Genomic DNA, 57,671 nt, shown 5'->3' with positions numbered 1-57,671 from the left:
AGGACATGGAGATCGAATAATTGTGCGAGATGGTCTCCAGGCTCAGCGAATGGTCGGCATAATGTTCGTCGATATACGCGACAATCGTGTCCATCAGCGTATGGGTCTCGCATTCTTCTTTTTGTTCGATCTGCTCGCACAGTCTGTTGACGAGCTGCAGGAAACTTTGTTCGAGTTCGTCCGGCGACGAGAACGCTTCGATCGAAGGGATACTGCCGTACAGATTGTCGACGCCGGCTTCGTCGGCCGTTTTGAGAATCGTATTCAGGATATCGAACCCGATACAGCGCATATATCTGGCGGACAAGCCCGGCGCGCGCAGCGACGCTGCCGCTTCGGTAATCGAATGGGCGGCCACATCGGCGCTGCCCTGCTTGAGACTCTGGGCCAACTTGAGCAGGACGGTCTTCGGTACCCAATTGGCTTGTCCGGTCTCTTCCGTCAAGTCGCTGAAATAGGCGAAGCTTCCGCCTGTCGTGCGAGTCCGCGATTCGAAAGCGGAGCAGGCTTCGATAAACGATTGGCTGAGCCGTTCCGGACCTGCCGAGCAGGTTCCGATACCGAGCGAAGGATTCAGGCGGCCGATACCTTGAAGATGGTCGTACACCGCCTGTACGATCCGTCCGATCTGCGCGGATTCGTCCAGATCGCCTACGGGATCGAAGCCGACGATAAGCGCGATCTGATCGGGCTTGGGCAGTTCGGCCCCGTAGAGGCGAGCTCCCAATTCCGGGTACTCGGCTTCGGTCAGCATGGTCAGCATCAGCCGCCAATCCCGGGCTTCTTCCGGCGTACCCGCCGAGTGTTCGCGGCCGATCAGCATGGCGAAATAATGCGAGCGGCCGAAGTCCAACCCGAACGACTCCGGCTGACCCGGCGTAGGGGACGCGTCGTCCCCGTGCCGGAGCAGCATCAGCAGAAAATGGTTGCGGGCGTACGGTTCCTGCAGGTCGGCCCGTTCGCTGTAAGCCTGCAGCGCCGAGCGGATCCGTTCAAGCTCGTTGAGCGGATGGGTGTCCGGAAGCGAATCGGGCGGATGGCTTCGGGATACGGGTTTGGATTCCGCAAATTCGGACAGCTGAAAAATAGGGCTGTACTGCCGACGCGCAAGCAGCAGAGCGCCTACGCCGCCGAATACGACGACGATCGAGAATAAAGCGACAATAAAGGTCCGGATATGCAGTACGCTGCTGAAGAACTGCGAACTTGGCATCAGGGTCACGTACTCCCAGCCGTTCAGTTCCGATTTGACCGAAACGACCGAATGCGGCACGCCGCCGATCTGGATACTGTGCGTACCGGTGGGCAAAGACACTAGCGAACCCAATGCCTGGCTGTCCAACGGCTCATCCTGGTTGCTTTTTACCGCGAGAACCTGGCCTTCGGCATCGAAAATATAGGAAGAACCTTCGTAACCGCCCAGAATGGAGTCGATCAAGCCGGTCAGGCTGGATTCTTTGACAAAATACATCAAGGTGCCATGGGGATTCGGACTGTTCGGTACAAGCGGCACCAAATAAACGAGCGTAGACTGCGCGTAACCGGAAGCCCGCTCTACCCGGTCGGCCGGCCGCATCGTCGTATAGCGAACTTCGTTCAAATCGCGTTCCACCGTTTGGGCGGACCAGTTCCGGAACCGGTATTTGTCGGCGAACACATCCAGATCGTACATGCCCACGCTGGAATAGATCCGCGGATCGCCGCGGAAATAGAGAAACATCTCATCTATAATCGGACTGGCCGCTTTGTAATTGCCCAGTGTATCGATCGCTTCCAGGCTGTAATAGGCATCATGCACGCGGTAGCGGCTCAGATTCGGATCGTAAGCGGCGCGCGACGCGATATCGTTCAACTGCTGCAGATGGGTATCGACAATCGTTTCCGCCTGCGTCAGTTGATTGAGATGGGACTGTTCGATCTGCGACCGAAGATTGGAAGCCGTATTATGGTACAGAACGAAAGTCAGACAGAGGAGCGGAATCAGCAGGACGAACAGATAGGAAGAGATATATTTCAGAAAAAGTCGGGACTTGAAGTAGCTCGGTTTGACCGTCACTTTCATTCGTATAGGCTCCTTTCGTTATCGCTGGATACCGCGCTAGTACCCTGACCGATAAAGAGGTTAGGTTACGCCCATCAAAAACCCGCTTGAACCATGCGTGTTTCCGATGAACGCAAACCTTAGATTTAATTCGGTCAAGGTACTGGGGTGTAGACAAAGTGTACGAGAGCAGCGGATTGTCAGGCAACATGTGGAATTTGCCTCTTTTGCAAACGCTTTAATGACGCTTCTATAAAGCGATGTTCCGCTTGGGAATGTGTCGTTTTTTACCTTTGTCTGCTTAATGGCTGCCCGATGCGGCCGGTTTGTATGAAATTTAAAATGGTTTTTCATGAAAAAACCTCGGGTTCTGTAATGTATTCTAACACATTTCATAGGATCTGCGGTTGTCAAAATCAACGACAGGACCAAAATGACATATTTACGCTTCCTGCTCTTTTCGGTAAACTCGCTGTAAACCCAAAGACACGAAACGCGGAGTCAAGCGAATGGAAATGCTTACAAAAAGTTGATCCTTTCGCTTTGCAAGCCGCAAGGCCGGCTGCGGCAGAGATTTGACGTACGGGAGGGAAGTGGGAGGAATCAGAATGCTTGTCAGGTAATATGACTTTCCTGTTACTTCTACCTGATATGCGTACATTAAAACGAGGGAGTGAAGACGATGATGCACGAAAATGCAAAAGCCGTGTTGAACCCGGAAGTTCCGGCCAAACGCAAAGGAAAACTTCTAAAGAAAATCGCGCGAAATTGGCAGCTCTACATTTTCATGGCTCCCGCGCTCTTGACCGTCATTATCTTCAACTACGTGCCGATGTACGGCATCCAGATCGCTTTCAAAAATTACATTCCCGCATTGGGCATGGCGGAGAGCAAATGGGTAGGCTTCGATCATTTCACCCGGTTCTTCGAATCCTACTATTTCTGGGATCTGATGTGGAACACCCTCAGTATCAGCGTATATGGACTGCTGATCGGATTCCCGCTGCCGATCCTTCTGGCTTTGGCTTTCAATGAGCTGAAGACCGGACCGTTCAAAAAAACCGTTCAAACCGTTACATACGCGCCGCACTTTATCTCGATGGTCGTCATGGCCGGTATGATCATCACCTTCCTGACTCCGTCTACAGGGATGATCATCAATCTGCTCGAAGCGGTCGGCATCACGCCGCCGAGCTTTCTGACCGATCCGCGCTGGTTCAAAACGGTCTATGTGCTGTCCGATGTCTGGCAGGCGACAGGCTGGGGCACGATTATCTATCTGGCGGCCCTGACCGCCGTGGATCCCGGGCTGCACGAAGCCGCCATTCTCGACGGAGCTTCGAGACTGCAGCGGATCCGGCATATCAATTTCCCGGTCATCATTCCGACGATCACCATTCTGCTGATCTTGAATATGGGCGGTCTGCTCGGAGTCGGTTACGAGAAAATCCTGCTGCTGCAAAATCCGCTCAATATGGAAGCTTCCGACGTCATCGCGACTTCCGTATACCGGACGGGTCTGCTGGAAGCCCAGTACAGCTATTCCACGGCGGTCGGATTGTTCAACTCGATCGTCAACGCGGTTCTGCTGATCGTCGTCAACCAGGTCGTAAGGCGGACAAGCGAGAACAGTTTGTGGTAATACGGGATTTCGGCAGAAGAAAAGGAGGGATGCAGAATGATCAGCTCGATCAAGGAAACCAGGCAGGATAAAATCTTTCTCGCTTTTGTTTATTTGCTGCTGACGGTGGCGCTTGTTATCGTCGCCTATCCGCTCATCTACATTCTAAGCGCCTCGATCAGCAATCCGACGATTGTGGCTGCTGGCGAAATGTGGCTGCTGCCCAAAGACATTACGTTCGAAGGCTACCGGCGGGTCTTCCAGGACTCGAGCATCTGGAACGGTTACCTGAACACGGTCATCTATACCGTCGTCGGTACGCTGGTCAATCTGATCGTGACGCTGCCCGCCGCTTATGCGCTCAGCCGCAGAGATTTCGTCGGGCGCAATCTGTTCATGATTTTGTTCATCGTCACGATGTTCTTCGGCGGCGGACTGGTTCCGACTTATCTGGTCGTTCGAAATCTGGGCCTTGTCGACAGTATGTGGGCGCTGATTCTGCCGGGGGCAACTTCGGTCTGGAACCTGATTGTCTGCCGCACCTTTTTCCAGTCTTCCATTCCGAGGGAACTTCAGGAAGCGGCGGAGATCGACGGATGCAGCAACTTCAGGTTGTACTTCCGGATTATCCTGCCGCTGTCCACCGCGCTCATTGCCGTCATGGCTCTCTTTTTCGGCGTCGGACACTGGAACAATTACTTCTCCGCGATGATCTACCTGAATCAGCAGGAAAAATATCCGCTCCAGCTGGTGCTGCGCCAGATTCTCGTTCTGCAGGAAATGTCGGCACAGGCCGGTACGGTCGATGCCTCGATGGCCACTTCGCTCAATAACAAAGCCGAAGTCGCCGCGCTGGTCAAATACGCCGTCATTATTGTCGCGACCCTGCCGATTATTGCGGTCTATCCGTTCCTGCAGCGTTATTTTGTGCAAGGTGTCATGATCGGTTCCGTCAAGGGATGATCTTGCCATAGAGTATGTCCGTAAGCCATTCAGAAAAAAGGGGAGGATTTGGATATGAAAATGGGTCGTAAAAAAGGGGCAGCCGCGCTGTCCGGACTTCTGCTGGTGTCCATGCTTGCATCCGCGTGTCAATCCGGAGGATCGACGGAGCCGGCGGCGGAAACAGGGGCAAGCGTGAGCAAAGACGGGTTCCCGATCGTCGAAAAGCCGATTACGCTGAGCGTATTCGCGCCGAGCGCCGATATGGCGCCGTGGGAAACGATGCCCGTTATTCAGGAAATGGAAAAACTGTCCAATATCAAGATCGAATTCCAAACCGCGCCGATCGACAGCTTCCCGACGAAGAAGAATCTGGTCTTCGCCAGCGGCGATCTGCCCGACATTCTGTACGCAGCGGACATTACGCCGGCCGAACAAGTCAGCTACGGCACGCAGGGTCAGCTTCTTCCGCTGGAAGACCTGATCGACAATTACGCGCCCAACCTCAAAAAGATCCTCGACGAGAATCCGAATGTGCGCAAGTCGGTCACCACGACGGACGGTCATATCTATGCGCTGCCGTTTATCGATACGACAGCGGTCTGGTACCGCGGTCCGATGTGGTACAACGGCGAATTCCTGGAAAAGCTCGGCGTAGAAGAACCGAAAACGACCGACGAGCTGTACGCTTACCTGAAAAAAGTCAAAACGGAAGATCCGAACGGAAACGGAAAAGCCGACGAAATCCCGCTGACTTCGGTCAAGCTGGATGATCTGCGCATGTACTTCCTCGGCTTCTGGGGCATGTACAACGAAGTGTACTACGCGGATAAAGAAGGCAAAGTCCACTACACGCCGCAGGAAGAAGGATACAAAAGCTATCTGACGTTCCTAAACAAACTTTGGAACGAAGATCTGCTGGATCACGAGACGTTCTCGCAGACGGATGAGCAGAAGAAAGCGAAAGGCGCAAAAGACCAATTGGCGCTGTTCAGCGACTTCTATCCGTACTTCACGCTTGGCGGAACCGAAGAAACGATGCAGGATCCGATGATGACGCCGGTCAGCAGCGAAATCGCGGATACGCCGGTTTACGGCAAGCACCCGGGCATGTCTTCCAACGGAACCTTCGCCATTACGGCGACCAATCCGAACCCGGAAGCCAGCATGCGCTGGATCGATTATCAATACGGCTACGACGGCGCGACGCTCTGGACGCAGGGACCCCGCGGCAAGATGTGGGACTACGTCGACGAAGCGACACACGAGAAAAAATACCTCGATGTACCGGGCGGCGGCGACCGCGAAGAATATCGGGCGACTTTGACTCCGAACTACGGAATCGTGACGCCGGGCGTCAACATTCCCGATCTTACCAACGGCCTGCGCAGCGAAGTCGAAGATTGGGTCGTGAAACAGAACGAAGAGAAACTGGTGCCGATCGCCAAGATTCCTTTCCCGAACGTGTATCTGACCAACGACGCACAGACCGAAGTGTCCGCGCTGCTGTCCGATCTGAATACGTACGTGGAACAGATGGAAGCGAAATTCGTGACCGGCCAGGAGCCGCTCAGCAACTGGGACAGCTACGTGGCGCAGCTCAAAAAGATGGGCAGCGACCGCATCGTGGAAATTTATCAGGAAGCGTACGACCAATGGAACAGCGAGAACGCGCAGTAATCGGATAAACGGCGTCTCGCCCAGGCAGTAAGCAGCAGGGCGAAGGACGAAGCGGCTTGAACCGCCTTCGTTTTTCGCCCTTTGTTATGGACGGGCAGACGAAGGGAAGATTCGAGAAGGAGGAGCCTATGACGGAAGCGAAAATGGCGGAAGACACACGGGAGGCGGAACCGGTTGTCCATGAGGGTGTGCACAATTACAGCAGCGAAGACGAATGGGTGAAACCCGAAGATCCGCTGCTGCTGGAACGGTTGGAATGGTTCAAAGACCAGAAGCTTGGCTTGATGATGCACTGGGGTCCTTATTCGCAGCTCGGCGTCGTCGAGTCTTGGGCGCTGAGCGACGGGGATGCCGATTGGGCGAGAGACTGTATCGATTGGGGCGTCGAAGGCGAAGAATTGAAACGGGAATATTTCGACCTCAACAAAACGTTTAATCCGATCCGCTTCCAGCCGGAACTGTGGGCCGATCTGGCTGCCGAAGGCGGATTCAAATACCTGACCTTCACGACCAAACATCACGACGGGTTCTGCATGTGGGACACACATACGACGGATTACCGGATTACGGGGCCGGATACGCCGTTTCATCGGCACAAATATGCGGATATCTGCCGAAATCTGTTTGACGCTTTCCGCTCGAGGGGGCTGGCAATCTCGGCGTACTTCTCCAAAGCCGACTGGCATACGCCGGATTATTGGGCGCCGGGGATGGAGCGGGGCGAGAAGATGTGGCGCGGCCCTTCGTACGATCCCGCGGCGTATCCGTGGCTGTGGGAAAAGTTCGTCAAGTTCACGCATGAGCAGATTACGGAACTTATGACCCGGTACGGCCGGATCGATATGCTGTGGCTGGATGCCGGTTGGGTGAACGAGCGCAGCGGACAGGATATCCGGCTGGGCGAACTGGTCGACAAGATCCGCAGGGAACATCAGCCGTGGCTGCTCAGCGCCGACCGGACCGTAGGCGGGGCGTACGAGAATCTGATCACGCCGGAACAGACGCTGCCGGAACGTCCGTTGAACGTGCCGTGGGAAAGCTGTATCACGATGGGCACTTCTTTTTCCTTCAATTATGAAGATCGGTACAAAAGCGTGCGGGAGCTGGTGCATCTGCTGGTCGAGATCGTAGCCAAAGGCGGGAATCTGGCGCTCAACGTCGGTCCGCAGCCGGACGGCCGTCTGCCGGCCGCGGCGATTCAAGGCATGAAAGGGCTTGGTGCCTGGCTTCGTATCCATGGCGAAGCGATCTACGGTACGCGGATCTGCGAACCTTACGCATCGGCGGACCAAAAGATCCAGTTTACGCGCAAAGGAGATACGGTCTATGCGATTCGGCTGTACGCGGAAGGCGAAGCGGTAGGAGCGGAACTTGAGCTTCCGGTCAGCGGCGAGTTCCGGGGGGCCGCTCTGCTGGGAACCGAAGGCGAACTTGCGCTGCGCCGGACCGAATCGGGCCTAAGCGTGACGCTGCCGGATTCGATCCGCGCAGGCGAAACGCCGATCGCGCTGGCCGTGCGTCTGAACTAGAGGGGAATAAGCAGCAGGCAGCCGCAAAGCGGCGGAAAGCACCGGAAGCGGGAGCGCCGCCGCTTTTTGTACGCAAGGGATCGAAGCGGAGGAGGAAAACAGATGAATCTTGGCGGAATGCCGGAACCGGCGATTGACTTTGCACCGCGTTCTTACGTATGCGGACGGGCCCCGGGCAAGCTTGAATTGGACGGGAGGCTCGACAAGCCGTTCTGGGCAAATGCGCCTTGGACGGAAAGCTTCGTCGATATCGAAGGCGACGTCAAGCCCCGGCCGGGCAAATTGACGCGGGCGAAGATGCTGTGGGACGACGAGTATTTCTATATCGGGGCGCAGCTTGAAGAAGACGAGATCTGGGCGACGCTCACCGAGCGCGAATCCGTTATTTTTTACGACAACGACTTCGAAATTTTTATCGACCCGGACGGAGACAGCCACCAGTATTACGAATTCGAGATCAATGCGCTGAATACGGTCTGGGATCTGATGCTGGTCACCCCTTACCGGGACGGCGGCCCTCCTATTAACGGTTGGGATATCCGCGGACTGCGCACGGCGGTACATATCGACGGCAGGCTGAACGACCCTTCCGCGGAAAATCGAAGCTGGAGCGTGGAAGTCGCGATGCCGTGGAAGATCTTGCGCGAATGTGCCGAAGGCCAGAAGCCGCCGGAAGCCGGGCAGTACTGGCGCGTCAACTTCTCCAGGGTACAGTGGCAGGTGGACAAGGAGAACGGCGAATATCGCAAACGGATCAATCCGCAGACCGATCGTCCTTATCCGGAAGACAACTGGGTCTGGTCGCCGCAGGGCGTCGTCAATATGCACTATCCGGAGATGTGGGGATTTGTGCATTTTGCCGGAGAAGGCGAGGCGGAGACGTTCGGGCTGCCGGCGGACGAGACGGTAAAATGGAAACTGAGACGATTGTATTACCGCCAGCGCAATCTGTACGAGCGTTCGGGGAGCTTTGCGCCCGGGCTGGCTCCGCTGCTGGAAGACGGCGATGCGGACAAGGAACTTGCGGCTTTGGACGGACAAGGACTTTCGATCGAAACGACGAAGCATTCGTTCCGTATGCGGCTCCCGTCTGCGGACGGCAGCGCGGCCTATTGGATACGCGAAGACGGCAAACTGTGGAAGGAGTGAACGGATATGCAAACGGACGAGAGCAGGATTGAACGGGAGCCCGAACAAGAAGGAAACGGCTTGACCGGCGAAGAGATCTATCCGTTTTCGCTGGACGCGCCGCGCATGCAGGCGATTTCGGCCGCGTTCGAAGCGCAAAGAAAGCTTGCGGCCGCGCGGGAAAAAGAATGCTTCGGCGTATTCGCCGGGCCGCTGAGCGAACAGGAACAGTTGGCACTCGAATTCCTGTATGCGCATATGCCGATCAACGATCTGGCGGATTACGACGGCGAGCTGTTCCTGACCCATGTCCGGCAGGCTCTGCGGATGCGCGAAGATATGCCTTGGGGAGCTTCGGTGCCGGATGATCTGTTTCTGCATTATGTGCTGCCTCCCCGGATCAATAACGAACGTATCGAAAATTATCGGGACGAAATCGCCGGGGAGCTGCGGGATCGGGTACGCGCGTTGTCGATGTCCGATGCCGTGCTGGAGACCAATTACTGGTGTTACGAAAAAGCGACCTATACCGGCAGCGATGCCCGTACGATCTCGCCGCTCGGCATGATCCGCAGCGCAAAGGGACGCTGCGGCGAAGAATCGACGCTTGCCACGGCCGCGCTGCGCAGTATCGGCATTCCGGCGCGCCAGTGTTACACGCCGCGCTGGGCGCATGTGGACGACAACCATGCCTGGGTCGAAGCCTGGGCGGACGGAGCGTGGCACTTTATCGGCGCCTGCGAGCCGGAACCGGCGCTCGACCGGGGCTGGTTCGACGGCCCGGCGCGCCGGGCCATGCTCGTCCACACGCGCGTGCCGGCGGGCTACGCCGGACCGGAACCGGTCACGCACGGCGACGGCGTGCATACCGAGATCAATCTGCTGGCGAATTATGCGCCGGTACGGACGCTTGAAGTTCGCGTGACGGACGAAGCCGGCAGCCCGGCTGCGGGAGCCGATGTCCAGTTCCAGCTGTACAATTATGCCGAGCTTCATCCGATGGCTTCGATGCGTACGGATGAAGCGGGCATGGTCCGCTTCGTGACGGGTTTCGGAGATCTGGTGGTGCGCGCAGCCCGCAGCGGAAGCTGGGATGAAGCGATCGTATACGGAAGCCGGGCTGTCAAGCCGACGAACCTCGCCGATTCGGCGGAAGAAGCTGCCGCGGAGCGCGTGGAACTGACCCTGTCGCAAAGCGGGCAGCCTTCGGGCCGCGTCGATTTCGAACTGACACCGCCGCCGGAGCGGGCCGGTGCGGCCGAAGAGCCGCTGCCGGAAGAGAAGTTTGCCCGGCACCGGAGCCGGACCGCGGAAGGCGAGCGGATTCGCGCCGCTTTCGAAGCGGGCTTTGCCGGCGAGGCAGAATCGGCGGTTCTGGCCGATCGGCTCGGATTGGACGCAGCGCGCGTTTTCAAGGTACTGGGCGATGCCCGGGGCAATATCGGGGAGATCGAGGCGTTTCTGGAAGAGCACACGCCGCGCCTCGGCGAGTGGCCGCTGCGGCTGCTGGAGAGCCTGACGTCCAAAGACCTGATCGATACCGATCGGGCGACGCTTGACGATCATCTGCTCGGCGGGCTTGAAGCCGCCAAAGAAACCGGCATGGAAACGGGAATCCAAAGCGGAACCAAAACGTCGGGTGCAGGGGAAGGCAGCGGTGCAATCGACGAGCGCTTCCTTTCCTACGTACTGGGTCCCCGCGTACGCTGGGAGAAGCTGTCGCCTTACCGCTCGCAGCTGCGCAGCGCATTCGCGCCCGAAGACCTCACGGCTTACCGCGCGGATCCGCAGCGCCTGGCAGGAAAGGTCGCTTCGGACTGGACTGTCCTGCCCGATCGCACACCCGTGCCGGGCAAAGCTTCGCCGGCCGGCACGTTCGCTTTGAAGAGCGGCGACCGTGAATCGGTCGAAATCATGCTGGTCGCGCTCTGCCGCAGCTTGGGCATTCCGGCGCGTCTGCATCCGGCGGCGCTGCATCCGCAGGCCTGGGTTGAATCGGGTTGGATCGATCTCGAACGTCCGACCGAAGGCGGTTCCGGGATCGAGACCGGAACCGAGTCCAAGGACGACGCGGATTCCAAGGATGTCGAAGCGGGAAGCGGCGCGCCGGTCTACGGTACGCTGCGCCTGCGCAGAGCCGAACCGGCCGCCGCGCCGCACGGACGTTCCGCACCGGCCGTCGAAGCTTCCTACCGCGAGAATTTTACGCTCGCCCGGTTGGAGCAAGGGTTCTATACGACGCTGAATTATCCGTTTCGGCGCCAGGATGTCTATGAGTCTCCGTTCGAGCTGGAAGCCGGCGACTACCGGATGACGACCGGAATCCGTCTGCAAAACGGCCGCGTGCTGGGCCGCCTGTACTATTTCACGATTCAACCGGGCCGCGAAACGGGGCTTGAACCGGTATTCCGCGAGCCGGAAGAATCGGTTCCGGTGCTGGCGGCAGCAGAAGGCGGTTCGCTCCTGAGTCTGCCGGGCGGTGCGGAGCGCACGCTCGCCGAATTGTCCGGGCGCGGCGGCGCACTGGTCGCCTGGATCGATTACCGTCTTGAACCGACTCGGCATCTGCTGCGCGAAGCCGGCGAGCTCAAGGAGACGCTCGAAGCGCAGAACGTGCCGCTGGTCTTTATCGTTCACAGCGGAATCGCCGGAAACGATACAGCCGCGTCCGGCCTGCAGCCGGGTTCGCTCAACGTTCCCGAAGAGATTCGTCCGTTCGTGCCGAAGCCTCTCCCGTCCGGCGCGATCTTCGCTTACGACCGATCCGGCGAAGCGTTTGCGGGGATGAACGAGAACTGCCCGCCGCCGGGCACGGAATATCCGCATTTGTTCGTGCTCGATCCCGATCTGAATATCCGCTACGCGGAATCCGGCTACAAGCCGGGCAGCTGCGCCGAAGCTCTGCAGATTCTGCGCGCCGTGCGCGGCTGAACAACCCGCATCTCTATCCCACAAGAAAAGAGGAACCGACATGAACCGCGAGAACCCGAACCTGTCCGATCTTTCTTCTGCCGATACGCGGCCTTCCGCCGGTTTTACTCCGCGCGTAGTGGGCTACGTCGGCCATGCCGATCTGCCGGACCTCAAGACGGAAGATCTGCTCAAACTGACGCATATCAATATCGCGTTCGGCCATGTGCAAGATGATGTGATCGTTACGCAGCATCTGCAGAATATGCACGAACTTGCCCGCCTCAAAAAAGAACATCCCGACGTATCGATTCTGCTGTCGGTCGGAGGCTGGAGCGCGGGCGGATTTTCCGAAGCGGCTTCGACGGAGCACGGCCGCCGCAGGATGGCCCAATCCTCGCTTGACGTCATTGCCGAATACGGACTGGACGGGATCGACCTCGACTGGGAGTATCCGTGCTACGCCGAAGCCGGTATTGCCGCAAGTCCGGAGGACAAAGACAACTTCACTCTGCTGCTCCGCACGATTCGCGAAGCGCTGGATGAACGCGGTGCCGCCGACGGACGGAATTATCTGCTCACGATCGCCGCCGGAGCGGATCAATATTACATCGACGGAACGCAGATGGACGAAGTCCAGCTCTACCTCGATTACGTCCAGCTGATGACCTACGACATGCGCGGAGGGTTCCAGGTTCTGACCGGCCATCATACCAATCTGTATACGCCAAGCGGCGATCTGTTCCGGATCAGTACGGAAGCTTCCGTCAATTTGTTCTTGAAAGCGGGCGTACCGAAGGACAAAATCGTGATTGGCGCCGCGTTCTACTCCCGGATGTGGAAAGGCGTACCGAATGTCAATAACGGCCTGTGCCAGATGGCGGCGACGAGTGGGGGCTACGGACCGGAATTCACGGACCTGCATGCCGCGTATATCGACCGCGGCGGCTTCGTGCGCTATTGGGACGACGAAGCCAAAGCGCCGTATCTGTACGACGGCGGCCTGCATGACGGCGGCACGTTTATCACGTACGACGACGAAGAATCGATCGCCTGGAAATGCCGCTATACGATGGAGCGGCAGCTCGGCGGCGTCATGTTCTGGGAGTACCGCTGCGACCGGACGGGCTTGCTGCTCGAAGCGATTCGGGCGGGCTTGGAAACGTCGGAACAACCCGCGGGCAACGCTCCCGTTTCCCCCTCCTAAGCGACTAAAGGTTGCACGTCAAGGGACGCAGCCGATACAATCGGATCAACGGCGTACCGTTTCGGAGCGGAGCCTCGCAAAGCAAAAGGATCGGCCGAAAGTCCCGCGTGCTTCCAGGCGCGGGGCTTTCCCGTTTCCGGCTGTCATGGCAGTTGGGAATGATCGCCGCTCTCGCCGGATGCCTATTCCATCGTCTGCGTGGCCGCAAAAAATAAAAACCCCCGTTATGTCAACTAACCTGCCGCAAAAAGCGGAATATTTTACGTTTAATCTGGCGATTGAGCGTCGAATTCCGTATACTGTGGAAAGAGTCTGCCACATCAGAGGAGGAAAAGCATTGACGACTTTTCAGCAGTTCGAATACGTACGACCCGATATTGACCAGTTGAAGATTAATTTCAAGGAATGTATGACCCGATTCGAAGCCGCCGGCAGTATTGCGGAGCAGGAGTCCGTCATGCACGAGATCAATGCGCTGCGCAACAGCTTCGATACGCAGCACCAGCTCGTCAGTATCCGCCATTCGATCGATACGACCGACGAGTTCTACAAAGCCGAGCAGGAATTCATGGACGAAGTCGGTCCGGTCGTGCAGGAGTACGTATCCGACTACTACCGCGCGCTGACCACCTCGAAATTCCGCGGCGAACTCGAGAGCAAATGGGGCAAGCAGCTGTTCGCCCTGGCCGAAAGCGCGATTCGCACCTTCAGTCCGGAGATCATCGAAGATCTGCAGTTGGAGAACAAGCTGTCCACCGAATACGACCAGCTGATCGCATCCGCGAAAATTCCGTTCGAAGGCGAAGAGCGTACGCTGCCGCAGCTGCTGCCGTTCGAATTGTCGACCGACCGGGATATGCGCAAGAAAGCGTCGGAAGCCAGATTCGGATTCCTGAACGAACAAGAACCGGAACTGGACCGTCTGTACGACGAACTGGTCAAAGTCCGCACGCGCATGGCGCACAAGCTCGGCTATCCGAGCTTCGTCGAGATGGGTTACGACCGCATGATGCGGACCGACTACAATGCCGAGATGGTCGCGAACTTCCGCAAGCAGGTGCTGGAAGAAATCGTGCCGGCCGCCACGCGTCTGCGCAAGCGTCAGGAAGCGCGGATCGATGTCGATACGCTGCGCTACTACGATAACGGGTTCAGCTTCAAGAGCGGCAATCCGACGCCCAAAGGCGACCCGGAATGGATCGTCAAGAACGGCGAAGAGATGTACAAAGAACTGGCGCCGGAAACGGACGAGTTCTTCCAGTTCATGCAGCAGAACGGATTGATGGATCTGGTCAGCAAAAAAGGCAAAGCGGGCGGCGGTTACTGCACGTATCTGCCCGACTACAAAGCGCCGTTCATCTTCTCGAACTTCAACGGAACGTCCGGCGATATCGACGTCCTGACGCACGAAGCCGGCCACGCGTTCCAGGTGTATTCGAGCCGCGGGCACGAAGTGCCGGAATACCTCTGGCCGACGTACGAATCCGCCGAGATCCATTCCATGAGCATGGAGTTCTTCACCTGGCCGTGGATGGAGAAATTCTTCGAAGGCGATACGGAAAAATACCGCTTCGATCACCTCGCTTCCGGCCTGCTGTTTATCCCTTACGGCGTGTCGGTCGACGAATTCCAGCATTTTGTCTATGCGAATCCGGACGCGACGCCGGATGAGCGCAAAAGCGCCTGGAGAGAGATCGAGAAGAAATATCTGCCGCATTTGAATTACGAAGGCAACGATTACCTGGAGCGCGGCGGCTTCTGGCAGAAACAGGGCCATATCTTCGGCGCTCCGTTCTACTACATCGATTACACGCTGGCGCAGATCTGCGCATTCCAGTTCTGGAAACGTTCGAGAGAAGACTTCGCAGCCGCGTGGAAAGACTACATTCATCTGTGCGGCCTTGGCGGCACGCAGTCTTTCACCGGTCTGGTACGCGAAGCCGGCCTGATCTCCCCGTTCGAAGACGGGTGCGTCTCGTCCGTGATCGGCACGATCGAAGACTGGCTGAACGGCGTGGACGACAAAGCGCTGTAAGACCGCTGTCCGAATCTTGGCGAATCCGCCGTCCGCTTCAATGCGGGCGGCGTTTTTTTACATAAGAAAGTTTCAGGAGGGAATGCCCATGACCTTAACGTTCAAAGACTATGCGTATAGCCGGCCCGATACCGAAACGTTCAGCCGCGAGTTCGAAGAAGTGATCGCCCGTTTCCAAGCGGCGCAGAGCCTGGACGAACAAGTGGAAGCCAACCGTGAGTACAATAGGCTGTACGGAGCTTTTGCCACGCAGGCCGTACTGGTCAATATCCGGCATTCGATCGATACGAACGATGAATTTTACCAAACCGAAAAAGCGTTCATGGACGAAAACATCCCGTTGATCCAGAAAATGGAGGCGGCGTATCATCGGGTGCTGACCGCTTCGAAGTTCCGCCCCGAATTGGAGAAGCTGTGGGGGACGCAGCTGTTCCGGCTGGCCGACGCGTCGAGCCGGGCGTTTGCTCCGGAGATCATCGAAGAGCTGCAGCTCGAGAACAAACTGTCTACCGAGTATCAGATGCTGATCGCCGCGGCCAAAATCCCGTTCGAAGGAGAAGAGCGGACGCTGATGCAGCTGATGCCGTTCGAGCTGTCGACAGACCGGGACATGCGCCGCCGGGCTTCGGAAGCGCGTTACGGCTACATGGCCGAGCACGAAGCGGACTTCGACCGAATCTACGACGAGCTGGTTAAGGTGCGGACGCGTATGGCGCATAAACTCGGGTATCCGAGTTTCGTCGGGATGGGGTACGACCGGATGAAGCGGACCGATTTCGATGCACGGATGGTCGCCAATTTCCGCAAGCAGGTGCTGGAGGAGATCGTGCCTGCGGCAGCGCGTCTGCGCAAACGTCAGGAAGAGCGGATCGAAGTGGACAAGCTGCGTTATTACGATTTGGACTTCGGTTTCCCTACCGGCAATGCGGTGCCTCAAGGCAATGCGGACTGGATTGTACAGCGCGGCGAAGAGATGTACGCGGAGATGTCGCCGGAGACGGAGGAGTTTTTCCGATTTATGCGGGAGAACGAATTGATGGATCTGGTCAGCAAAAAAGGCAAAGCGGGCGGCGGCTACTGCACCGTTTTGTTCGATTACAAAGCGCCGTTCATTTTCTCCAACTTCAACGGAACGTCTGCGGATATCGACGTGCTGACGCACGAAGCGGGCCATGCTTTCCAGGACTACCGCAGCCGGAACTACGAAAACTTGGCTTACTGTATGCCGACGCTGGAATCCGCCGAGATCCATTCGATGAGCATGGAGTTTTTCGCCTGGCCGTGGATGGAACGCTTTTTCGGGAAAGATACGGACAAGTATCTGTTCAAACATCTGGAGAGCGCTCTGCAGTTTATTCCATACGGCGTATCGGTCGATGAATTTCAGCATTTCGTGTATGCCAACCCAGATGCGACGCCCGAAGAACGCAAAGCGGCGTGGAGAGCGCTGGAGAAGAAATACCTGCCGCATTTGGACTACGATGGCAGCGATTATCTGGAACGCGGCGGCTTCTGGCACAAACAGAGCCATATTTTTACCGCGCCTTTCTATTATATCGATTACACGCTGGCACAGATCTGCGCCTTCCAGTTCTGGAAACGCTCCAGAGAAGATTTCGACGCCGCATGGAAAGATTACGTGCATCTGTGCGGACTCGGAGGAAGCCTATCGTTCACGCATCTGGTGCGCGAAGCCGGCCTGATCTCCCCCTTCGAAGACGGATGCGTTTCTTCCGTGATCGGTACGATCGAAGAATGGCTGGACGGCGTGGACGATAAACGGCTGTAATTCGGCGGGTCGGAATAAACCGACAGCTTGCGGCTGAACCGAAAAAAGGACGAGACCGGGAAATTATCCGGCCTCGTCCTTTTGCGATCGGGAAACTTCAGGAGAGATTTCGGCTGCGGCATGCTTGCGAAAATCCTGCGGAGTGCGGCCGGTCTGTTTGTGGAAAACGTGGGAGAAGTAGCTGGCCGTCTGGAAACCGCAGGCCAACGAAATTTCGGAGACCGGCCGGTTTGTTTCCTTGAGCATCTCGCAGCTTTTCTGGATCCGGTACTGAATCAAATAATTGTTGGGCGTCAGATGGACATGCCTCTTGAACAGTTCGCAGCATCGGCTTCGGCAGACGGAACCAGCTGCGGCAATCCCGTCGATCGTAATCTTGGCTTCGTAATGCCGATGGATATAATCGGTCATACCGTGAATCGCGGCCAATTGGTTGGCATCCGCGGATTCCACGGAATTCTCCCGAATATGATCGGCGACGCAGGCGGACAGATAAGCGGCCCGGGCCAGCAGCTGCAGCGGATTTGTCCGCATATGGTCATATATCCCGACCAACAGCTGCAGGACTTCCTGCTGCCAGGCAACCTCGGAGGACAGCCGCAGGAAGTCTTCCGCGTTCAATCCGAATTTCTGGTCGAGGTAGGCTTTGCCCGCCAGCGTATGTTCTCCGAGCAGCGAGGGGTGAATAGTGACCACGATGTAGGTACAGCTCTCGCCGAGACCCGAAGATCCGTGGTGCAGGCGCTTGCTGTTGACGAAGATACCGCTGCCGCTCTCCAAGCGGATTTCCCGGCCGTTGACGAAATAATTCATCGCTCCTTCAAGCACCGTGACGAATTCCAGGTCCGCATGCCAATGGTAAGCAAAAGCGTTGGTCTCAAAAAAACTCAGCGAGCCTTTATATACGCATAACGGAAAACCGGGTCTGTTGTAATGCAGTCTTTCGGACAGATCCGAAAAAACCTCAAGCTGTCTGTACATAGCTATCCACTCCAAAATGTATACGATATTGATACTATCATACCCGATTTTTGGAGCGAAAAGGTCGATTTTGATATACAATTTTGATAAATCCAATTTTGCTTCCAGCACAGAGGAGAGTGACGCCGATGAACGTGCTGATTATTGCCGACGATGCTGTTGTGAATACGGCGATCGAAAAAGCGGTCCGCCAATATGATCCGGGCTGTGCGGTTTTTGCAGTATCTTCGCCGCGTGAGGCCGTGAACATAATGAGTACGGTCTCCATGTCGATCGTATTTTCGGAAATCGAGATGCGCGAAATGAACGGCTTGTCTTTTATCGAGGCACACGGGAAATTCCCTTCGGCGGCCTGCTGGGTCGTCATTTCCGAATTCAAAAACTTCTACGATATCCAAAAAGCGATCCGTTTGGGCGCAAAAGATTATCTGCTGAAACCGCTCGATGTATCGGGGATTTATGATCTGTTGAAATCCCGTCTGTTTCACAAAGCGAATACGTATAGACACAGCGGATCTGGCTGCGCAGGCTGTATATAAGCAGAAACCTACCCCTCAATCGTCGTCCGACTTCGTCGGAAGATCGAGTGGCACGGCTGCCTCCGGGCGGTCTTTTTTTTGTATCGTTTTTGCGGATTCCAACGTTGTGCCCTCCGGGAAGACCCGCCCCCGATACTTGGATACGCCGATCCGCTGCGAAGGATAAATGCCGCTATGCCCGGAGAAACCGCAGCTGATCAGGCAGGCGATAAACAGATATACAGCTGCGTCCGCACCAAACAATTCGATGCCCATCAGGAAGCAGGCGATCGGCGTATGGGTGGCTCCGCAGAATACGGCGATAAAGCCCAGAGCGGCAAGAAAGGGTGCGTGGACCTGAAGCACTGCCGCCAGCGAATGGCCCAGTGTCGCTCCGATGGCGAACAAGGGAGTCACTTCGCCGCCCTGGAAGCCGGCTCCCAGGCTCAAAGTGGTGAACAGGAATTTGCCGACAAAAGCAAACGGGGACACATCGCCATTAAGGGAAGCTTCGATCAATGGCAATCCCAATCCCAGATATTCCCGTGTTCCGAGCAGGTAGACGAGCGCGATTACAACAAGCCCGCCTACTGCGCTTCGGAAGACCGGGTTTTTGAACAGCCGGGTATACAGCCTCTTGAACGCATGGGTCGTTTCGCTGAATGCCATACCCATTAGTCCGAACAGAATCGAGGCCACTACGACTTTCAATACAACGGCTGCCGACAAAGCGGGAACGCTGACCATAGCATAATGCGCATGCGTAACTCCCCAGAAAGAAGAAGTCACCAGATTCCCGGCAAAACTTGCGACGAAGGCGGGAATAAGCGCTTCATAACGCACAAGACCGATGGCCAGCACTTCCAGTCCAAAAAGCGTCCCGGCCAGCGGAGTACCGAAGATCGATCCGAATCCGCCGCTGATCCCGCAGATCAGCAGGATTTTGCGGTCGGCCGGGGCGATCCGGATCAGTCTGCCGAAAGCATCCGCCAGACTTCCGCCCATCTGCACCGCCGTTCCTTCCCGGCCGACGGACGCTCCGAACAGGTGGGAAGTCAGGGTCCCGAATAAGACAAGCGGAGCCATGCGCAGCGGAATAGGAGCAGGTTCGGTCCCATGAATCTGTTCCAGAATCAGGTTGTTGCCCCGGCCGCTCGTTTTCCCGTATTTCAGGTACAGCCAGCTGATCAGGGCACCGCCCAGTGGCAGCAGAAACAGCAGCCAAGGATGATCGAGCCGCAGACCGGTGACGTAAGCCAGACTGTTCAGGAACAGAGCCGAAGCGCTGCCTGCCAGAATCCCGACGACTCCGCCCAGAACGATCCATTTCAATAGTTCCCCCAGGCTCGAAGCGAAACCGGATCGGCCGAAAGCGGGAATTCCCGGAAATTTGTTGAAGCGATTCATGCTTATTCTGTCCTTCCTGTTATCGGATACGGCCGAAAATAAATAGACTCCTACCAGGGAAAAAGGAAAACCCGCTGGTAGGAGTCATCAGCCTTTCGGCGGTTACGGCGAACTCCATCGCCCGTTTTGGTCTTTGTTATTTTAAGGCGGGCACAAGAGACTGTCAATGACATCGAGCAGGGGAGAGTCCGCTAATTTGTACTTGCGCATATAATTATATACTTATATAATAAGTTCGAATTCAGGAACGGAAGGAGTGAAAGGAATGACCCACACCGTGAACGACGAAGAAAGTTTGGACACGGTCTCCCAGACGCTGAAGCTGCTCGGGGACAAGACCCGTCTGACGATTATGAAGCTGCTCGACGAGCAGGAGTGCTGCGTATGCGAGTTGGTCGGCATCTTCAATACAAGTCAGCCGGCTGTCAGCCAACATCTCAGAAAGCTAAAAGATGCCGGATTTCTGAGAGAAAACCGCAGAGGACAGTGGATCTTCTATTCCGCCAATCGCGGGAGCGGCCAGTACGAACTGCTCCAAAGTCTGATTGCGCGCCTGCCTTCGCAGTTGTACCGGATCGAAGAGTTGGAGAAAAAAGGACTGCGTATTTCTTGCGGATGACGGAGGGGAATTTATTTGTTTTTGATTACTGCGGCTATTTTGATATTTCTGGTTACTTTGATTCTGGTCATCTGGCAGCCCAAGGGGTTGTCGATTGGTTGGCCGGCCTGCGGCGGAGCGCTTGCGGCGCTGCTGCTGGGCGTCGTTGATGTCCAGGATGTGCGGGACGTCACCCAGATCGTCTGGAATGCGACGCTTGCCTTCGTAGCGATCATTCTGATCTCGCTGATTCTGGATCGTATCGGATTCTTCGAGTGGGCGGCGCTGCACATGGCGCGTGCCGCAGGCGGCAGCGGCATCCGAATGTTCGTCTATATCAGCGTATTGGGGGCGCTCGTTGCCGCATTCTTCGCGAACGACGGTGCGGCCTTGATCCTGACTCCGATCGTACTGGCTATGGTCCGGGCACTGAATCTGGACGAGAAGAAGATCTTTCCGTTCATTATAGCCAGCGGATTTATCGCCGATACGACCTCGCTCCCGCTCGTCGTCAGCAACCTGGTCAATATCGTATCGGCCGATTACTTCGGCATCACGTTTATGGAGTATGCCAAGCATATGATCGTGCCGAACTTGTTCGCCCTGGCGGCCAGTATTCTCGTCTTGTATCTGTTTTTCCGTAAAAGCATTCCCCAAACGTTCGAAGCTTCGCAGCTCAAAGCTCCAAGTGAAGCGATTCGGGATTCCCGGATGTTCAAATGGTCGTGGCTGGTACTCGCGCTGCTGCTGATCGGCTACTTCGTATGCGAATTTTTCGGAATTCCGGTCTCTGTCGTAGCCGGGGTGATCGCGATCTTCTTCCTGCTGCTGGCAGCCAAAAGTCCGGTAGTTCCGATTCCGCAGGTGGTCAAAGGCGCGCCGTGGTCGATCGTCTTCTTCTCGATCGGCATGTACGTGGTCGTCTACGGACTGCGCAACGCAGGCTTGACAGATGCACTGGCTGTCGCGATTCAGTACATGGCCGATCAAGGGCTCTTTATCGCGACAATCGGAATGGGCTTCCTGGCCGCCGTATTGTCCTCGATCATGAATAACATGCCGACCGTGCTAATCGACGCGCTGGCGATCGACGCCACGACGACATCGGAGAATGTCCGCGAAGCCTTGGTCTATGCCAATGTCATCGGCTCCGATCTGGGTCCGAAGATTACGCCGATCGGATCGCTTGCCACCTTGCTGTGGCTGCACGTACTGAGTACCAAAGGCATCAAGATTCCGTGGGGCGTCTATTTTAAAACGGGACTTATTCTGACGATTCCCACACTGTTTATCACGCTGGTCGGTCTGTATCTGTGGCTGCTGGTCGTGTAACCACTCAAATCCGGTTTAAACCGAACCAAGGAGCGATTTTAATCATGGCTAAAAAAACACTGTATTTTCTCTGTACCGGCAATTCCTGCAGAAGCCAGATGGCGGAAGCTTGGGGCAAAAAAATTCTGGGCGAAGAATGGAACGTGCTCAGTGCGGGCATCGAAGCCCACGGCCTGAATCCGAACGCGGTCAAAGCGATGAACGAAGTGGGACTCGATATTTCCCGTCAGACTTCCGACATTATCGATCCCGGGATCTTGAACAACGCCGACTTTATCGTCACGCTGTGCGGAGATGCCGCGGACAAATGCCCGATTACGCCGCCGCATATCCGCCGCGAACATTGGGGTTTCGACGATCCGGCCAAAGCTCAGGGAACGGATGAAGAAAAATGGGCCGTGTTCCAACGGGTCCGCGACCAAATCGGCGAGCGGATTAAGACTTTTGCGGAAACCGGAAACTAACCGAGAAGGGAGTTCGTTATGACAAAATCGTATCACCAGCTGATCGCACCGAATATTTACATGGGCGGTGCAGCCGATGTAGAGCAGATGATTACCGAGGAGCATTGCGAGGTCATTGTCGATCTGCGCGAAGAAGCGACAGAGATTGCCTATCAGAGCCCCGACCGTCAAGTGGAATGGATTCGGATTGCACTCGATGATCATGCACGTACGACGCAGGAAGACGTGTTCAAACAGGCGATCGATCAGGTTGTAGCCAGCAGCCAGCAGGGCAAAAAGATCGGGTTCCACTGCGGCGGCGGCAAAGGACGTACAGGAGCCGTTGCGATCGGAACGCTGCTTGCTGTGGGCAAAGCGAGTACGCTGGCCGAAGCCGAGCGGATGGCCAAAGATATTCGTCCGGTTATCTCCATCAAAGACACGCAGCGCGAAGCGCTTGAGTGTATTTTTCCGAACGCCTGATTTGAGATTACAGCATTACGTATCCATTCATTCAAGCAAGCTTTATAGATAATCGCTCTTCATGATGAAGAGCGATTATCTATTTTTTTGGATCGACATAAATTATCTCTCAAATATAACTTGCAAAGTGCAAATAAAAAACTATACTGAAATAGAGGTGAGAAGCATGGGTAACAAAAGAGAACCGTTCCAGATTATGACGCGACGCTTCGGATTGTTGAACAAGGTATGCTGCAGCGTGGGCGGTCATGATCTATCGGCAGCGCAAAGTCATATTTTATACGAAATAGACGGCCATAACTCTCCTTCGATGCAGCAAGTCGCGGATACGCTCGGCACGGATATTACGACGTTTAGCAGGCAGATTCAGACCTTGATCAAAATGGGGCTAATCGAAAAGTCACCGGATGCCCGCGATCGGCGGGTATCCATGTTGTCGTTGACCGATGAAGGCCAACAGGTTGCCCGTACGATCGACGAGCAAATGAACAGCTATCTGGAGGAAGTATTGTCGTATCTGACTCCATTCGAGCAAGAGACCGTCATGTCCTCGATCCATCTGTTCAACGAAGCCATGGCCAAGTCCGATCGCTGTTGTCATCCCGTTGCGGAACCAAAGATTAAACTTGATTAATACAACTTTTTGAATCATTAATCCTCTTAAAGGAGTGTTCAATCATGACAGAAGTCCATCAAGATACCATTCGTCAAAATGTACGGGGGCGTTACCGGCAGATCGCGCTTCGGACGGTTCGGCCGGAATCTTGCTGCGGGGTCGATCAAGTCTCTGCGAAAATGGGATATTCGACCGAGGAGTTACAATCGGCTCCGAGCGGGGCCAATCTCGGTTTGGGATGCGGCAATCCGCAGGCTATTGCGGAGTTGAAGCCTGGGGAGACGGTGCTCGATCTGGGCAGCGGTGGCGGATTCGACTGCTTCCTGGCGGCCGGACAGGTAGGCACGGCGGGGCGGGTCATCGGGGTAGACATGACGCCGGATATGATCTCCAAAGCCCGTCATAACGCGGAAAAAGCACGGAATGATATCGTTGATTTCCGGTTGGGCGAGATCGAGCATCTGCCGGTGGCCAACGATACGATCGATGTGATTATCTCGAACTGTGTCATCAACTTGTCTCCCGACAAGCAGCAGGTGTTCGACGAGGCTTATCGGGTGCTCCGAAGCGGGGGACGGTTGGCCATCTCGGATATCGTGACGACAGCGGAACTTCCGCCCGAGATCAAGAATGATAGGCAGGACTTGTACAGCGGATGCATTTCGGGTGCTTCCTCGATCACGGAACTGCAGGGCCAGCTGGAGCGCAGCGGATTTTCCGAGATCTTGATCCAGCCCAAAGAAGAATCGAAGAGCTTTATCCGGGACTGGATTCCGGGCGAACGGATCGACGATTATATCGTTTCCGCCGTTATTCAAGCCGTGAAGCCCTAAGGAGGGAAGTCAGATGAAGAGTCTGCACACTGAACATTCGCTGTCGATCCGCCCTGTTCGGGAAGAAGATCTGGAGGCGGTGCTGCACATTTACAATCAAGGCATCGAAGATCGGATCGCGACGCTGGAGACGGAAGCCAAACCCTTTTCCTATATCGAGGACTGGTTCGGCAACCATCAGGGACGTTACCTGGCGCTCGCTGCCGAGCGGCGCGGGGAGATTGTCGGCTGGGCGGCGCTCAATCCGTATTCGCAGCGCTGCGCATACGACGGTGTGGCCGATCTGTCGATCTATGTAGGGCGTGAACATCGGGGAACCGGCGTCGGCACACCGCTGCTGTCGGTTCTTGAAGAACAGGCGCGACGACAGGATTTCCGCAAGATCGTCTTGTTCACGTTGCCTTTTAATGAAGCCGGACAGCGTTTATATCGCAAATCGGGCTACCGGATCGTCGGCACGTTTGAGAAACAGGGCATGCAGGACGGCCGGGAGATCGATGTCATGATTATGGAAAAGAGGCTGGGATCAGGCGAAGACGCAAGAATCTGACCTCGCCGGGATCAGACCATTGAACTTGTATCGCGATCTGGAAAGGTAAACGTCCACTCCTGCCGCAAACCCCGGGTTTTGCGGTTCTTTTCTTTGGGCGCCATCTGTGGAATGATAGAAGGCAAGGAGTTGAGCGTATGTTTAACGATTTCAAAGCGGATAGCGAGAGTCCCGCTTATATGCAGTTGAAAGGCTATATCGAGACGTTGATCGAGCAGGGGCTGATGCCTCTGCGCCACAAGCTGCCTTCGACGAGGGAATTGGCCGGACTGCTGGGAGTCAGCCGCACGACGGTCATCAGCGCGTACGAAGCGTTGGAGCGAACCGGCTGGATCGAAGCGGTCAAAGGGCGCGGGAATTTCGTTTCCCGGGCCGTGCTGCATTCGGAAGAACCTCCGGGCAGGATCGACTGGAACAGCCGGCTCAGTCCGCAGGCTTTTTTGTCGGAAGAACTCGACCTGATGAAGCACGGAATCAAATGGGAAAAAGGCATGATCGCGTTCACCAGTATTGCCCCGGACGAGAAGCTGTTCGACGTCAACGGGTTCAAACGCGCTTTTCTCGACCGGATCTCGCTTGAAGGCGACGTGCTGCTGAATTACGGCTACGCCCAGGGCTACCGGCCGCTGATACAGTATCTGACGAACTATATGCGCAGCAAAGGCGTCGAGGCGGCAGACAAAGACATTCTGATTACGAACGGGTTTACGGAAGGCTTCGATCTAATGCTGACGGCAATCCGGCGGCGCAGCGGACGCATTCTGTGCGAGAACCCGACCCATCAAACGGCGATCAAAATGATGAAACTGCACGGTTTCGAACCGGTTGGGGTTACGCTGGAGCAGGACGGCCTGAATATGGACGAACTGCGTCGGACGCTTGACGAAGGAGGCTTCGATCTGGCTTATCTGACGCCCTCCTATCATAATCCGACGGGAATCGTTACCTCGCCGGAGAAACGGATGGAGCTGCTGCGTCTGCTCGGCGAGCACGAAGTGCCGGTCGTGGAGGACGGCTTCAACGAAGAGCTGCGCTATTCCGGTGCCCATGCCGCGCCCCTGATCGCCTGCGCCGGAACCGGGAATTCGGTCGCCTATATCGGCAGTTTCTCGAAAATTCTGTTCCCCGGGCTCCGGGTCGGATGGATCATGGCGGATCGCGGATTGATCGGCTATCTCGAAAGTCTGAAACGCGCCAGAACCATTCATACGTCGACGATCGATCAGGCCGTTCTGTTTCAATACCTGCATAACGGGAACTTCGAGCGTTATCTCAAACGGGCGCGAACCGAATACAAGCGCAAGTATGAACTTGCGGTTCGCGGCTGCCGGGACTACATTCCGATGAAACGGATGAGCGGAGAAGGGGGGTTGCATGTCTTCGTCGAATTGGAGGACCGGTTGGATGCCCGTGCGGTGCTTGCGGACTGCCGAATACGCGGAGTCGTGTTTACGCCCGGAGATATCTTTTTTACAGACGGCAAAGGCCGGAATACGCTGCGAATCGGCTTCTCCCGCGTTCCGGAAGACCGGATCGAGGAAGGGCTTAAGACGATCGGGCTTGTCGTGCAAGAGCACGCGGCAGCTGCCGCAGCCGGGCGGCTGCCGGGAAAGGAAGGAAATACGCATGGATAAACGGAAACGGCAGCAAGCGGAGAATCCGGCAGCAAAGCCGGCTCTCCCTTATGTGCAGCAAAAAGATTCGCGTCCGCGGCCAGGCGAAGCCCGGCTGCTCAAGTGGGGCGCGGCAGCGGTAATGCTGGGCTGCATCCTGCTGCTCGGAGGCTGTATTCGGTTCGGCCCGCAGGCGGACGAAATGGCCGATACCGCTGCGCAGAGCAAGCAGCAAGCGTCGTCCGCCGGACAGCCCGAGGCTTCGCCGGAAGGCGAAGCCTCGGATACGAAGACGGAAGAGTCATCCGCCGCTTCGTCCGCAGAAGAAGCGGCGGATGAAGAGAACGGCGAATCGACCGATTCGAAGCAGGCAGAGCCCGCTTCGAATGCGGCGGATGACGAACCGGCTGCGGACCGGATCGAAATCGTGGTGACGCGCGACGATACCGAACGTACCGTCCGGTTCGATCTGCAGCGTCTGCCGTCCGGTTATTCGCTTGCCGGTTTGACCTGGGAACCCGATGCCGCTGCGGAAGAGGTTCTTCCGTCGGGAGCGTCTGCGCAAGAAGTGCCGGCAGACCCACCTCCAGCCGAATCCGCAGTCGAAACGAAGCGCGTAACGGCGACTTACCAAGATGCGGTGATCGCGGGCGAAGCCGAGACGGAAGGGTTTTTCATCGATGAAGACGGTCAGCGAATCGGCTACCGGTACGGCGAAGCCGAAGCCGGACAGGCGGGATCGGCAAGTCTCGAATTCCGAGACCCGGAAGGAAGCAGCCGTATTTGGACAGGGAGAGTTACGCTTGGAACCGCGCCGGCCGAAGAAGAATCGGCGGATACGCCCGGCTGAACGGATCCGGATCGGGGGCTTGTACCCCGGTCTTTTTGCTGTCGTTTCAAGCGGGGACAAAGTGGATAAACATTCAATAAACCGCTTGGACAGAACCTCGCCCGCCGTCTCCGGTCCTGCATTAAATTTCGGCTTCAACAAACCGATATAGAAGAAGAGGGAGCAGTCTGATTCCTGACCGGATCGGACTGTCTTGCCCTAAAATTTGGAAGCGTTATCAGGTTATCACGGAAAAGAGGGAACCCATCTATGAGAGTGCATGAATTTATGATCAAAACAGACTTCGATCGCGACGAACTGCTGCAAATTTCTTCGCAGGCTTCCCAGTTCGCTTCGGATATCAAGCTTACTTTCGGAGACGAGAACAACCAGCGCATTGTCGATGTCAAAAGTCTGCTCGGTATGATGCTGCTTCCGATTCACAGCGGCAGCACGGTACGGATCAGCGCACGCGGACAAGACGAATTGGAAGCGCTGGAATATATGTGCGGCTTGTTTCAACATCACGGTTGTGCTCCCCATTAAAAGAGAACCGCGAAGCGCCGAAGGATCCCGGATCGTTATCCGGCAGGCGCAGTTTGGCGTTGGCACAGCGGCAATCCGGTCTGCCGGGCCAACTTCGGGATGAATCGAGAACCCGACGCTCCGCAAAGGGCGCCGGGTTTTTGCGTCCGCTTTCCCTGCCTTTGCGTACCGCGCATAACAAACGCCGCCGAAAATGCCGATATTGGCTTATAGCAGAACGGCCGTCATATTGGCGAGACGGACCGATCCGGGAGGAGTTCAATCACCATGTTTCAAATTTCGTTCGATTTTGGCGGCATTGAAGAGTTTGATGCCTGCCTGCAAGATCCCGAACTGCATGCCCGTGCGCAGGCCAGCCGTTCCGTCTTGATCCAGTTCTTGACGTCTTCCCGGCTGCTGCGAAGCGCTGCGGCGCTCTATGAACCTATTGTGCAGCGGTTTCCGAAGGCTGTCGTTACGGGAGTGACCACGGCGGGAGAAATCGCCAAAGGCGAATTTCTGCGCAACCGGATCGTCGTTATTTTTTCTTTTTTCGATACCTCGAAGCTGCAGCTGTTTTCTTTGGGCTGTTTGCGGGGAGAAGAAGAAGAGAGCGGCCGAAGATTGGCCGCTCTCCTGCAGGAAGAAGCGCAAGAGCCCGAGGTTAGAGGCATTCTGCTGTATGCGACGACACAGCGCATGGACGGGGCTGGACTGCTCAGAGGGATGCGGGGGCTGCTGCCCGAAGTACCGGTCTTCGGAGCGGGAGCCGCTTCGTACGAATACGGTACGGAATCGTCTCCTGTCCTGGCCGGAGGACAGTTGTACCGCGACGGAGCGGCGGCTGTCGTCTTCCGTGGGGAAGAACTGAAGATCCAGGCCCGCGATTATCTGGGCTGGGAACCGCTGAGCCGGGATATGACCGTAACCGAGACGGGCGGACCGACCTGGATCAAGACGCTGGACGGCGTTCCCGCCGCGGAAGTGTACGAGAAATATTTGGGCATTCGCAACGACGAACATTTTTTCAAAAACATGCTCGAGTTTCCGCTGATGATTAAACGGGCGGACCAAATCCTGGCCAGGGTTCCGGTAGCGAAGCGGCCGCAACCGTGTCATCGAATATTGAACCCGATTCGCGGAGCGTGCAGGTGCAAATCGGGCAAAAAAAGGCTTCCGGGGATAAGAACCGGAAGCCTTTTTGATAAGAAATATGATTTTATTGGGCGTCCGAGAGCTTGAAGAATCCCAGATTCTGCTGCAGCCCGGCGGCCATATCGCTCAGACCGCCGGCGGCGCTGCCGATCTCTTCCAGCGCGGCCAACTGCTGCTGCGAAGCCGCAGCCATCGTTTGGGACTCCTCGGAAGAATGGAGCGCAACGCGCGCCACCTCGGAGACCGAAGCCGTCACTTCTTCGACGCCCGCGGAAATTTGCTGGGAAGCCGCGGAAATTTCCTGAATCTGGTCGTTGACGATCCGGGCGGAATGACCGATCTCTCCGATCGCGCTGCTGGCGCGGTCGATGGAGTCCATCCCTTGGGCCGTTTCCGAATCGGTGCGCTTCATCAACCCGACCGTCTGGCCGATCAGGCTGCGGATATCGCCGATCCGAAGCGAGATGGTCTCGACGGAAGACTGCGTCTGTTCCGCGAGTTTGCCGACTTCGGAAGCGACGACCGCGAAGCCCCGGCCGTGTTCGCCGGCTCGTGCCGCTTCGATATTGGCATTGAGCGACAGCAGCTGCGTCTGACGGGCAATCGCTTTGATCGAAGAGACGATCTCGTCGATCTGCTGCGAATGCTCGTTCAGCAGCGAGACGCTGTCCGCCGATTGGCTGACCGATTCGCGGATGCTGCGCATCTGCCCGACAGCGGCGGACAATTCGCGGTCGCCCACTTCGGCCCGCTGCGCCGTCTCGGCGGCGGATTCCGCAACGGAGGCCGATGATTCGGCGATTTTCGTAATGCCGATCGCCATTTCGTTCATGGCCAGCGCCGTGTCTTCGGTCATGCGGCGCTGCGTCTCGGAACCTTCGGCTACGGATTGTACCGCCGCGGCTACCTGGCGCATCGCCAGCGAAGATTCGCGCGAGACTTCGCTGAGCTGCTGCGAAGACGCTGCGGACAGATGCGACGCTTCCTGGCTTCCGCGCAGGGTCTTGTTCAAGGCTGCGATCATACGGTTGAACGAGTCGCCGACCTGACCGAGTTCGTCGCGGCTATCGATCGCAATAGTCTGCGACAAGTCGCCGTTGGCCATATCCGATGAACGCGCGCCCAGCAGGCGAACGGCACTGTTTACGCTCCGGTAGAAGGCCATGTAGAACAGCAGAACAAGCAGAAGGGCCGCTGCCATAAGGGCCGTAACCAGGTTTCGTCCGGATTCAAGGCGTTCGATACGTTGGTCCAGCAGCAAAGCCAGCGTATCGGCGGCCTGCTGGAACAACGCATAGGATTCTTCGACCGTGGAAGTGCCGGCCGAGAAGAAAGCGGCAGGTTCCGAAGACAGCGTCTTGTCGTCGAACAGCTGCTGGTCGGCCAGCGCAAGAAAACTTTCGATCGAGTCCGCAGCCGTTTGCCCCGGTCCCTGGATCTGTGCGCCGGCTTCCGGATTCAATTCGGTAAAGGTTCCAAGCGATTTGTTGAGTTCTTTCAGTTCGCTTTCCGCCTGGGCTTTCTTCACGGCGACGCCGGTCAGCGCTTCGGGCTGCGCCTGATGTTTGGTCAGCATCCCGTTGCCGGTGCCGCGGATTTGGGCCGTATTCTCGATCAAGTTCGGCAGCCGTTTGACGATCATATCCATCAGGTAAAAAGAATCGATTTCCGTATCGAGCGACAGTCCCGATTCATCCGCGCTTTCGACGACGAAATCGAGCATGCGCGTCACCAGCTCACTGTGACGGGCGAAACTGTCGGTCGCGGAGAGAGAAGCGGCCTCCGCCTGCAGCGATTTCCATTCGGCGGCAATCAGCGGCCATTCGGCTGCCGCTCCGGTCAATCCGGATTCGACTGCCGCCTGGCCGATCTGCTCGGCGTTCGTATTTGCCTGGTCAGCAATGGCATCAAGCTTGCTCCGGTTGTCCGCGCCTCCTCCGTTCAGGAGGGCGTTGGCTTGTCCGCGGTGCTGCTGCAGCGACAAAATGAACGGGAAAACGGCTTCGACCTGCACCAATCCTTTCTTTTCCAAGTCGGTCGTATGAATCTTTTCCTGGATGCCGGAAAACCAGAGTACGAACAGCAGGGCAAGCGGTGCGGCGAACAGAATGCTGATCAGAATAAATTTCTGGGCGTATTTCAATCGCGACAAAATAAAAGCAAAAGGGTAAAGCAGTTTGGCGAACATGAGAAATCCTCCTCTGACAGTCCCGCTCCGCTGGGCGGAACGACCGGTATGCAGCGGGTAGTTACAACCGCTTTTTATAATCGTTATATCGGAAAAAGCCGGGAAATCGTGTGCTTTATACAGGGAAGATACGAAAAAATTTATCTTTTTGAAGGCTTTGTGCCAGAGAAGGCGCGAGGATCAGTCCAAAGAAGCGACGCAAAAAGACTCCGTCGGCGCATAAAACGTCGACGGAGTCTGTATGGGAATCGTAGGGAGCAAACAGGAGGCTGCTATTAAAAAAGCTTAATGAAGACGCTCGAAACGTTTAACCGCCCAATAAGGCAGCGAGACGACGCGGTCTGAAGTATCGATTTTAAAAAAACTTTTGTTTGTTAGGTCGGGAGAACAGGAGCCGGTGTAAAATTCTCCACTCACTAGATGCAGACGAAGGAATTCTTCTTTGGATACGGCCTTTTTGATCTCATGAGCTGCCACGGTGTAGGCCCCCTTGCGATTCAGAATACATGCTAATACCTTACATTACCCACGTTTTCAAGTATCCAATCATATTGCGGACAACTCGGATCCAATATGGAAAAAAGAAATTCGATAGACGTCAGATTTGAGGACTGGTATACTGGGAATGATAATGAATCTCAATTGTGAGGTCCGCCGCTGACTGCGGTATAGGCAGGCGCGAGCCGTGAAACGTTTAAGCGATCTGCCGATCTACATAAGGGTTGTCCATGCGAAGCGGGAGCTTGGATTTGCCGCGTTTGTCCAAACATACAGAAAGAATGTCCACACGGGCGAGCCCGGCACAGGTGTTCATTCGGAAGAAGGGTGATGTTGTGAAACAATTTCAAACAGGCGCAAGGGGGACGCAGAACGATGAAACCGTCCGCCCTGCCTAAAGATCCGCAGACCGTACACAAGGTCAAGGTCCGCTCGCGGCCGCTGGCCGCTTCGCTTATTTTGATCGGCGGGATTATCCTGCTTGCCCTGGGGATGGCGCTTGCCGTGGCGGTCGGAGCCAAAGATATCGCGCTGCCCGACGTCTGGAAAGCGGTCTTTCATTTCAATCCCGAATTGACCGAGCATCAGATCATCCGCGAGCTGCGTATGCCCCGGGTGATCGGAGCGGCGATCGTGGGCGCGGCCTTTGCCGTCGCAGGCGCGATTATGCAGGGGATGACCCGCAATCCGCTTGCCGATACCGGGCTGCTCGGACTCAATGCGGGAGCCAGCTTTGCTCTGGCTTTGTGTTTTGCTTTTGCTCCGGGTCTTTCGTTTCTCGGCCTCATGCTGTATTCGTTTGTCGGAGCCGGCGCGGGAGTCGGTATCGTCTACGGGATCGGTTCGCGTTCCAAAGGCGGCCTGACGCCGATCCGCCTGGTGCTGGCGGGAGCCGCGGTCAGCGCTTTGTTCACCGCACTGAGCGAAGGGGTGGCGCTGTATTTCAAGATCGGTCAGGATCTGGCTTTCTGGTATGCGGGCGGCGTCGCCGGCACCCAGTGGGTGCAGATCCAGATTATTCTTCCGGTCGTCGTGATCGCCCTGCTCGGTTCGATCGCGCTGTCGCGTTCGATTACCCTGCTCAGTCTGGGGGACGATATCGCAACCGGCCTCGGACAGCGCACCGGCTTCGTCCGGCTGCTGGGCGTGTTGATCGTGCTTGTACTGGCCGGAACGGCCGTGTCCGTCGTCGGATCGGTCGGCTTCGTCGGCCTGATTATTCCGCATTTGACCCGGAAGCTGGTCGGCGTCGATTACCGCTGGATCATTCCGTGTTCGGCTGTGCTTGGCAGTCTGCTGATCGTATTCGCCGATCTGGCGGCGCGGATGATCAATCCGCCGCAGGAGACGCCGATCGGCGCCCTGGTAGCTCTGATCGGGGTTCCGTTCTTCCTCTATCTGGCTGTCAAAGAAAGGAGGAGCCTGTAATGGAATCAATGATTCATCAGGCCGAACGCCGCAAGCGCAGTCGGGGAATCCTGGTTATCGCAATCTTTATCGTATTGATTATCGCCGCTTTTGTCGTCAGCATGAACACGGGCTTTATCCGGCTGTCGCCGCTTGAGGTGATCCGGACACTGTTTGGTCGGGGGACGGCGCAGCAGCATTTGATTCTGTTCGAATTCCGCCTGCCGCGTATCGTCATCTCGATCCTGATCGGAGCGGGCCTTGCCGTGTCCGGCTGCGTCATGCAGGGTCTGTCGCGCAACGCGCTGGCCGATCCCGGTATTCTCGGCGTCAATGCCGGAGCGGGACTGATGGTGATGCTCTATGTTTCGTTCTTCTCGTCGACGGCCAGCGGTTCGGTGTTCCTGCTGCCGGTACTCGCTCTGGTCGGAGCCGGCGCCACGGCCGTATTGATCTATGTTCTCTCCTACAAAAAAGGCGAAGGACTTATCCCGACCCGGATGCTGCTGGTCGGAATCGGGGTAGCGGCGGGCATCAGCGCGGCGATGATCGTGCTGACGCTCCGTCTTAATCCCGAAGAATACCAGTTCGTCGCTTCCTGGCTGGCCGGACGGATCTGGGGAACCAGCTGGAAGTTCGTCGTGGCTCTGCTGCCGTGGCTGATCCTGTTCCTGCCTTTCGTGTTCTACAAAGCGAAAGTCATGAACGTGCTGAACATGGGCGATCAGACGGCGACCGGACTTGGTACGGCGATCGAACGCGAACGCCTGCTGCTGCTGGCCGCTGCCGTCGGTCTGGCCGGGGCATGCGTTGCGGTCAGCGGAGGCATCGGCTTCGTCGGTCTGATCGGTCCCCATTTGGGACGCAGGCTCGTCGGGCCGAAACATCAGATTCTGCTGCCCGTGTCGGCGCTGGCCGGCGCCCTGCTGGTTCTGGTCGCCGATACGCTGGGCCGCTGGATTCTTCAGCCAACCGATATCCCGACCGGCGTCGTCGTAGCCGTAATCGGCGCTCCGTACTTTCTGTATCTGCTTGCCAAGACCAAAGTCTGAACACCGGCTGTTTCTTCCGGTTCTGCGACGCCTTCCCGATCGGGAAGGCGGTTTTTGCATAGGACAGCGATGATTTCCCATGATAGGGGATTGAAAAAAGTCCGCCGATCCCCTATCATGGAAGCGCTATCCGGAAAACAGAATCCATGCCGGCTGTGCGGGACGCGAAGCGTCCGGAAAACATCATGAAGAGGTGAGTGGAAATGAAATACAGAAGATTGGGCAGCACCGAATTGAACGTGTCCGTGGTAGGCGTGGGCACCTGGCAGTTCGGAGGAGATTGGGGACAGGATTACGCACAAAAAGACGTCGATGCCATATTGAACCGGGCGCAGGAGCTTGGAATCAACCTGATCGATACGGCGGAGTGCTACGGACCGCATCATCTCTCGGAAAGTCTGATCGGGGATTATCTGTCGCGCGGCAGACGGGAAGACTGGATCGTTGCCAGCAAATTCGGCCATCAATGGCACGACCACTGGACGAATGCCTGGGATACGGACCAGATCCGTACCCAGCTGGAAGAATCGCTCAAATCGCTTCGCACCGATTATATCGATCTGTATCAATTCCATTCCGGTTCGGACGACGTGTTCGACAACGACGAGCTGTGGACCATGCTGGATAAGCAGGTGCAGGCCGGCAAAATCCGCAACCTGGGCATTTCGATCGGCAGCAACGACAATCTCTACCAGACGGACAAAGCGGCGCAAGTAAACGCCAAAGCGATTCAGGTCGTCTACAACCGGATCGACCGCGTGCCGGAAGAGCGCGTCTTCCCGTCCTGCGAACGTCAGGATCTGGGCGTATTGGCACGCGTACCGCTGGCGAGCGGTTTCCTGAGCGGCAAATACAAGCCGGGCGCCGTATTCGAAGACAATGTCCGCAAAGGCCGCGAACGGGCGGAAGTCGACGAGAAGTTGAAACTCGTGGAAGAGATTCGCCGCAGCGAAGTGCCGGAAGGCGTAGGCATGGCCGAGTGGGCTTTGGCCTGGTGCTTGAAGAACCCGGCGGTCAGCTGCGTGATTCCTGGCTGCAAAAGCGTGGAACAGGTCGAATCGAACGCACGTGCGGCACAAATCGAGCTGTAAAAATTTTCCGCGTAAAAGCGGCATGACTTTTTCGCAGTAGTGGTGTAAAGTATGTACAGGACGGTTCCCGCGATGATTTGAGGCGCGGGGGCCGTTTTTTTCGAAAACGATTCAAGAAGGAAAGGGATGGAGTAGGATCCAACAAATTCAAACCCATATCCGCGCCGACTTGGTGCTGGACGCGGAGTCGAGCCTTGGGACCCGTTGACGGCTGCGCGGTTTCTCAAAGCCTGACAAAATCGGTCCGTACGTTTACAATGGAAGAGTCGGTTCCGACTTCGGAACCTTTATGGTTGTGTAGGTATTGAAAAATGCGCGTCGGCGAACCCCGGGTGCCGTTCGACCGCCGATCCGGAAGGAGCTTTTCCATGTACAATCTTGATCCGCAGGATCTGGGCAGCAAGCTTGTCTATAAATTGATGACCGGTACGATCGTGCCGCGTCCGATTGCCTGGGTCACTTCGCGATCCGCCGAGCAGGGCATCGTCAATGCGGCGCCGTTCAGCTATTTCAATATGGTAAGTTCGGATCCGCCGCTTGTCGCTTTCTCCGTCGCCCGGCGTCCGGACGGCGATATGAAAGACACGGCGCGCAATGTGACGGATACCGGCGAACTGGTCGTACATATTTGCGACGAGAATCTGGTCGTAGAGATGAACAAGACCGCGGCAATCCTGCCGCCCGGCGAGAGCGAGATCGACTTGACGTCTCTGACGCTTGTCGACAGCGCCGCCGTGTCGGTGCCGGGTATCGCCGAAGCCAAAGTCCGGCTGGAATGCCGCCTGGAATCCCATCTGCCGATCAAAGCCGACGACGGACGCGTCACGCATGATCTATTGATCGCGCGCATTCTGCGTTTCCGTCTCGACGAGTCGATCTACGACGAGGAGCACGGCTATGTGCTGACCGAGAAACTTCGTCCGGTCGCCCGGCTGGCCGGAAGCGAATACGCGGAGCTCGGCCGGCTGTTCAAGATCGAACGGCCGACCTAAACGCAGAAACGCAGCGGTCCGGCCCGTTCAGGTCTGCCGTCTGCGCGTGGGCGCGTCTCGGAGCGCCCGGAGAATCGTTCCGGAGCGCAATGAACGCAGCGCCGCCCTGCAATCGGAAAGTGCCGTACCTGCCCGCGCTGGGCGAGCCGGTTCCGGCCGAGACCGGAATTGGCTGGATAACCGCTTCCGCTTACGAAAAATCCGCTGCAATCGCCACAGTGGCGAAAGACAGCGGATTTTTTTGACGGATAAAAGAGGGCTTGAACCGGTTACAGAATCGGCGAGAGCAGCCGCGTGAACGACTCCAGCGCTTTGCGCAGCAGAGGACGCAGCTTGTACTGTTCGACCGTCAGCACTTCGCTGTCTTCCATATCGGCGCGGAACAGCTTTTCCAGCTCGCCGGCTTTGCCGGAATCGTACAGGATCGCGTTGACCTCGAAGTTCAGCTTGTAGCTGCGGATATCCATATTGGCGGTGCCGACCGACGCGAGGCGGCCGTCGACGACCATCGTTTTGGCGTGCAGGAATCCTTTTTTGTACAGATAACAGTTGACTCCAAGATCCAGCAGCTCGCCGAGATACGAATACGACGCCCAGTAGACCATCTTGTGATCGGGCACTTTGGGAATCATCAGATGGACTTCGACGCCGGACAGGATCGCCATCTTTAGCGCGGTCATCATGCTCTCGTCGGGGATGAAATACGGCGTCTGGATCATGATCGTCTCGCGCGCTTCGTCCATCATTTTGATATAGGCGAGCTTGATCGTTTCCCGGCTCTGGTCGGGGCCGCTTGAGACGATCTGCGCGCCGACTTTGCCTTCGAACGGGCGGCTGACCGCAAGAAACACGTTCTCGGGCAGCTTCTGCCGAACGGACAAGCTCCAGTCGTGCAGGAAGATCGCATGCATCTGGATCAGCGCCGTGCCTTCGATCCGCAGATGCGTATCGCGCCAGTAGCCGAACTTCTTAACCTCGCCGAGATATTCGTCGCCGACATTGAAGCCGCCGATATATCCGCAGGAACCGTCGATGATGACCAATTTGCGGTGATTGCGGTAATTCATCTTGAAGTTGATCAGCGGAATGCGCGACGGGAAAAAGGGAGCCGCCATGCCGCCCGCTTCGCGGAAGTTATGGAGGAAGCGCCGTCCGATCTTCTTGCTGCCCCAGGCATCGTACAGGACGCGGACTTCGACGCCTTGTTTGGCTTTCTCGGTCAGCGCGTCGATCAGGCGGCGTCCGAGACGGTCATCCTGCCAAATGTAATACTGAACGTGAATGTACTGCTCCGCTCCGGCGATATCCGCGAGCAGCGCGTCGAATTTCTCGGTACCGTCCGCATAGACGGTAACGTCGTTGTCCTGCGTGTACAAGGAAAAGTCGCCGACCATGTTCATGTGCAGCAGCTCGCGGTAGCGGGCCGTGCGGGGATCGTTGAATTGCAGTTCTTCGTCGAGCAGCTGCTGGCGCTGGACGGAGATGCCGGGCAGCAGAATCTTCTCCTGTTCCCGGAACTGATAACGCTTGACGCGGCTGAGATTTTGTCCGAAGAACAGGTACAGCACGAATCCGACGATCGGCAGGAAAAACAGAACCATCAACCAGGCCCAGGTCACCCCGATATCGCGCCGTTCCAGAAAAACGACAGTGAGTGCCAACAATAAATTCAGCACAAGCAAAAACCATGGGGCTTGACCAAACCAGTACAATTCCAATTGACGCAACCTCCGCTTTCGAATGAGAGTTCAAATGAGCATCCGGCAGAGCCGGGCTTCATTTATAAAAGAAGAAATTAGGTGTGCCGTAGCTCAGTTTACCTGATTGTGATCAATAAGTGAACAATTGCGGCACTCCGAACAAAGGAAAAGTCGAAAAAACGTCAAACGTAGCCCGAACGGGCCATATACCGGTACGGATTTTTGGTTAAAATTTAATGGAAAAGCCGCGCCGCGAAAATGGGGAAGGCAGGAGAGCATGAGTTATACGCAGATTAAATGGCTGATTTTGTTTCTTCCGACCGTCGTGGTCGGGTTGTGGGAGTATGTGAGACACCAATTTCTGATGCCGGTCCTGTCGATGGACGCCGGGAACCTGCTGACGCCGGTGCTGGTCTTTCTGGTCAGCGTCACGCTGCTGCGCCGGCTGTTCGCCATGCTGGAACGGATGCAAAGCGAGCTTGCGCAGGCACGCGGAATCAAAGCGAATCTGGAAGCGCGCGAAGAGCTGGCCCGCGAGCTGCACGACGGGATCGCGCAGTCCCTGTTTCTGTTATCGGTCAAGCTGGACCGGATGGAGAGAAGCGCAGGCGCGGCGGGGCTCGGCGACGAGCTGGGGACGGTGCGCCGGACGGTCCACGAGGTGGACCGGTATGTTCGCCAGGCGCTGGCGAACCTCAGAGAGCCGCTGCCCCAAGGCGCGTCCGGGAATACGGGCGGCATAGCCGTTTCCGTCGGTCAGGGCGCCTTGGGCGGCGAAACTTCGGGCCCGGGGTCCGGCGGCGCACAGCCGCGCCGCCAAGCGCCGCGGCCGGACGCCTTGCCGAAGCGCGGGGCGGAGGCGGCCGGCGAGGCCGCTGCCGGTGCCGCCGCCGGTGCCGCCGCCGGTGCCGCCGCGGAGTCGATGGCCGCGCGCGTCGGCCGGCTGGCCGATGAGGCGATGATCGACGTACGGGTCGAATGGAGCCTGCCGGACGATGCGCTGGCCAGCCGCGAGAAAGCGGAGCTGCTGGCGTGTATCCGCGAAGCGGTCATCAATGTGCGCAAGCATGCGCATGCCACAAGGGCGGAAGTGACCGGCCGGGGCAGTCATTCCGGCTGGACGGTCGAGATCGCGGATGACGGCCGCGGGTTCGAAGGCGATCCGCTGGCCTCGCCCGGCCGTTACGGGCTGAAGATCATGGCCGACCGGGCGGAGCAGATGGGCTGGACCTTCAAATTGGACCGGCGGGAAGGACGGACTTCGGTCCGGCTCCGCAGAGAGGAGGAGCTGCTGTGAATCGATGCCGCGTATTGGTCGTGGACGACCACAAGCATGCCCAGGAAGCCATTTGCGATATTTTGTCGCTTGATCCATCTTTCGAGGTGGTCGGCGTCGTTTCGGACGGAGCGGAAGCGATCGCGTTTACCGAACAGTGGATGCCCGACCTGATTCTGATGGATATCCGCATGAACGGGATGGGCGGATTGGAAGCGACGGGACGGATCAAGATGGCTTATCCGTACGTCAAGATCGTGATGATTACCGTCTCGGACGATATTGCTTATCTGCTGGAAGCGCTGAAACAAGGTGCGCAGGGCTATCTGCTCAAGAATCTGGCTCCGTCCACATGGATCGAATACCTCCAGGCGATCGTCAGCGAAGAAGCGCCGCTGAGCCGGGAATTGGCTTTCCAGATTCTCAAAGAATTTTCGGTGCCGGCCGCCGAGCCGGAGCAAAGCGGGGATACGCTGACGGCGCGGGAACGGGACATTCTCCGGCAGGTGGCCTCGGGGCTGACCAATCGCGAAGCGGCCGAGAATCTGGGCATTTCCGAACATACGGTCAAGAATCATCTGAAAAATATTTTGCAAAAACTCCAACTGCAAAACCGCGTGCAGCTGACCCGGTACGCCATGGAAAAAGGCTGGGTCGGCCGTGACGGATTCGGCGGCGAGCGATGACCGCTGCGGCCGATCGGAGCGGATACGCAGGCAACTGCCTGCCAGGCACGCGGAAGAACGTTGTACCCAAAGCTTTAGGGAAAGGAAGACTGGAATGAAAGACATATGGAAAACAAGCAAAAGGTTCGTGCTGCTTCCGATACTTGCGGCATGGATCGCGGCGCTGACCCTTCTGCCGGGACTCGCTTCGGCGCACGCCACGCTTCTCTCGTCGAACCCGGGCGATCAAACCTCGGTGGCGCAGATGCCCGGCGGGATCGAGCTGAACTTCAACGAGACGATCCAGGGCGAATTTCTGTCGATCGGCATCACGAATACCAAAGGCGAAGATATGCCGGTCGGGGAAGCGCTCGTGTCGCCGGACGATTCGCATGTGGTCGTGGCGGAGGTCGAAGAAGAATATCCGGACGGTATTTATACGATGAAATGGCGCGTTGTCTCGGCCGACGGCCATCCGATCCGCGGCACGGTCCGTTTCGGAGTCGGCTCGGACGGCGTGCTGACCGACGCCGGCGTAGCCGGCGGCGAAGACAATTACACGCCATCGGCCGATACGGTCGTCCAGCGGGCCGCCCTATATACGCTGCTCTCGCTTGCAGCGGGAAGTATGCTGTATCTGGCTTTCCTGCTGCCCGCGGATCTGCGCGGCATCAAGCGTGCGACCCGTCCGGCGCGGATCGTCTTCTGGGCCTCGCAGGCCGGACTGCTGCTGGTCATTCTGATCGGGCTGCCGCTGCAGGCGAAGCTGTTCGCCGACGTACCGTGGAGCGAAGCGTTCGGCCGGGAAATCCTGAGCCAGACGCTCGAAGGTACGTCTTCGGGGCGGATGTTCCTGCTGCAAATTCTGCTGCTTATGCTGATCGCGGGAGCGGTCATCGTCAACGACGTGATGGCCTGGGGCAAAAGGGGCGGCCATTGGACGATCGTCATCATCGGATTCGTTCTGCTGCTTGTCACGAAGGCGCTGACCGGGCATGCGGCGGGTTCGCCGAACGTGTTCGGCCAAGTGATGGCGGACACGCTGCATCTGCTCGGCGCTTCGGCCTGGGTCGGAGGCATGCTGATGCTGCTGCTGGCTCTGCCGGCCGCGGCGGGCGAAGGGCCTCCGTTCTGGCAAAAAGCGTTCCGACGCTTCACGCCGTGGGCGTTCGCTTCGGTGATCGCGCTTGTGCTGAGCGGGGTCGTCATGAGCCTTGCGCATGTGCCGGCCTGGTCGGATTTGCTGACGAGTCTGTACGGCCGGCTTATTCTGATCAAAATCGTGCTGCTGCTGGTAATGATGACGCTCGGATTCGTCCATTTCAGACGCGCCCGGCGCCAAGGCGAATCGCGGGGCACCGTCTCGCTGGCGGCCGAAATGGCGATCGGGATTGTCGTGCTGGCGGTAGCGGGACTGCTGACGAACGTGTCGACCCCGCAGCCCGCGGCAGCCGCGCCGGAGAGTTTTGCCGATACGCAGCCGGCGGAACAGGCGGAGAACACGGTCATTTCGCTTGAGGTCAACCCGCTTCAAGTCGGAACCTCGACTTTTACCGTTCGCTTGACCGATGCGGAGGGCAAGCCGCGCACCGATTGGCAGCAGGTCACCCTCAATATGGCGCCGCAGAGTCAACCCGACGAACGTACCGAAGTGATCGCCGAAGCGCAGCCGGACGGCAGCTATCGGGCATCCGGTTTGTATTTCGGCAGCGGCGGGCAGTGGAACGTCGATGTCCATGCCTTGTCCGAGAAGTTCGAACAGGCCGACCGGACTTTTACGATGGAAGTACAGGAATAACAACGGCCTAATCCAACACAAAAAAATCAAAAGGCGGGATCTTTTCAAATGAAAACGACAACAAACCGTACAATGTGGAAAAAACTGCTCACTCTGACGGCTCCGGCTTCCGCGGCTTTTCTGATCTTTACCGCTGCCGCCAGCGCCCACGTGACCGTGATGCCCAAAGAATCCGGCACGGGAGCCTGGGAAACGTATACGATGAAAGTTCCGGTCGAGAAAGAGATCAACACCAACAAAGTCGTGCTCAAAATACCGCAAGGCGCCGAGTTCCAGCAGTATGAACCGATTCCCGGCTGGACGACCGCTGTCGACGAAGCCGCCGGAACCGTAACCTGGGAAGCGGAAGGAGACGGCATTGCGGCCGGGCAGTTCCAGCGCTTTACCTTTGTCGTGAAAAACCCGGAGCAGCAGGGAGAGCTTGCCTGGGATGCGTTCCAGTATTACGCGGACGGCAGTATCGTGGAATGGACAGGCGACGAAGAAGCGGACACGCCGCATTCCGTAACGACGATCGGTTCGGACACCGGCGAGGCGGCCGCGAACGCGCACGGACAAACCGTTTCTTCGGATAAAGAGCCGGCAGTCAGCGACCCGGCAGCGGTACCGGCCGACGGGGCGACCGACACAACTGTACCGGATACTGCGGAAGAAGCGGCGGCGCCGACCGATTCCGCGGTGTCCGATCCGGCGTCCGTACCTGCAGATACCGAATCCGACGCGCCGGCCGCTTCGTCCGACAATGTGCTGCTCTATGTCACGCTGGCCCTGTCGATTGTGGCGATCGGCTTGTCCGGAGCGGCGCTCGCGATGCGCAGACGCAAATAACCACCCGGTCTCCGATCAAGCTTCAAACTTTACTCCGAAGTTACAATTCTCTTGAACGCCGCTGATCCTCGCCCCGTAAGATGACGGATAAAGCTTGGCAGGAGCGGGAACAAAGATCGCGACGGATTTGCTCCGATCGCCCGGGCTTCGAGAGAAAGGAGTTGGACACGATGACCTCAATCCATAAAGAATACGTTCGCCGTGTGGGCGTGAATAACAGCGAAGCCATGAAGGCCCTGGTCTGGAACGCAGAAGGGTGGAGCCTTCCGGTATCAAACGAAGAGACGGAGGGATCGATCGGAATGTGGACGGCGCCGGTACCGGTGCTGCCGATTTCCGCGACCTGCGGCGAGACGCAGCGGCTGCTGCTTGAGCGCCCGCTTGAATCCTGCTGCGTCATCTGCGACGAACGCAGACGGCCGGTAGGCCTTGTCATGAGCGAATCTTTTTATATCCAGATGAACGCGGAATACGATCCCGAACATTTGTATGAGCTGCCGATCGGCCGGCTGATGGATCTTTATCCGCTGACCGTCGATTTTTCCGTATCGGTCGAGACGGTGCGGGAACGGGCGAAATCGCGTCCTTCGCGCACGCGCAAAGACGCGGTGATTGTGATGCGCGGCGGCGAATTTTTCGGAGTCGTCCATGCGGAAGATTTGGAGAATACGCCGAACCGGAAATCGAAATAGAGTTCCGTGATTGGAAAAAGCATCGACGTCCGGCATCCTGCCGGGCGTTTTTGCGATGAAGAGGAGGCAGCGGAAAGCGAAAAGAAACCGACTGCATGGACAGGTATGTACATAACATGATATATTGTTATATAAACCTTAAGCCGAACAGGAGGGGAAAGTTTTTGAAAGATGCATCTTCTTCCATACCCATGTATGAAAAAATATTCAACGAAACCCGCAGCCTGATCGAGACGGGCGTGTACCGCAAAGGAGACAAAATCCCTTCGGAAAAAGAACTGGCCGACGAATACGGGGTCAGCCGGATCACAAGCAAGAAAGCGCTGGATCTGCTGGCGGCGGAAGGCGCGATCGTGCGGATGCCGGGCCGCGGCTCTTTTGTCGCTCCCGATCCTTCGGACGGGATCCGTCCCGGCGCTGCGGTCGTCCCGTCGGCCGACCGCAGCATTTCCGCAGCCAAAGAAAGAATGATCGGGCTTGTATTAACCGATTTTTCCGCCAGTTACGGAACGCGCCTGCTCTACAGCATGGAAGAATTCACGCGCAAGAACGACTGCTTTTTGGTATTGAGACGGACTTTCGGCAATCAGGCCAGCGAAGAATCGGCGATCCAGAAAATGCGCAGCCTCGGCGTGGACGGACTGATCGTTTTTCCGGCCCAGGGCGAATATTTCAATGCGGAAATTCTCAAGCTTGTGATTGCGGAGTTTCCTCTGGTGCTGATCGACCGCAAACTCAAAGGAGTGGCCGCCGCTTCGATCAGCACGGACAATACGGAAGCGGCTGCGCAGGCTGTGCGGCATTTGTTCGGTCTGGGCCATCGGCATATCGCGCTGCTGTCGCCTCCGCCCCGCGATACGACGGCGATCGAAGAACGGATCGAAGGATTCGTGCGCGCCCATGCCGACGACGGCATCGCGGTCGATCGCGCGCTGTGGATCAACGATATTACGGCGACCCTCCCGGATGCTTTCTATGAGAGCAATATCGAACAGGAGATCCGGCGAATTGCGGAGCATCTCGAACGGAATCCCGGAATCACGGCTTTTTTGGCGATCGAATACTACATTGCGCTGCTGGCCAAAGCGGCGGCGGAACGTTTGGGCAAAAGAGTGCCGGAAGATCTGTCGATCGTCTGCTTCGACAGTCCGACGCTGAATGTCGGGGAAGGCTATCTGTTTACGCATATCCGGCAAAAAGAAGAAGAAATGGGCCGCTTGGCGATCGAGACGGTGTTGGGTATTCTGTCGGGGAATCAGCCGGCCGCGGAAGTCCGGCTTCCGGCCGAGCTGGTACCCGGATCTTCGACGGCCGTCGTTCCTGGCCATTGAACGCCCTACGAAGCGCCGCTCCACCATTTCATTGTTTTACACAGGTACCGCTCTTAAGCGGTGCCTTTTTTATATACCAACATGTCGGAAAAATTAAATAACATATTGACATGTATATGTTATGCCAATATACTCGATTTTGAGAGCGGTTACATAAAAGCTTTCCAGGTCCAAGTCCCGAAAAAGAGGTGCTCCTATGCAAACGACTCAGGAACTGCCGTTGGCGCTGAAGCGTCTGACGGAAGAAGTAAAAGCCAAACGGGGCCAAGAGGTCGCCGAGCGGTTCGAACGCTGTTTGGCCAATACGTGGAACACGACACTGAAGCCGCAGGGCGATGGAACCACGTTCGTGATTACCGGCGATATCCCGGCCATGTGGCTGAGAGATTCCGCCGCGCAGGTAAGGCCCTTTTTGACGGCAAGCGAGGATCCGGAGATCGGCGGCCTGATCGAAGGAGTGGTGCGACGGCAGTTTGACTGCCTGCTGCGCGATCCGTATGCGAACGCTTTTAACGAAACGGACAACGGAAACGGGCATCAGGGCGACGAGACCGATTCGACCCCCTGGATCTGGGAGCGGAAATACGAGATCGATTCGCTTTGCTACCCGATCCAGCTGGCGTATCTGCTCTGGAAAAATGCCGGGCGCACTTCGCAGTTCGATGACCGGTTCCGCCAAGGCGTCCGGTTGATTATCGGGACGTGGAAGACCGAGCAGGATCACGAACACGCTTCAACCTACCGTTTCGTACGCCGAAGCGGCGCGCCGACCGACACGCTGAAAAGGGATGGAAAAGGAACGGAAACGGCGCGCACCGGCATGACCTGGTCGGGCTTCCGGCCAAGCGACGATGCCTGCGAATACGGCTATCTCGTACCGTCGAACGCTTTTGCCGTCGTCGTGCTGGGATACGCCGCGGAGATCGCCCGCGATGTGCTCGGCGATGCCGCGCTCGCGGAATCCGCGGAGTCGCTGGCCGAAGAAATCCGCGGAGGCATCGAGCGGGGCGGCGTCGCGGAGCATCCGGAGTTCGGCCGCCTGTACGCTTACGAGGCCGACGGACTCGGCTCGTTCAATCTGATGGACGACGCGAATGTGCCCAGCCTGCTGTCGCTGCCTTATCTGGGCTACTGCGAAGCGCAGGATCCGATGTACCGGGCGACGCGGGCATTCGTGCTCAGCCGGCAGAATCCTTATTTTTACGAGGGGAGTGCCGCTGCCGGAATCGGAAGTCCGCATACGCCGCCGGATTATATCTGGCCGATTGCACTGGCGATGCAGGCAATGACGGCGGAAGAAGCGGATGAGCGGGAAAGATTGCTGGAACTGCTCATGCGGACGGACGGAGGCACCGGTTATATGCATGAGGGGTTTCACGCGGACCGTCCGGAAGAATTTACGCGTCCCTGGTTCTCCTGGGCCAACATGATGTTCTGCGAACTGGCGCTGATGTGCAGCGGAATTGTAGTCAAACGTTAACCGGCAGGATGAAGCGAAGCGGCGTGCAAAAGAGAAGGACCTTTATTCGAAACGAGGAGGCGGGAATATGAAAAAGGCGTTTAAGGCGATTGCGGCGGCTATGCTGCTGATCGGGCTGCTGGCAGGGTGCGGATCGGGCGGAAGCGGTGCGGAAAGCGGAGCGGGTGCCGGCGGCAAAACCAAACTGACGCTGTGGGGCGACTGGGGCGGGGACGGGCAGGAGCAGATCCAGACGATGGTCAAAGCGTTTAACGCTTCGCAGGACAAGATCGAAGTGAAATACGTGCTGCAGCAGGACGTGATTACAAAGTTTCTGACCGCGGCCACGAACGGCGGAACGCCGGATATCGTATTCTGGGACCGCTGGCGGACGGCGCTCTACGCGCCGAAAAACGTGCTGCAGCCCGTCGACGAGTATATCGAACGCGACGGGCTGAACCGGGCGGACTTTTATGAAGAAGCGCTGAAGGAACTGACGTACCAGGACAAGCTGTACGGACTTCCGCTTACCGTCGATACCCGCGCTCTTTTTTATAACAAAAAAATGCTGAAGGATGCCGGAATGGAACCGCCGAAGACCTGGGACGATCTGGAGAAGGTCGCCAAAGCGCTGACCAAATGGGACGGGAACAAATTGAACGTGGCGGGCATGTCGCTCGGCGATCCCGGACTGTTCAGTATGTATATCCGCCAGGCGGGCGGAAGCGTTATGACGGAGGAAGGCAAAGTCAACGTCAACACCGAAGCCGGCAAACGGGTGCTGGACTTGTGGGGGCGCATGATGAACGAAGACAAAGTGTACAAAGTCGGCTTCGAAGAAGGGTTGGGCGAAGGCGCGGACGCATTCGTAACCGGCAAAGTGGCGATGCTGTATACGGGCCCGTGGATGCTGAGCACCTACGATAAATACGGCAAAGATCTGGAATACGGCATCATGCCTCCGGTCGCCGGACCGGCCGGCGACACGGGCGGCAGCATGGGCGGTTTCGGCCTGGTCATTCCGAAAGGCTCCAAGAATCCAGACGCCGCCTGGGAATTCGTCAAATGGTGGACCGCCAACAAGGACAACGCGCTGCTCTGGGCCAAGACGAGCCAGAATATTCCGGGTTTCCGGCCGGCGGTCGAAGATCCTTATTTCTCGGAAGACGAGCGCTGGAAGCCTTTCCTGGAAGCCCTGGAATATGCCAAAGTCCGTCCGACCCACCCGGGTTATTCGGTTATGGAAGAAAACGCGCTGATTCCGAATCTCGAACTGTTCCTCCAAAACAAACAAAGTGCGGAAGATACCCTGCAAAAAGCCCAAACCGACGGCGATCGGCTGCTGCAGGAAAACGCCGTCGTTCAATAGCACAGCCCGGACACGCACAACGACAAAAAATCGGATCGGGCCGGAGCGGAAATTCCGGCCTGACACGGATGGAGGGGTAAGCGCATGATTTCAGCCGGAAAACTGGAAAAATCGCGTTCGTCGGCCGCCGCCAGGCTGGGCCGCCACCAGGCGAGAATGGGTTATCTGTTTGTTTTGCCGACCATGCTGCTGTTCCTGATCTTTATGGTTATTCCGGTCGGTATGGCGTTGTATCTCAGTTTTACGAACTATGACGTGCTGAGCAAAAACGACTGGATCGGCTTGTCCAACTACGGGCGTCTGCTCCAGGATAGTCTGTATTGGCAGACGTTCGTCAATGTCGGTTTCTACGCGATCGTTTTTGTCCCGCTCAATCTGCTGATTTCGCTGCTGTTGGCCGTACTGCTGAACCGGGCCGCCCGGGGCGTCAAAGTGCTCCGGACGTTCTATTACCTGCCGACCCTGACTTCGGCGGTTGCGGCGGCGACGGTCTGGCTGTGGCTGCTGCATCCCGAATACGGGATGGTCAACGGTATTTTGTCCGCTTTTGGCATCGTCGGTCCCGCCTGGACGTCGCAGACCGAGACGGCGATGATCGCGATCATCATGATGACGCTCTGGCAGAGCGTAGGGTCGAACATGATTATCTATCTGGCCGGATTGCAGGGCATTCCGGATTATCTCTACGAATCGGCCCGGCTCGACGGAGCGTCGCGCTTCGACTGTCTGCGCTATATCACCTGGCCGCAGCTGCGGCCGACCACGTTCCTGGTCAGCACGATGGCGATCATCGGAGCGCTGCAGCTGTTCGACCAGGCGTTCGTGCTCACGCAGGGCGGACCGGCCAACGCGACCAAGACGCCGGTCTACCTGATTTATCAGCAGGGTTTCAACCAGCTGCAGATGGGCTACGCTTCGGCGCAGGCGTTCGTGCTGGCGATGGCGATTCTGGTCTTCTCGCTGATCAGTATGCGTCTGAACAAATCGGAGGAGCCGATCCTGTAGCGCCGCTGCGGATCGCGCTCGGACCCAAGGAGGCGAATCATCGATGGGGACCGCGATAGGGCAAGGTTCGGGTTCAAGCAAGCACAAGTCGGATCGGATCAGTCCGCGCGCGCGCCGCGCGTGGAACGGAGCGGCGTTCTATGTGGTGGGCATACTGATCGCAGTCGTGATGTTCCTGCCGTTTTATTGGAGCGTCATGACCTCGTTCAAGCCCGACGAAGATATGTTCAGCATGCCGATCCAGTGGATTCCGACATCCTTTACACTCGATCATTACCGCAAAGCGTTTACGACCGTTCCGTTCGGTCTGTATTTCTGGAATTCGTTTTTCCTGGCGACGACGGGCGTCGCGTTGAATCTGTTCTTCGGCTCGCTTAGCGGCTATGCGTTTGCCAAACTGAAATTCAAAGGCAATTCGGGCATGTTCCGCCTGCTGCTGGCGGCGATGATGGTGCCGGGCATCGTGACCATGATTCCAAGCGTTTATGTACTGCGCCATTTTCCGCTGACGGGCGGCAACGATTTGTTCGGCGACGGCGGCATGGGACTGATGAATTCGTTCTGGGGCATTATTCTGCCAGGCGCTTCCGGCACGTTCGCGGTGTTCTTCATGCGGCAGTTTTTCCTGGCGCTGCCGTCCGACATGATGGAAATGGCGAGAATCGAAGGCTGCGGCGAGTTCCGGATCTTCTGGCGCATCTATCTGCCGCTGACCAAACCGGCTCTCGCTACGCTTGGGATCTTCACTTTCCAGGCAGGCTGGAACAGCTTCCTCTGGCCGATGATCGTGCTGAACGATCCCGACAAAGCCACGATTCAGATGGGCCTCCAAGCCTTTTCGTTCAATTTCCAGACGGATTACGGACCGATGATGGCCGGGGCGCTGATCGCGATTCTGCCTATTCTGGTTCTGTTCCTGGCGCTGCAGCGGTACTTTATTCAGGGCATCGCTTTTAGCGGAATCAAAGGCTGATCCAAGCGGTAAGAAATCGGCACCAATCAACCATTCAAAAGGAACCATCGAAAAGGAGGGCGGTCATGCCGACACAATCCGGGCTTTGGGCCCAAAAGGCGGACGAAGCGCAGGACATCCTGGAACAGAAGTTCTGGAACGGGAAGCTGTCCCTATACGATATCGAAACTCCATGCCCCAATGGCGACTGCAATACGATTTTTCATTATTGGTGGATGGCGCATGCCGCCGACGTGCTCGTCGATGCTTACGAACGGACCGGAGAAGCCGTCTATGCCCGGCGTCTCGGCAGTCTCTTCGAAGGCATTCTTGCCCGCAACGGCGGGACCTGGCCAAACGAACTGTACGACGATATGGAATGGATGGCGCTGGCCTGGCTGCGGGCTTACGAATCGACGGGAGAAGAACGGTATCGAACCGCCGTCTCGGCGCTGTGGACGGATATCCGAACCGGTTGGAACGAAGAGATGGGGGGAGGCATCGCCTGGCACAAAAACCAGCCGGGGTACAAAAATACGCCGGCCAATGCGCCCGCGGTTATCCTTGCCGCCCGTCTGTACCGGTCGTTCGGCACCGAGGAAGACCTGGCATGGGCGCACCGCATTTACGACTGGCAGAAAAAGCGTCTGGTCGATCCGGATACGGGCTTTGTCTGGGACGGAATGAACCGTATGGGTGACGGGAAGATCGATTACGATTGGCAGTTCACGTACTGTCAGGGCGTATTTATCGGAGCGGCGCTTGAACTGTACCGCTGCACCGGCGGCGAGGTTTATGCGCGCGACGCCGTACGTACGCTCCAGGCCGCACGGGAGACGCTCGCGGGCGAAGACGGAGTGCTGCCGGAAGAAGGCGGCGGAGATGCCGGTTTGTTCAAAGGCATTCTGGTCCGGTATGCGGCGGAAGCCGCGATTATGGCGCACACGGAGGACCTGCCGGGCGGATCGGACGAACCCGCCCGCACGGCGCAGTGGATTGCGGATAATGCCCGGTCGCTGTGGAGCCGGGGCCGCGCAGCCGGGGAAGCCCGATTTGGACCGGACTGGAGAAGCCCGCCGGAAGGCTCGGCGGTTCAGCTGAGTACGCAGCTCAGCGGCGTGATGCTGCTGGAAAGTGCAGCCCGGCTGGAGCGGCAGCTGGGCACGGACAAGGCAGAGCGGCAGGCGCGAACTTCCGAGCCTGCCGGGGAACAGGCGGGCGCCGAACGCGGGGAGAAGCGATCGTCTGCCGAACTCTGGCAGGAGCGGGCGGATTTGTTCCAGCAGGTCCTGTATGAAACCTACGGCAATACGCACACGGGGATCTTGAACCAGTGGTACCCGGCGGAAACTGCGCCCGCGAACGAAAACTTCTATTACTGGTGGCAGGCGCACGCGATCGACGTGTTCGTCGATGCACTCGAACGAACAGGCGACGAACGTTATTCGCGGCGGATTGCGGACTTGAGCCGGAACCTTCGCCGCGCCAACGGAGGTACGTTCCTGCATAACTACTACGATGATATGGAATGGCTGGCGCTGGCTTTTCTGCGTGCGTACCAAGCGACGGGTGAAGACGCCTACGAACAGTACGCATTGGAGTTGTGGACGGATATCCGAACGGCCTGGAATCCGCACTGCGGCGGCGGGATGGCCTGGAAAAAAGACCAGCCGGATTACAAAAACACGCCGGCCAACGCGCCGGCCGCCATACTGGCCGCCCGATTGTACCGGCTGCGCGGAGGCGCGGAAGACCTGGACTGGGCCAAGCGTATCTACGCCTGGAACCGTGAGCATCTGGTCGATCCGCGGACCGGATTTGTGTGGGACGGTCTCAATCGTCTCGGCGACGGCAGGATCGATTACGATTGGAAGTTCACCTACTGCCAGGGCGTGATGATCGGCGCGGGCGTCGAATTGTACCGCTGCACGGGCGAGAGCGGGTATCTGCAGGAAGCGATGCGGACGGCCGAGGCCTGCATCGACGAATTGTGCGAGCCGGACTCGCTCCGACTGCCGGACGAAGGAATCGACGACACGGGACTGTTCAAAGGCATTCTGATCCGTTACCTGCTGCTTCTGCTTGAGGAGAAGCCCGGGAACGATCGGCTGCGCAGGGTGCTTCGCGCGAATGCGGAATTGTTATGGCGGCAGGGTATCGATCCGCAGACGGGATTGTGCGGACCCGATTGGGCGCGGATTCCGACGCTGCCCGTACAGCTTGCCGTGCAGCTCAGCGGCGTCATGCTGACGGAAGCCGCGGCGCGGATCGGCAGCGGAAACACGGCGCGAACGCCGCTCCCGCAGAGCGGGAATTGAAAAACCGGTAAGGGAGCTTTGGGCTCCCTTACCGGTTTTTTTGCCGTTAACGCTCTTTTATATAGGGGGGAGCAGTGTCCAGCCAGTCGAAAATTTGCGCCAGTACACCCATCCGTACAGTGTGGGGCATATGATGTCCTACACCGTCCAGCGGGATCAGACCGGCCGGTTTGCCGAGCCTGCGCAGCTCTTCATACATGCGCAGACCGTGGTTGTAGTCGACCTGGATGTCTTGGGTGCCGTGCACGATCAGTACCGGACATGGAATCCTGCCCGCCATATGGATCGGCGAACGTTCGCGGTACACGTCGGGGATCTTGTAAACGGAGCCCTGCAGAACCCTTTTCAGCATCCGGCGCAGATCGATTCTCTCTTCGTAGGTCCGCCCCAGATCGGACAGTCCGCCCCATAAGATCAGATGCGAAGCGCCTTCGTGAATCGCGGCATCCGTGCCGTTGATCGAACCGCGGGAGAAGCCCATGACCGCGATCTGCGCGGGGTCGGCGAACGGAATCGCCTGGGCCAGACGCAGGGCGACGCGGGAATCTTCCAGATCGACGCCGCCGAAACGGTCGTGTCCGACGCCGCTTTCGCCGCCCCGGTAGCACGGCGCGACAACGATCCGGCCGAATGAAGCGAACTCGGCCAGCCAGTCGAGCCGAACCCGGCCGACGCTGCCGATCCCGCCGCGGCAGTAAACGAACACCGGATATCGGCGGTGCTGCCCGGCAGCCGGGTGCGGACGGTCTTCTTCGGCGTCGGGCGCCGATCTTTCCGCTTCGCCGGCGGGCTGCTCCGCCTGTCCGTCAGCCGCCGCGCCGCGGGCCGCAGTCCCTGCGCTTGGCAGGATGCAGGCGACTGCATGCGCGTTCAGTCCGTCGTCTCCGCATTCCCTGCGCAGAAACGCCTGAATCTCTTCGGCCGTCGTCGACAATTCGGGCGGCAGGGCGACGTAACCCGCTACGCGCAGGCCGCCGGACAAATAAGTCACGCGATAAATCATGGACAACCTCCTTCCGCGCCGATGCGCACCGTTGTATAGTCGGAATATGTTTTCTATTTTAGCGCGAACGCCGGACAAATTCGAATTTTCGGCGGATCGGATGCGGATTTGAAGCCCTATTTTACAAAGAAACGTGCGGATTTGGGTTATTTTTGCCGACGGGCGATACAAAATTCGCCGCGGCTCTGTCTTCTCAGTGTATATACGGCAACGAAGAGCGGCCGCACTTCAAAGGAGGTTCACCGATGGACAATTTCATTCCGGAATCCGACGCTTTTCATACGGTATTCCTTGAATATTACCCCGGCGTACGCCGGAAACTGATCGCCATGGTCAAAGACGAGGCGACAGCGGAAGACCTGGCACAGGAAGTGTTCCTGCGTCTGTACCGCAATCCTCCGGACGATCCGAGGGTAGTCGGGGCCTGGCTGCATCGGGTGCTTACCCGGATCGCTTACGACCATACCGATACCCTGGTCCGTCAGCGCAAGCTGCAGGAGAAACAGGAGCGGTATTTCGACCGCGAGAAGACGTGGGAAAGCGGCGAAGACGCGCTGGTGCGCAGCGAAGAACGGGAACAGATCACCGACCTGCTCGACGAACTGCCCGAACGCGACCGGCAGGCGCTGATGCTTCGGTACTCCGGCTACAGCTACGCGGAGATCGCCGAAGAAATACGGGTCAGCCCGCCCCGGGTCGGCTCGCTGCTGAGCCGGGCAGCCGACAAGCTGCGCAGACGCGCCGCAGGCAAGCCGAACGGATTGGAATTATGAACGGATGAAGATCGTCAAATCGAATTTTGGGAGGAAACAAACCATGACAACCCATAGAAACAGCGAACGTGATCGGCGTCTTGCCGAAGAAGCCTGGACGAAGATGGAGAACCAACTGCGCCTTGAACCGGTCAATCCGGTCTGGGCAGCCTGGGGAGAACGGGAAAAGGGTTCGGAAAACGGGCAGCAGACGCAAACGGCGCTCCGGACCGGCGAAGAACCGCTGCGCCTAGGAAATTCCGTATCCGGCGGAACGAACTTGCCGGAACAAGAGGCTCTTTCCGATCGCGCGTCCAACGCCGCAGTTCCCGTATCGGCTTTGGATCGCAAACGCCGTAAACGGATTGTCCGTTTTGCGGCCGCGGCCGCAGCCGCGGCCGTCATCGTCACGGCCGTCACTCCGGCTGGCAACCAGGCAATGGCAAGTATTCTGAACAAGTTTACGATGCAGGATGTGGTGCTGGTGCAGGAATCGGATATGGAGAACATGGTGCAGATGGTCTACGGAACGGGCGAAAACCGCGAGTCTGTCAACAAGTACGGCAGCTTCGTCAGCACGGCGCTGGAAAATGGCTTTGACCCCGATGCCTCGGCGGAAGAGATCCGGGCGGGTCTCGGCTACGCGCCGATTACGGCGGTACAGGGCCGGACCGGCTCATTGAACGCTTCCCTCGGCAGCAAGACCGTAATGAAGCTGCATGTGGCGGAAGTGAACGAGACCTTAAAACGACTCGGCGCGGAGCATCTGTTCCCGCAGGAAGCCGACGGCAAAGCGATTACGCTTACTTATCCGTCTTCGGTCATGTATAACTTCGGAACGGCCGAAGGATGGGCCCAACTGACTCAATCCGAAATGCCTACCGTCGAATTCGATCCTTCTTTCCCGGTCGAAGAAACGATGGATGCCGTCATCAATTTCCCTTATCTGCCTGAAGAGCTGAGAGACAGCTTGCAGCAGGCGGCCGTATCGGACGGACGTCTGCCGCTGCCGATGTACGCGGACGGACAAGCGCAGAGCCTCGAATTTTCGGGTGTGAAGGTTACGTATGCCCATAGCGAAGCCGGAAGATCGCGGACCGCTTTCTGGGTGAAGAACGGACAGCTGTTCGAATTTGACGCGCATGATTCGTTCCCGGGCGGCGAAGCCGGATTTCTCGACTTCGTGAAAGGACTGGCTGCCCAGTGGTGACCCCGGACATTCCCGCTATTCAAACACAGGCTTTAAGCAAAATTTACGAAAACGGACGCGGCTGCAGGAATATCACGTTGAGAATCGGACAAGGGGAAGCCTTCGGCTTCCTCGGTCCCAACGGAGCCGGCAAAAGTACATTCGTCAAAACGCTCGTCGGATTGGTCCGCGCAAGCGGCGGAGAAGGCACGCTGCTGGGGAGTCCGATCGGCTCGCTTGAAGCCAGGCGCCATATCGGCTATCTGCCGGAATTGTACCGCTACCCCGAATGGCTGAGCGGCGAAGAAGTCATGAAGATGCATGCCGGACTGCTCGGTCTGCGGGGCGAGGAGGCGCGCAAGCGTATCAGGGCCGGGCTGGATGAAGTCGGAATCGGCAAACGCGGATCGGACCGGGTCAAGCAGTACTCCAAAGGAATGCAGCAGCGGTTGGGACTTGCGTGTGCGCTGCTCGGCGATCCGGCGATTCTGTTTCTCGACGAGCCTTCGTCCGCGATGGATCCGGTCGGTCGGCGCGAAGTGCGCGAACTGCTGCTGGAATTGAAAAAAAGAGGCAAAACGCTGTTCCTCAACTCCCACTTGATGGAGGATGTCGAAGCGGTGTGCGACCGGATGGCGCTTATGCTGAACGGGGACATGATCCGCAGCGGTACGGTCGGGGAAATGCTGAAAGTAAAAGTCCGCTGGCGATTCAAAGTCGGCGGATTTTCGCCCGTTCTGCTCGATTGGCTGCGCGAGGCCAGCGGGCTGCCGGTATCGGCGGAGCAAACGGAACACGCCGAAGAAATGTCCTGGGAAGCCCCAACCTGGCTGGAGGCGGAACTCGAACATGAAGAACAGGCGGGCCTGCTGAACATGCTGATCGTGGAACAGGGCATGACGCTGTACGAATCTTCGATCCACCAAGAGAAGCTGGAGGACTGGTTCCTGGAAGCCGTCTCGGGACGGGACCAGAGGGGGGAACAACAATGAAGACGATGATTATGACGACTTGGCAGGAGATGCTGCGCCGCAAAATGCTGCTGATCACACTGGTGCTGACGGCACTCTTCTTGGCGGTGTTCTGGTTTATCGCGGACACGGTAGCGCTCGACAGCAGCGGCAGCGGCGACCTGCTCAGCCAGTTCGCCCGCCGCAGCGCCATTTTGTCGCTCGGTTTCTTTTTTGGCGGCTTCGTGGTGGCTTTCCTGGCGATCTTCAGCTCGTTCTCGGTCATTTCCGGCGAAGCGGAACAAGGCGTCCTGCAGTCCGTGCTCACACGGCCGATTCCCCGCTGGAAATGGTATGTCGGACGCTGGATCGGCTACGTCTCGCTGATCGGCGGCTACGCGCTGGTTCTGTTTGTCTTGATGGTGCTGATTACGAAGTTCCATGCCGGCATGACGCGCGATTACGGCGATATCTGGGTTTCCCTGCTGCTGTTTGTAGGCGCCGTACCGACACTCGTCAGCATGTCCATGCTCGGCTCGAGCCTGTTCTCGGGGATCGGCAACGGCGTATTTATGACGATGCTGTACGGCGCGGGCTGGCTCGGCGGCATGGTGGAGAAAGTGCGCGGCTTCATGCCTGTCGAACCGGATGTGGAAGCGACGCTGTCTCGAACCGGTGCGCTGCTGTCCCTGCTCATGCCTGCCGACGGACTGAACCGCCGGATGCAGTACATACTGACGCAGGGCGCGGGAGAGACCCTTCCTTTTCTGACCGGAGGCAGTCCGCCGTCGCAGGCTTTTGTCGTTTACGCGGCGATTTTCACGATTTTTGCTTTCGGAGGCGGATTGTGGTTATTTAAAAGAAAAGACTTTTAAGAACCCAGTCAAAGGAAGTGAGCAGGGATGGGCCGACAAACGTACCAAGTTCCGTTCGGAACCGAGCCGGCGAAGAAAACGCTCAAAGGCACGCTGGTCTTCTACGATTCATTCGAACGGATCTCCGATGAAGAGTTGGAACGGGCCGCGCAGGTCGCCGCGCTGCGTTCGTTCTCGCAGCTGGTGCTGTATCCGCTGCACGAAGCGACGGTCAAGCGCCTTACCGGCGAAACGGTCAGCGCTTTTTACAAACGGGATGACCGGCTGCACGAATGGCGGCGCGGGCAGCAGATCATGCGCAGCGTAACGGTGGAGAACTGGGACGGCAAACGCAAAAAGTATACCCCGCTCGAAGCGGTTCTGCGATTTGTGGGCGAGAAGTATCCGTCGCCGCTGTTTCTGTATCTCACCGCCGACACGGCCAACCGATTCGCGTCGTTCGCTACGTTCGAGGAATGGATCGTGCGGATCCGACTGGTGCTGGACGAATCTCCGCAGCACCCGCATCCGAGACTTGCGAAATTCCGGCAGCGCTGGGACACGGTTGACGAGCTGCTCGCCAAGCAGGCGCCGGACGAACAGGAAGACAAGCGTCTGCACAAGCACAAAGGTTAGCCGAATTCACAATAGTGCCGCAATCCGATACGCTTCGCCGAAGCCGTTTCCTTTACGCTGAAAAGGAAGCGGCTTTTTGCCGCGCATAAAGGAGAACGAATCGGATCCTCTGCCGCTGACGACAGAATTCGGGCTGCCGCCCCGTTAAAAAATATTTTTGAATACGGGCCTCGCCAATCGGGTGTTTTCAGGTTATAATGAAGGGTGGCCCTGTTCTATTGGGAACCGAGCAGCGATTCCCGGCCAAATCCGTAAGTTCAATGGAGGCTATTACCGCTTTGACCACTACCTATCCGTTTGCGTTCGACCCCGCGGCTCCGTTTTTGGACCAGGCTTCCGATTGGATCGCGGACGTCTTTTACGATATTTTGCCCGAAGCCGGTTTCGAGACGCGCGACGAACAGATCTTCATGGCGTTCCAGCTGGAACGCGCCTATAAAGAAAAGAAAACGATTTTCGCCGAAGCCGGAGTCGGTACCGGCAAGACGCTCGTCTACCTGCTGTATGCCGCGCTGCATGCCCGGTATACCCGTAAACCGGCCGTTATCGCCTGCGCCGACGAGTCGCTGATCGAGCAGTTGGTGAAGCCGGAAGGCGATATTGCCAAGATTGCCAGACATCTCGGTCTGAACATCGACGTTCGGCTCGGCAAATCCCAGGACCAGTATTTGTGTCTCAACAAACTGGAAGAAGTACGGGGAGCGGGCGAGAGCGAACAGGTCTTCCAGGAGATTTATGAAGAACTGCCGCCGTTCGTTCATTTCCCGGATACGCTGCAGGCGTTCTACCCGTACGGCAGCCGCAAAGAATATCCCGAGCTCGACGACAAGCAGTGGGATCGTGTAGGCTGGGATGTATTCCAGGACTGCCTCATCTGTCCGCGCCGCCATCGCTGCGGCCA

Annotated in this window: 49 protein-coding genes and 1 riboswitch (2 of these 50 cut by a window edge); of the genes, 42 read left to right on the top strand and 7 right to left on the bottom strand. The window is 57.5% G+C overall.

The genetic code is table 11. From position 1 onward, the window contains the following. Positions 1-2,062, bottom strand: partial view of an AraC family transcriptional regulator gene (locus HOP44_RS20475; RefSeq protein WP_172256851.1) — the 5' portion only. Its footprint begins 248 nt before the window's first position; only the first 2,062 of its 2,310 coding nucleotides appear in the window; its start codon is at positions 2,060-2,062; its stop codon lies off the left edge, out of view. 664 nt (positions 2,063-2,726) lie between these two features. Here HOP44_RS20475 and HOP44_RS20470 point away from each other — a divergent pair. From HOP44_RS20470 to HOP44_RS20430, 9 genes are all read left to right on the top strand, one after another. Then, positions 2,727-3,683, top strand: coding sequence for an ABC transporter permease (locus HOP44_RS20470; RefSeq protein ID WP_172256965.1), 957 nt, complete (start codon positions 2,727-2,729; stop codon positions 3,681-3,683). Positions 3,684-3,719: 36 nt separating this feature from the next. Beyond that, positions 3,720-4,625: a carbohydrate ABC transporter permease gene (locus tag HOP44_RS20465; RefSeq protein WP_172197451.1), complete on the top strand. Its 906-nt coding sequence runs from the start codon at positions 3,720-3,722 to the stop codon at positions 4,623-4,625. A gap of 54 nt (positions 4,626-4,679) precedes the next feature. Next, the gene (locus tag HOP44_RS20460; protein WP_172256849.1) at positions 4,680-6,284 is read left to right on the top strand and encodes an extracellular solute-binding protein; all 1,605 of its coding nucleotides are present in this window, start codon (positions 4,680-4,682) and stop codon (positions 6,282-6,284) included. Between the two features lie 128 nt (positions 6,285-6,412). Beyond that, the gene (locus HOP44_RS20455) at positions 6,413-7,813 is read left to right on the top strand and encodes an alpha-L-fucosidase (protein ID WP_172256847.1); all 1,401 of its coding nucleotides are present in this window, start codon (positions 6,413-6,415) and stop codon (positions 7,811-7,813) included. A gap of 102 nt (positions 7,814-7,915) precedes the next feature. Further along, the gene (locus HOP44_RS20450) at positions 7,916-8,962 is read left to right on the top strand and encodes a carbohydrate-binding family 9-like protein (protein ID WP_172256846.1); all 1,047 of its coding nucleotides are present in this window, start codon (positions 7,916-7,918) and stop codon (positions 8,960-8,962) included. Between the two features lie 6 nt (positions 8,963-8,968). After that, positions 8,969-11,872 carry a transglutaminase family protein gene (locus tag HOP44_RS20445; RefSeq protein WP_246369966.1) on the top strand — a complete coding sequence of 968 codons (2,904 nt, stop codon included), beginning with the start codon at positions 8,969-8,971 and terminating at the stop codon, positions 11,870-11,872. Positions 11,873-11,912: 40 nt separating this feature from the next. After that, positions 11,913-13,058: a glycoside hydrolase family 18 protein gene (locus HOP44_RS20440; protein ID WP_172256844.1), complete on the top strand. Its 1,146-nt coding sequence runs from the start codon at positions 11,913-11,915 to the stop codon at positions 13,056-13,058. A 391-nt stretch (positions 13,059-13,449) separates the two neighbouring features. After that, positions 13,450-15,093 (top strand): M3 family oligoendopeptidase, encoded by a 1,644-nt coding sequence (locus HOP44_RS20435; protein WP_425501910.1) that lies wholly within the window; start codon positions 13,450-13,452, stop codon positions 15,091-15,093. Positions 15,094-15,181: 88 nt separating this feature from the next. Continuing rightward, positions 15,182-16,882, top strand: coding sequence for a M3 family oligoendopeptidase (locus HOP44_RS20430; protein ID WP_172256840.1), 1,701 nt, complete (start codon positions 15,182-15,184; stop codon positions 16,880-16,882). 63 nt (positions 16,883-16,945) lie between these two features. Here HOP44_RS20430 and HOP44_RS20425 read toward each other — a convergent pair whose 3' ends face one another. After that, a complete protein-coding gene (locus tag HOP44_RS20425) occupies positions 16,946-17,863 on the bottom strand; it encodes a helix-turn-helix transcriptional regulator (RefSeq protein ID WP_172256838.1) in 918 nt (305 codons plus the stop codon). 128 nt (positions 17,864-17,991) lie between these two features. On the opposite strand from HOP44_RS20425, the gene HOP44_RS20420 reads away from it, so the two are divergent. After that, positions 17,992-18,402 carry a response regulator transcription factor gene (locus HOP44_RS20420; protein ID WP_172256836.1) on the top strand — a complete coding sequence of 137 codons (411 nt, stop codon included), beginning with the start codon at positions 17,992-17,994 and terminating at the stop codon, positions 18,400-18,402. A 15-nt stretch (positions 18,403-18,417) separates the two neighbouring features. Here the strand turns inward: HOP44_RS20420 and HOP44_RS20415 are convergent, their stop codons facing one another. After that, positions 18,418-19,788: a voltage-gated chloride channel family protein gene (locus HOP44_RS20415; RefSeq protein WP_172256834.1), complete on the bottom strand. Its 1,371-nt coding sequence runs from the start codon at positions 19,786-19,788 to the stop codon at positions 18,418-18,420. Between the two features lie 71 nt (positions 19,789-19,859). Beyond that, positions 19,860-19,919, bottom strand: a riboswitch (Fluoride riboswitch). 134 nt (positions 19,920-20,053) lie between these two features. Here HOP44_RS20415 and HOP44_RS20410 point away from each other — a divergent pair. The 11 genes from HOP44_RS20410 (at position 20,054) to HOP44_RS20360 (ending at position 28,852) form a co-directional block, all read left to right on the top strand. Continuing rightward, positions 20,054-20,407 carry an ArsR/SmtB family transcription factor gene (locus HOP44_RS20410; RefSeq protein ID WP_172256832.1) on the top strand — a complete coding sequence of 118 codons (354 nt, stop codon included), beginning with the start codon at positions 20,054-20,056 and terminating at the stop codon, positions 20,405-20,407. A 15-nt stretch (positions 20,408-20,422) separates the two neighbouring features. Then, positions 20,423-21,718 carry an arsenic transporter gene (locus HOP44_RS20405; protein ID WP_425501907.1) on the top strand — a complete coding sequence of 432 codons (1,296 nt, stop codon included), beginning with the start codon at positions 20,423-20,425 and terminating at the stop codon, positions 21,716-21,718. A 44-nt stretch (positions 21,719-21,762) separates the two neighbouring features. After that, on the top strand, positions 21,763-22,182 hold the full coding sequence (gene arsC / locus HOP44_RS20400) for an arsenate reductase (thioredoxin) (RefSeq protein ID WP_172256830.1): 420 nt from the start codon (positions 21,763-21,765) through the stop codon (positions 22,180-22,182). An 18-nt stretch (positions 22,183-22,200) separates the two neighbouring features. Then, positions 22,201-22,644: a protein-tyrosine phosphatase family protein gene (locus tag HOP44_RS20395; protein ID WP_172256828.1), complete on the top strand. Its 444-nt coding sequence runs from the start codon at positions 22,201-22,203 to the stop codon at positions 22,642-22,644. Positions 22,645-22,810: 166 nt separating this feature from the next. After that, the gene (locus tag HOP44_RS20390; protein WP_172256826.1) at positions 22,811-23,278 is read left to right on the top strand and encodes a MarR family winged helix-turn-helix transcriptional regulator; all 468 of its coding nucleotides are present in this window, start codon (positions 22,811-22,813) and stop codon (positions 23,276-23,278) included. A 44-nt stretch (positions 23,279-23,322) separates the two neighbouring features. Further along, positions 23,323-24,093: an arsenite methyltransferase gene (locus HOP44_RS20385; protein WP_172256824.1), complete on the top strand. Its 771-nt coding sequence runs from the start codon at positions 23,323-23,325 to the stop codon at positions 24,091-24,093. Between the two features lie 13 nt (positions 24,094-24,106). Continuing rightward, positions 24,107-24,643: an arsinothricin resistance N-acetyltransferase ArsN1 family A gene (locus HOP44_RS20380; protein WP_172256822.1), complete on the top strand. Its 537-nt coding sequence runs from the start codon at positions 24,107-24,109 to the stop codon at positions 24,641-24,643. 137 nt (positions 24,644-24,780) lie between these two features. Further along, positions 24,781-26,277: an aminotransferase-like domain-containing protein gene (locus HOP44_RS20375; RefSeq protein WP_172256820.1), complete on the top strand. Its 1,497-nt coding sequence runs from the start codon at positions 24,781-24,783 to the stop codon at positions 26,275-26,277. Then, on the top strand, positions 26,270-27,106 hold the full coding sequence (locus HOP44_RS20370) for a hypothetical protein (RefSeq protein WP_172256818.1): 837 nt from the start codon (positions 26,270-26,272) through the stop codon (positions 27,104-27,106). The genes HOP44_RS20375 and HOP44_RS20370 overlap by 8 nt, the downstream gene beginning before the upstream one ends. A gap of 249 nt (positions 27,107-27,355) precedes the next feature. Continuing rightward, positions 27,356-27,631, top strand: a complete 276-nt coding sequence (locus HOP44_RS20365) for an HPr family phosphocarrier protein (RefSeq protein WP_172197513.1) — start codon at positions 27,356-27,358, stop codon at positions 27,629-27,631. A 267-nt stretch (positions 27,632-27,898) separates the two neighbouring features. Next, positions 27,899-28,852, top strand: coding sequence for an FIST signal transduction protein (locus HOP44_RS20360; protein WP_172256816.1), 954 nt, complete (start codon positions 27,899-27,901; stop codon positions 28,850-28,852). On the opposite strand, the gene HOP44_RS20355 is transcribed toward HOP44_RS20360, so the two are convergent. Together HOP44_RS20355 and HOP44_RS20350 are read right to left on the bottom strand one after the other, a co-directional pair. Next, entirely contained in the window at positions 28,830-30,953 is a 2,124-nt protein-coding gene (locus HOP44_RS20355; protein ID WP_172256814.1) for a methyl-accepting chemotaxis protein, read from the bottom strand. The genes HOP44_RS20360 and HOP44_RS20355 overlap by 23 nt on opposite strands. Before the next feature lie 285 nt (positions 30,954-31,238). Then, positions 31,239-31,430, bottom strand: coding sequence for a hypothetical protein (locus tag HOP44_RS20350; RefSeq protein ID WP_172256812.1), 192 nt, complete (start codon positions 31,428-31,430; stop codon positions 31,239-31,241). Between the two features lie 396 nt (positions 31,431-31,826). Between HOP44_RS20350 and HOP44_RS20345 the strand changes: the two genes are divergently transcribed. The 4 genes from HOP44_RS20345 (at position 31,827) to HOP44_RS20330 (ending at position 35,993) form a co-directional block, all read left to right on the top strand. Continuing rightward, complete coding sequence (locus HOP44_RS20345; protein WP_172256810.1) at positions 31,827-32,879, top strand: FecCD family ABC transporter permease; 1,053 nt, start codon at positions 31,827-31,829, stop codon at positions 32,877-32,879. Continuing rightward, positions 32,879-33,910, top strand: a complete 1,032-nt coding sequence (locus tag HOP44_RS20340; RefSeq protein ID WP_172256808.1) for a FecCD family ABC transporter permease — start codon at positions 32,879-32,881, stop codon at positions 33,908-33,910. Before HOP44_RS20345 ends, HOP44_RS20340 begins: the two co-directional genes overlap by 1 nt. 203 nt (positions 33,911-34,113) lie before the next feature. After that, on the top strand, positions 34,114-35,001 hold the full coding sequence (locus HOP44_RS20335) for an aldo/keto reductase (protein WP_172256806.1): 888 nt from the start codon (positions 34,114-34,116) through the stop codon (positions 34,999-35,001). Positions 35,002-35,369: 368 nt separating this feature from the next. Then, positions 35,370-35,993: a flavin reductase family protein gene (locus tag HOP44_RS20330; RefSeq protein ID WP_172256804.1), complete on the top strand. Its 624-nt coding sequence runs from the start codon at positions 35,370-35,372 to the stop codon at positions 35,991-35,993. Positions 35,994-36,262: 269 nt separating this feature from the next. Here the strand turns inward: HOP44_RS20330 and cls are convergent, their stop codons facing one another. Then, positions 36,263-37,705: a cardiolipin synthase gene (cls, locus tag HOP44_RS20325; protein WP_216667677.1), complete on the bottom strand. Its 1,443-nt coding sequence runs from the start codon at positions 37,703-37,705 to the stop codon at positions 36,263-36,265. A 265-nt stretch (positions 37,706-37,970) separates the two neighbouring features. Between cls and HOP44_RS20320 the strand changes: the two genes are divergently transcribed. The 11 genes from HOP44_RS20320 to HOP44_RS23210 all read left to right on the top strand — a co-directional run bounded on the left by HOP44_RS20320 (position 37,971) and on the right by HOP44_RS23210 (position 51,386). After that, on the top strand, positions 37,971-38,990 hold the full coding sequence (locus HOP44_RS20320) for a sensor histidine kinase (protein WP_172256802.1): 1,020 nt from the start codon (positions 37,971-37,973) through the stop codon (positions 38,988-38,990). Continuing rightward, positions 38,987-39,655: a response regulator gene (locus HOP44_RS20315; protein WP_172256800.1), complete on the top strand. Its 669-nt coding sequence runs from the start codon at positions 38,987-38,989 to the stop codon at positions 39,653-39,655. The genes HOP44_RS20320 and HOP44_RS20315 overlap by 4 nt, the downstream gene beginning before the upstream one ends. A 94-nt stretch (positions 39,656-39,749) precedes the next feature. Next, the gene (locus HOP44_RS20310; RefSeq protein ID WP_172256798.1) at positions 39,750-41,432 is read left to right on the top strand and encodes a copper resistance CopC/CopD family protein; all 1,683 of its coding nucleotides are present in this window, start codon (positions 39,750-39,752) and stop codon (positions 41,430-41,432) included. 48 nt (positions 41,433-41,480) lie between these two features. Then, positions 41,481-42,260, top strand: coding sequence for a YcnI family copper-binding membrane protein (locus HOP44_RS20305; protein ID WP_425501906.1), 780 nt, complete (start codon positions 41,481-41,483; stop codon positions 42,258-42,260). A 170-nt stretch (positions 42,261-42,430) separates the two neighbouring features. Next, positions 42,431-42,952: a CBS domain-containing protein gene (locus HOP44_RS20300; RefSeq protein ID WP_172256796.1), complete on the top strand. Its 522-nt coding sequence runs from the start codon at positions 42,431-42,433 to the stop codon at positions 42,950-42,952. A gap of 164 nt (positions 42,953-43,116) precedes the next feature. Continuing rightward, complete coding sequence (locus tag HOP44_RS20295) at positions 43,117-44,283, top strand: GntR family transcriptional regulator (RefSeq protein WP_172256794.1); 1,167 nt, start codon at positions 43,117-43,119, stop codon at positions 44,281-44,283. 196 nt (positions 44,284-44,479) lie between these two features. Next, the gene (locus HOP44_RS20290; RefSeq protein ID WP_172256792.1) at positions 44,480-45,763 is read left to right on the top strand and encodes a glycoside hydrolase family 125 protein; all 1,284 of its coding nucleotides are present in this window, start codon (positions 44,480-44,482) and stop codon (positions 45,761-45,763) included. A gap of 67 nt (positions 45,764-45,830) precedes the next feature. Next, positions 45,831-47,111: an ABC transporter substrate-binding protein gene (locus HOP44_RS20285; protein WP_172256790.1), complete on the top strand. Its 1,281-nt coding sequence runs from the start codon at positions 45,831-45,833 to the stop codon at positions 47,109-47,111. Positions 47,112-47,195: 84 nt separating this feature from the next. Beyond that, the gene (locus HOP44_RS20280) at positions 47,196-48,116 is read left to right on the top strand and encodes a carbohydrate ABC transporter permease (protein WP_172256788.1); all 921 of its coding nucleotides are present in this window, start codon (positions 47,196-47,198) and stop codon (positions 48,114-48,116) included. Positions 48,117-48,159: 43 nt separating this feature from the next. Continuing rightward, positions 48,160-49,089 carry a carbohydrate ABC transporter permease gene (locus tag HOP44_RS20275; protein ID WP_246369962.1) on the top strand — a complete coding sequence of 310 codons (930 nt, stop codon included), beginning with the start codon at positions 48,160-48,162 and terminating at the stop codon, positions 49,087-49,089. A gap of 65 nt (positions 49,090-49,154) precedes the next feature. Continuing rightward, entirely contained in the window at positions 49,155-51,386 is a 2,232-nt protein-coding gene (locus HOP44_RS23210; protein WP_172256786.1) for a glycoside hydrolase family 76 protein, read from the top strand. Between the two features lie 46 nt (positions 51,387-51,432). On the opposite strand, the gene HOP44_RS20265 is transcribed toward HOP44_RS23210, so the two are convergent. Continuing rightward, positions 51,433-52,389, bottom strand: a complete 957-nt coding sequence (locus HOP44_RS20265) for an alpha/beta hydrolase family protein (RefSeq protein ID WP_172256784.1) — start codon at positions 52,387-52,389, stop codon at positions 51,433-51,435. Between the two features lie 245 nt (positions 52,390-52,634). Between HOP44_RS20265 and HOP44_RS20260 the strand changes: the two genes are divergently transcribed. From HOP44_RS20260 to HOP44_RS20235, 6 genes are all read left to right on the top strand, one after another. After that, positions 52,635-53,162, top strand: coding sequence for a sigma-70 family RNA polymerase sigma factor (locus HOP44_RS20260; protein ID WP_172256782.1), 528 nt, complete (start codon positions 52,635-52,637; stop codon positions 53,160-53,162). A 43-nt stretch (positions 53,163-53,205) separates the two neighbouring features. Further along, a complete protein-coding gene (locus HOP44_RS20255; protein ID WP_172256780.1) occupies positions 53,206-54,351 on the top strand; it encodes a hypothetical protein in 1,146 nt (381 codons plus the stop codon). Further along, the gene (locus HOP44_RS20250; protein ID WP_172256953.1) at positions 54,348-55,322 is read left to right on the top strand and encodes an ABC transporter ATP-binding protein; all 975 of its coding nucleotides are present in this window, start codon (positions 54,348-54,350) and stop codon (positions 55,320-55,322) included. The genes HOP44_RS20255 and HOP44_RS20250 overlap by 4 nt, the downstream gene beginning before the upstream one ends. After that, positions 55,319-56,155, top strand: coding sequence for an ABC transporter permease (locus HOP44_RS20245; RefSeq protein WP_172256778.1), 837 nt, complete (start codon positions 55,319-55,321; stop codon positions 56,153-56,155). Before HOP44_RS20250 ends, HOP44_RS20245 begins: the two co-directional genes overlap by 4 nt. A 27-nt stretch (positions 56,156-56,182) precedes the next feature. Next, the gene (locus HOP44_RS20240) at positions 56,183-56,770 is read left to right on the top strand and encodes a hypothetical protein (RefSeq protein ID WP_172256776.1); all 588 of its coding nucleotides are present in this window, start codon (positions 56,183-56,185) and stop codon (positions 56,768-56,770) included. 260 nt (positions 56,771-57,030) lie between these two features. Next, a protein-coding gene (locus HOP44_RS20235; RefSeq protein ID WP_172256951.1) for an ATP-dependent DNA helicase crosses the window boundary here: on the top strand, positions 57,031-57,671 show its 5' portion. The gene runs 1,315 nt beyond the window's last position; the window shows 641 of its 1,956 coding nt (coding positions 1-641); its start codon is at positions 57,031-57,033; its stop codon lies off the right edge, out of view.

Source organism: Saccharibacillus deserti (genome assembly GCF_013618475.1).
Classification (GTDB): Bacteria; Bacillota; Bacilli; order Paenibacillales; family Paenibacillaceae; genus Saccharibacillus; species Saccharibacillus deserti.
This window is presented reverse-complemented; position numbering and strand designations above follow the sequence as displayed.

Excerpts from the sequence above, each read along its gene's own strand:
- HOP44_RS20265 (WP_172256784.1), bottom strand. The coding sequence starts at position 52,389 with ATGATTTATCGCGTGACTTATTTGTCCGGCGGCCTGCGCGTAGCGGGT.
- HOP44_RS20385 (WP_172256824.1), top strand. The coding sequence starts at position 23,323 with ATGACAGAAGTCCATCAAGATACCATTCGTCAAAATGTACGGGGGCGT.
- HOP44_RS20355 (WP_172256814.1), bottom strand. The coding sequence starts at position 30,953 with ATGTTCGCCAAACTGCTTTACCCTTTTGCTTTTATTTTGTCGCGATTG.
- HOP44_RS20300 (WP_172256796.1), top strand. The coding sequence starts at position 42,431 with ATGACCTCAATCCATAAAGAATACGTTCGCCGTGTGGGCGTGAATAAC.
- arsC (WP_172256830.1), top strand. The coding sequence starts at position 21,763 with ATGGCTAAAAAAACACTGTATTTTCTCTGTACCGGCAATTCCTGCAGA.
- HOP44_RS20280 (WP_172256788.1), top strand. The coding sequence starts at position 47,196 with ATGATTTCAGCCGGAAAACTGGAAAAATCGCGTTCGTCGGCCGCCGCC.
- HOP44_RS20255 (WP_172256780.1), top strand. The coding sequence starts at position 53,206 with ATGACAACCCATAGAAACAGCGAACGTGATCGGCGTCTTGCCGAAGAA.
- HOP44_RS20290 (WP_172256792.1), top strand. The coding sequence starts at position 44,480 with ATGCAAACGACTCAGGAACTGCCGTTGGCGCTGAAGCGTCTGACGGAA.
- HOP44_RS20390 (WP_172256826.1), top strand. The coding sequence starts at position 22,811 with ATGGGTAACAAAAGAGAACCGTTCCAGATTATGACGCGACGCTTCGGA.
- HOP44_RS20320 (WP_172256802.1), top strand. The coding sequence starts at position 37,971 with ATGAGTTATACGCAGATTAAATGGCTGATTTTGTTTCTTCCGACCGTC.
- HOP44_RS20370 (WP_172256818.1), top strand. The coding sequence starts at position 26,270 with ATGGATAAACGGAAACGGCAGCAAGCGGAGAATCCGGCAGCAAAGCCG.
- HOP44_RS20310 (WP_172256798.1), top strand. The coding sequence starts at position 39,750 with ATGAAAGACATATGGAAAACAAGCAAAAGGTTCGTGCTGCTTCCGATA.
- HOP44_RS20330 (WP_172256804.1), top strand. The coding sequence starts at position 35,370 with ATGTACAATCTTGATCCGCAGGATCTGGGCAGCAAGCTTGTCTATAAA.
- HOP44_RS20375 (WP_172256820.1), top strand. The coding sequence starts at position 24,781 with ATGTTTAACGATTTCAAAGCGGATAGCGAGAGTCCCGCTTATATGCAG.
- HOP44_RS20305 (WP_425501906.1), top strand. The coding sequence starts at position 41,481 with ATGAAAACGACAACAAACCGTACAATGTGGAAAAAACTGCTCACTCTG.
- HOP44_RS20365 (WP_172197513.1), top strand. The coding sequence starts at position 27,356 with ATGAGAGTGCATGAATTTATGATCAAAACAGACTTCGATCGCGACGAA.
- HOP44_RS20245 (WP_172256778.1), top strand. The coding sequence starts at position 55,319 with ATGAAGACGATGATTATGACGACTTGGCAGGAGATGCTGCGCCGCAAA.
- HOP44_RS20410 (WP_172256832.1), top strand. The coding sequence starts at position 20,054 with ATGACCCACACCGTGAACGACGAAGAAAGTTTGGACACGGTCTCCCAG.
- HOP44_RS23210 (WP_172256786.1), top strand. The coding sequence starts at position 49,155 with ATGCCGACACAATCCGGGCTTTGGGCCCAAAAGGCGGACGAAGCGCAG.
- HOP44_RS20420 (WP_172256836.1), top strand. The coding sequence starts at position 17,992 with ATGAACGTGCTGATTATTGCCGACGATGCTGTTGTGAATACGGCGATC.
- HOP44_RS20470 (WP_172256965.1), top strand. The coding sequence starts at position 2,727 with ATGCACGAAAATGCAAAAGCCGTGTTGAACCCGGAAGTTCCGGCCAAA.
- HOP44_RS20445 (WP_246369966.1), top strand. The coding sequence starts at position 8,969 with ATGCAAACGGACGAGAGCAGGATTGAACGGGAGCCCGAACAAGAAGGA.
- HOP44_RS20335 (WP_172256806.1), top strand. The coding sequence starts at position 34,114 with ATGAAATACAGAAGATTGGGCAGCACCGAATTGAACGTGTCCGTGGTA.
- HOP44_RS20360 (WP_172256816.1), top strand. The coding sequence starts at position 27,899 with ATGTTTCAAATTTCGTTCGATTTTGGCGGCATTGAAGAGTTTGATGCC.
- HOP44_RS20465 (WP_172197451.1), top strand. The coding sequence starts at position 3,720 with ATGATCAGCTCGATCAAGGAAACCAGGCAGGATAAAATCTTTCTCGCT.
- HOP44_RS20285 (WP_172256790.1), top strand. The coding sequence starts at position 45,831 with ATGAAAAAGGCGTTTAAGGCGATTGCGGCGGCTATGCTGCTGATCGGG.
- HOP44_RS20450 (WP_172256846.1), top strand. The coding sequence starts at position 7,916 with ATGAATCTTGGCGGAATGCCGGAACCGGCGATTGACTTTGCACCGCGT.
- HOP44_RS20460 (WP_172256849.1), top strand. The coding sequence starts at position 4,680 with ATGAAAATGGGTCGTAAAAAAGGGGCAGCCGCGCTGTCCGGACTTCTG.
- HOP44_RS20395 (WP_172256828.1), top strand. The coding sequence starts at position 22,201 with ATGACAAAATCGTATCACCAGCTGATCGCACCGAATATTTACATGGGC.
- HOP44_RS20240 (WP_172256776.1), top strand. The coding sequence starts at position 56,183 with ATGGGCCGACAAACGTACCAAGTTCCGTTCGGAACCGAGCCGGCGAAG.
- HOP44_RS20430 (WP_172256840.1), top strand. The coding sequence starts at position 15,182 with ATGACCTTAACGTTCAAAGACTATGCGTATAGCCGGCCCGATACCGAA.
- HOP44_RS20275 (WP_246369962.1), top strand. The coding sequence starts at position 48,160 with ATGGGGACCGCGATAGGGCAAGGTTCGGGTTCAAGCAAGCACAAGTCG.
- HOP44_RS20260 (WP_172256782.1), top strand. The coding sequence starts at position 52,635 with ATGGACAATTTCATTCCGGAATCCGACGCTTTTCATACGGTATTCCTT.
- HOP44_RS20425 (WP_172256838.1), bottom strand. The coding sequence starts at position 17,863 with ATGTACAGACAGCTTGAGGTTTTTTCGGATCTGTCCGAAAGACTGCAT.
- HOP44_RS20380 (WP_172256822.1), top strand. The coding sequence starts at position 24,107 with ATGAAGAGTCTGCACACTGAACATTCGCTGTCGATCCGCCCTGTTCGG.
- HOP44_RS20340 (WP_172256808.1), top strand. The coding sequence starts at position 32,879 with ATGGAATCAATGATTCATCAGGCCGAACGCCGCAAGCGCAGTCGGGGA.
- HOP44_RS20455 (WP_172256847.1), top strand. The coding sequence starts at position 6,413 with ATGACGGAAGCGAAAATGGCGGAAGACACACGGGAGGCGGAACCGGTT.
- HOP44_RS20440 (WP_172256844.1), top strand. The coding sequence starts at position 11,913 with ATGAACCGCGAGAACCCGAACCTGTCCGATCTTTCTTCTGCCGATACG.
- HOP44_RS20345 (WP_172256810.1), top strand. The coding sequence starts at position 31,827 with ATGAAACCGTCCGCCCTGCCTAAAGATCCGCAGACCGTACACAAGGTC.
- HOP44_RS20415 (WP_172256834.1), bottom strand. The coding sequence starts at position 19,788 with ATGAATCGCTTCAACAAATTTCCGGGAATTCCCGCTTTCGGCCGATCC.